Genomic DNA, 57671 nt, shown 5'->3' on the forward strand with positions numbered 1-57671 from the left:
GGTTCAGCTTCCCTTTTAACGTCTGAAGCGTACTGTCTACTTTAACATGTTCAATGTTATAACCTTCAATCTTAAGGTCTCTGCATCCGAACTTAATATCCTGAAATTGTGCAGGTAATTCTTTTTGTACATCACGAATAAGTTCTGGAATTTCTTCCATATCTTCTTTCAGTAGCGACATTTCTTCATGTAAACTATTAATATGCGTATGTGCATCGTCATAATTCCCCTCATCAATGAGCGTCTGATATACATTAATTTGAGGTTCGTACGTTTCGATCTGTGCTTCAAGCGGCTCAGCCGATTCACCATACTGATGACGGTTAGCAAGAACGTCGCGCTTTGACTCTCTATAGATAACCTTACATGCATCATACTTGCGCTTATCATCTTCAGTCTTATTCATAAACGCTTTAATTTCTTCTACAGACTGTCCATACTTTTTCTCTATATGATCAAGCAAGTGGTCCGCTTCTTGAACCTTAGTTTCACTTTCTTTAAATTTAAATTTATCAAGTGCTTCATCCGCATCATTTATAATAAGCTCACAAGTCTTAATATCTTCATTTAATACAGTCTGCCACTCTTTCTTCCACTTCTCAAAGTGCAGCGCAGCCTGACCTTTTAAGTTTAATGATTTTACTTTTACAAGTTCATCTTGAAACGGTAAATGTTTCACTTCATTCTTTCTTGCTTCAATGCTTTCGATATGTGTGCGTCTTTGATTTCTCATATAAAACAGCACACCGATAGCAATCAATATCACTACAATGATTCCAACTATGATATATATCATTATGTAAATTCATTCCCTCCAAAGTACTACTCATCATTATAACGTAAAATGTACTTTTCAAAAACAATTTCTTGTTAATTCTTTATCAAATCAGTTAAACTATTTTTATTCATAAAAATTGATAACTACGGAGGGAATACTATGTTCGATCAAACACCGATTAAAGATTATACGATGCTCGCACAAATGCTGGACGGATTACTCACTGATGAACAGGATAATATCAGCAATCTTGCCAATGCAAGTGCACTTCTTAATACATTTCTACAGGAAGTAAACTGGGTTGGGTTCTATTTGATGAAAGATGGCCAATTACAGTTAGGACCTTTCCAGGGATTACCGGCATGTGTTCAAATTCCGGTTGGAAAAGGTGTATGCGGGAGTGCAGTCAGCGAGCGCAAGACGATGGTTGTCTCTGACGTACATCAGTTCCCTGGTCATATTGCATGTGATGCAAATTCTCAATCAGAAATTGTCGTACCTATTATTAAAGATGGAGAAATATTCGGTGTGCTCGATATCGATGCGCCGATTAAATCTAGATTTACAGAAGAAGATCAAGCAGGTATCGAACAATTCGTAAAGATTCTCGAAAAACATTTATATTAATATTGACTTCTTACACTAAAGTCACTATAATGAAATCTATGTGAATAAACGAAGATAGCAGATAAATATTAATACGCGCTATAGTATCCCCTATGTTGGCGTGTTGTGTAACTGAAGCTATAAGGCGAAGGCACGGAATGATACTATATCGTATTAGGCATTTATCATATTTTTGTTTTTTACATAAAAAACAAAAACAGAGGAGGAGTCACATTATGGCTCGTTTTACAGGTTCAACTTGGAAAAAATCTCGTCGTTTAGGAATTTCTTTAAGCGGCACTGGTAAAGAATTAGAAAGACGCCCTTACGCACCAGGACAACACGGTCCTAACCAACGTAAAAAATTATCTGAGTATGGTTTACAATTACAAGAGAAACAAAAATTACGTTATATGTACGGAATCAACGAACGTCAATTCCGCACAATCTTTGATCGTGCTGGTAAAATGAAAGGTATCCACGGTGCTAACTTCATGGCACTTTTAGCATCTCGTTTAGATGCAGTAGTATACCAATTAGGTTTAGCACGTACACGTCGTCAAGCACGTCAATTAGTTAACCACGGTCACATCATGGTAGATGGCGCTCGCGTAGACATCCCATCATACCAATTAAAACCTGGTCAAGTAATTTCAGTTCGTGAAAAATCACAAAAATTAAACATCATCGCTGAATCAGTTGAGTTATCAAACCACGTTCCTGAATACTTAACATTCGACGCTGAAAAATTAGAAGGTACATTTGTACGCGTTCCAGAACGTAGCGAATTATCTGCTGAAATTAACGAACAATTAATCGTTGAGTACTACTCACGTTAATAAGTGCTTTGAAAGACTTTCGTCTTTCTATTATTCCGAACACTTCAGAATCATTGTTTCTGAAGTGTTCGTTTTTTGTTTTATATGGATAGATAAGGAGAATATAAAATGAAACATACATTTAACTGTACTGCTAAATTTAACGGCGGCTATCACGGTGTGGGTACGATAGAAAACAGAAATCTTAAGACTGAAATATCAATACCGAAAGAAATGAATGGACCTGATATCGGTACCAATCCAGATGAGATGCTTTTATCATCTGCAGTTACATGCTTTACAATAACATTAAGTTCTATGTTTGAACGTAATAATATTCCGGTTGAAATAGATTATGTGCATGCTAGCGCGACGATCAATAGTGAAAAACAAGTATTAACATATGAAAGCATTACTTACAATGTCTATTTGATCAGCACAGCACAAATGGATGAGCAAAGAATAGTAAGATATGTTAATAAATCCGAAGAAACTTGTATGATTACACGTGCTCTAAAAGGTAATGTTGAAGTTTCAATTGAAAATATTTATTTAAATAATAATATAGTAATATAATAATTTACGCATAAAACTATTTCGGTAGCCGGAATAGTTTTTTATAACATTTAATCAAAGATAAATTATATTAAACAAATAATATAATTTATGATATCGTTTACAGGTTTTTTCAAAAACATTGTCAAATGTATATGTACTCTACTTTCAGCGAATATCCTTAAAATTCACAGAGCACGCAATTACATCATTATTAAAACATAATGACTACTTAATTTTTCTGACAATTTGTAAATAATTAAATTGACAGACTTATCAATAACAAATAAAATACATGAGTACGAAAGAAAAGAGGTATGATATGAGTTCAGTTACAGAAATTAAAAAAACAAAAAAGAAAAAGTTTATAAGTTTACCGATGCAAATATTACTTGCATTAATATTAGGTGTTGTCGTCGGCGCCCTACTTAATGGTCAGAAAGAATACGTTAACTACTTTCAGCCATTAGGCGATGTCTTCTTACATCTTATTAAAATGATTGTTGTACCGATTGTATTCTGTTCACTTGTAATTTCTATTGCCGGTACAGGCGATATGAAAACTGTTGGCCGTTACGGCTGGAAGACGTTACTGTACTTTGAAATTATTACGACATTAGCCATTGGTCTCGGAATTATATTTGCAAATGTCTTTAAACCAGGTGCCGGTATCAACAAAGATCTATTACCTAAAGGTGATGTAACAAAGTATACGACAAATGCAGAAGCTGCTGCAGAGTCCACATATGGTAATCATATGATTGATACAATCGTTAATATTATTCCGACGAATATTATTGATTCTATGGCACAAGGTCAATTATTACCGGTTATCTTCTTCTCGGTATTCTTCGGTCTTGGGTTAGCTGCAATTGGTAAAAAAGGTGATCCAGTACGCGCTTTCTTTGACGGCTTCTTAGATGTTATCTTCTGGATGACGAATCAAATCATGAAATATGCACCAATTGGTGTATTTGCATTTATGGCAGTAACAATCATCAATTTAGGGTTAGGTGCATTGATTCCACTTGGAAAGTTAGCACTTGTTGTTGCAGGGTCAATGGTATTTTTCATTATCGTCGTGCTCGGTGCTGTTGCAGCAATGTGTAAGATCAATATCTTCCACCTATTGCGCATATTAAAGGACGAGTTACTGCTTGCATTCTCAACGTCAAGTTCAGAGACTGTATTACCTACCATCATGGACAAGATGGAGAAATTTGGTGCACCGAAAGAAATCGTATCTTTTGTTATACCGACAGGTTATACATTCAACCTTGATGGTTCAGCATTGTATCAATCTATTGCAGCACTTACAATCGCTCAAATGTACGGTGTTCATTTATCGGTGACTGAGCAACTTGTATTATTATTAACATTGATGCTGACATCTAAAGGTATGGCTGCTGTACCAGGTACATCAATCGTCGTTTTGATTACGACTTTAACAGCAATGAATATTCACCCTGAGGGCCTAGCACTTATCATTGGTATTGACCGTATCTTAGATATGATGCGTACAGTTGTTAACGTAGTCGGCAACTCTTTATCAACACTTGTCATTGCAAGATGGGAAAATCGTCTTGATTATGAAAAAGGCCGTAAATATTACGAAACATATTTAAATAAATAAAGTCTGATTATATAAAAAATAGTTCAAGGTACTCTTGAACTATTTTTTATATGCTGATTGTTTCAAGTAATCGGACACGACTTTGATATCTTTATGGAACTGTCTATCTTCTGTTATCGATGGTACAAACTCTCGATATTCTTCGTATTTCTTCTTCGTTTTCGGTGATAGCTTGTCTACACCTTTTAATTCTACTGCCTGCAGTGCAATCACACATTCTATGGCAAGTACATTCCTGACATTCTCTACAATCTGATACCCATGGCGTGAAGCAATCGTACCCATTGACACATGATCCTCCTGATTGGCAGATGAAGGAATAGAATCTACACTTGCAGGATGCGCCAATGTCTTATTTTCAGAAACTAAACTTGCAGCAGCATATTGCATAATCATCGCACCACTCTGCAGACCTGGCTGTGGACTTAAAAATGCAGGAAGATCGCCATTTAACTGTGGATTAACAAGCCTTTCTATACGACGTTCTGAGACATTTGAGAGCTCACTTACACCTATTTTCAAGAAATCTAGTGCAAATGCAACGGGCTGACCGTGGAAGTTCCCTCCTGAAATAACAAGCGTTTCATCACCTTTATCAAAGATGAGCGGATTATCATTCGCAGCATTCATTTCACATTCCAGCTTTTCTTTAGCATAGTTCAGTACTTGAAAACTCGCACCATGGATTTGAGGGATACACCTTAACGAATAGGCATCCTGGACTCTTAATTCGCCTTGACGCGTTGTTAATGATGAGCCTTCCAGCCAGTCTAGCATTCTATTTGCAACACCTAACTGTTCTTCTGAATTTCTAACGATATGCACGTGTTCATTATATGCATCGACAATGCCATTCAATGCTTGGTGCGTGAGAGCAGCAATCCATTCAGCATCATACGCTAATTGTTCCGCTTCAATATAACTAATTACGCCTTGGCTCGTCATCGCCTGTGTCCCGTTAATCAGTGCAAGACCTTCTTTCGCTCGTAATGTATGCGGTGCACGATTCAATGATTGTAAGACTTTACTACTTTCTTGTCTTACTCCTTTATAGATTACTTCTCCTTCACCGACTAATGCTAATGCTAAATGTGATAAGGGGGCTAAGTCTCCCGAAGCTCCTAAAGAACCTTGTGCTGGTATAACTGGGATAATACGTTGATTGATGAAAAAGACAAGCTGTTCGACAAGTTCAGTGCTTACTCCGGAATGTCCTTTTAACATCGTATTTAATCTTAAGATCATCATCACGAGCGCTACGTCGTCATTAAACGGTTCCCCTACCCCACATGCATGTGACCGTATTAAATTTAGCTGTAAATCCTCGTATTTATCCTGATCAATAAGAACATCGCTAAACAATCCAAACCCCGTAGTAATACCATAGATCGTCTCTTCATTGGCAATAATATCATCAACAATTTTCCTGCTTTGTTTAACGCGTGATAACGCTTCTTCACAAATTTCAACATTCTGATTTCCAGCAATTAAAGCCTTAATTGATTCAATCGTTAGATTTCGGCCATTTAAAACTAAATTCATTACACCATCCCCTTTGTTATAATTTTCTAATAATTCTAACAAATGAATTATATCCAATAAACATTAGGAGCACAATAGATTTTCTGAAAGTTATGCTTAGGTATCAAGCTACCAATTTAATATGTTATCTCTTTAAATAAATAAAGTAACGACGCCAATTATATTTGAATACTCTAAAACATCTTTATTTATATGCAAAAGTATTATATAATGAATTAATATAAACAATGAGGGTGATTTTATGCAAATATTGCCACAACTTTTTAAAGGTAAATTAACTGCGTATCAGATTTCTACGGCAACAGATATTGATATTGCAACGATTGAATCCCTTTTTGAAGATGAAGCAGCTGTTTCATCATTGGATGAAGCCACATATCTTACATTAAAACAATTAGAAGATGAACTTTTCAATAACGACCATAGAACAGGAGAAACAACTGCATAGCTTGTTTCTTTTTTTGTTTGATTATTTTGTTTAACGGGTATGTTCTTATTATAGATACAAAAAGGAAGAAGGTGTGAATCATGGGAGTTATATTGCTTAAAACTTCTTATCCTGACACATCTCAAGAACATGCAGAATATAAAATAATCCAGAACGAGTGTGAGAAGGTTCGTTATATCAATCAAGCGAGAAATGAATTCTATAAACGAATGCATAGATCAGATGACGAACAGGTGATTAAGCTAGAATTTATTTATCCAGATGATGTTGAAACTCATTATTATAAAGCTTAGGTCGTAACACAAAAGCGGAATGATCTATAGATCATTCCGCTTTTGTGTTATTTCATTGTTGCTATAATCGATTTTGTGCTGTTTTCAAGTTGCTGAGTAATCTTTTCTATTGCTTCAGTTTTATTGTACTGGGATAAATATGTAGTGCTATCAATGGGTGCTCCAAACTTAATCCAGCACTTTCTTCTCTTAAATATAACATCACGAAATTTAAGTGGTCCTGTATAAGCCGCAGGAACAATCTTACTTTTTGATAGTACAGCAATCGTCGCCGCTCCTTTTTTCATCGGTGCTGCATTATTGCGTTGTCCACTCGGGAAGATACCAACAACCTTACCTTCTTTTATCAGCTTAACAGGTATCTTTAACGTAGATGGTCCTGGGTTTTCTCTATTCACAGGAAATGCATTAACTGATCTAAAAAATCGATTTAATAGCGGTGTCTTAAATAGTTCCTGCTTCGCCATATAATGAACTTCTAACGGATATAGACTCATCGCGAGCATTATAATCTCCACCATACTCTCATGGTTACATGTCACGATAAATGCTTCATCTTCAGGAAGATGATGTTTGTCTGAAACCTTTAACTTGTTTAATATTTTAACAAAGAAGAAGATGATACGAGAAATGAATTGATACATATGGCACTCCTTTTACATAGAATATTTATATTTTATCATAACCTAATATATTTTGAAGAGTGCATTTGCTTGAACTCTGATTTTAATGGGATTATACTTTTTGTATCGCAGCAAATGGAGGTAGCTATGGAACAAAATCATGAATATTACAATGAAAACTCTCATCTACAAACACAACACCCAAAGAAACAAAAAGCCGGCTTCTTAAAGATGGTGCTTGCTGGTGTCGTTGGATCTGTACTCACGCTTGGTGTGACTGAATTACCAGAGTATTTCTCACACGATGAAACAGAAACAATTTCTCCAGTCACAGTTGATAATACAACAACTTCCAAATCAACTTCAAATCTCTCTCAAATGCTGGAACAAGTTTCTCCTGCAATTGTCGGCGTTATCAATATGCAGCAGGCACCTAGCAGTATCTATGATATCCTATCAGGCAATCGATCTACCGATATTACACCTGCAGGAACAGGTTCAGGTGTAATATATCAAGTTGATGGGAACAATACATATATTGTTACAAACAACCACGTTGTTGAAGGCGCTAAAGAATTGAAGGTTAAATTATCAAACGGGAAAACGATAGATGCTGAACTAATGGGTACAGACGCTTTGACCGATATCGCTGTACTCAAAGTAACAGGTCAGCTAAATATTAAACCCGTGGCCTTTGCCGACTCTTCTAAGATTCGAATTGGCGAACCTGTCTATGCGATTGGTAATCCATTAGGTCTTGAACTTGCTGGTACAGTAACAGAAGGTATCGTGAGCTCAAAGGAACGTACAATGAAAGTAGAAACTTCTGCCGGTAACGCTAGCGTCAAAGTTATTCAGACGGATGCAGCAATTAATCCCGGGAATTCTGGTGGTGCTTTAATTAATACAAGTGGTCAGCTGATCGGTATCAACAGCATGAAGATATCTGCCAATCAAGTGGAAGGGATTGGATTTGCTATTCCATCAAATGACACTAAGACGATTATTGAACAGCTTGTTAAGAACGGTAAAGTTGAACGTCCATATATGGGTCTTGGACTGGTAGGAATCAATGATGTTCCAGCTGAGTATCTGAAAGAACTTAAAATAACACAAACTGAAGGTGTTGTTGTAGCACAAACTGACAGCGTTTCTCGTACAAAGTTCAATAAAGGCGATGTCATCACTGCTATCGATGGACATAAGGTTGAAAGTGATAGCGACGTTAGAAATTATATTTATACACATCATAAAGCAGGCGACAAAGTGAAATTTACTGTTTATAGAGAAGATAAGAAAACAGAAGTTACGATGACTTTAAGAAGTACAAATAGCAAATAAAAAAATCCGGAAATGTAGTGTATCCCTAAAGTTGAATTTTTTAGGGTTCATAACATTTCCGAATTTTTTATTTAGAAGTTTCGACCAGCGCCACCGCCGTCAAAACCGCCACCGCCAAATCCTCCGCCTGAGAAACCTCCACCAGAGAAGCCTCCAGATGAGAAACCTCCACCAGTCGGAAAGAAGATGACAGGGCCAGTGGATCGACGTCCACCGCCACCACCGCCACGTCCTCCACCACCGAAGAACATAGAGAGAATCAAGTATAAGAAGAATATTGCGATGATAATTTCAAACACACTGATATCACCAACACTATCGTCTTGTGTAGCAATGGGTGTATCACGTGTATACTTTTCACCATCAAAGCCGTAGCTCTTACTGATTTCATCAAATATTGCATTATAAAGTTTAGTCATCGCCTGCGCATAATAGCGTCGAGACGTTTCATTGCTAGCATCTGGGTCTGCCTGCATCGCTTTTTGAATATCAGGCATCGCATATGTATCAATCATACGTCCTACTTTAGCGTCGTTCAGCACACCTTGTAGGCCGGGGCCTACCATCACTTCTATACCACGATTGTTATTTTCATTATTATTGTCGAGATTCAGCAAAATAACGATACCATTATCTTTATCCTTATCTCCTACCCCATATTCACGACCTGCGCGTAGTGCATAATCTTCTTTAACTTCCTGTCCGATACTTGGCATTGTCATCAGCAAGATTTCAGCAGTCGTACCACTGTGAAGCGTCTCACCTTTTTGGTTTAATGCATCTTTTTCCTGCTGCTTAAAAATACCGATATGATCCTGCACGAACCTCGGCTGCTCAAGTTTCGGTAATGGTTCAGCTGCACTAACCGGAAGTGCTGTAAGAAAGATTATAAGACTCGCGAAAAATATCGTGAATCTCTTCATTACTCAGAATCCTTATCAGAATTAAAATCTACATTTGGTGCATCTTTTGCAGCACTATCAGCTTTAAAGAACTCTTTCTTTTCAAATCCAAATAATCCGGCAACGACACTACCTGGGAAACGTTTAACGACTTTGTTATATTCCGTAACAATATCATTATAGTCATTACGTGCTACTGCGATACGATTTTCTGTACCTGCAAGTTCATCACGAAGCCCTGTGAACTGTGTATCTGCTTTAAGTTCTGGATAGTTCTCCTGAATTGCGATTAGTCGACTTAAAGCTGAGCTTACTTGTGCGTTCGCTTCTGCTTTTTCTTCCATTGTATTTGCACCTGCTAATTTCGCACGTGCATCAGAGACATCTTTGAATACTTTTTCCTCATGTTTTGCGTAACCTTTAACTGTTTCAACTAAATTAGGAATTAAATCAAGACGACGTTGTAACTGCGTATCAATCTTCGCTTGAGATTTTTCAACTTCTGTATCTAAATCAACAAGTTTATTATAGGGACCGATCAACATACTACCGATTACTAATAATAATACGATGAGACCGATCACCGGTACTAATAACTTTTTCATTGCATTTCTCCTTTACCTTAAATTACTTAATTTTACCCTAAATACATGGACTGTAAACATAGTCAGTGTATTAGTGAATAATCATAAAGTATTTCTTTTTGCCACGTCTAATAATCGTAAACTCACCCTCAATCTTGTCAGTCGCTACGATTTCATACGCAACATCCTGAACCTTCTCTCCGTTAATCGATATCGCACCGTTTGTAATATCTTCTCTTGCCTGACGTTTACTTGGAGAGATGCCCGCTTCTATTAATAATTCAACGAGATTTGTTGTTGTAACTTTTGCCTGTGGCACATCTTTAAAGCTTGTGCGTAACTGATCCGCTGTTAAAGCCTTTAAATCCCCTTTGAATAAAGCGTTTGTAATATTAACTGCTTCTTCTAATGCAGATTCATCATGGACATATTTCGTTACCTCTTCGGCTAATCGTTTTTGTGCAAGACGCAAGTGCGGTTCGTTTTCAACGGATGCTTCTAAAGCATCTATCTCTTCTTTACTTAAGAAGGTAAAGTATTTTAAAAACTTGATAACATCGCTATCTGGTGTATTGATCCAGAACTGGTAGAACTCATAAGGTGTCGTCTTCGTGCGATCTAACCAAATGGCCCCTCCTTCCGATTTACCAAACTTCTTGCCGTCAGATTTTACAACTAAAGGAACTGTCATACCATAAGCTTCAACTTCGCCATACATACGTCGCATGAGTTCCATCCCACTTGTGATATTACCCCACTGGTCACTGCCACCGATCTGGAGCTTAACGTTCAATGTTTTATTTAAATGTCCAAAGTCAATGGCCTGCAGAATTGTATAAGTAAACTCTGTGAAAGAAATCCCTGTTTCAAGACGAGATGCGATACTGTCTTTATTTAATAAATAGTTTACACCGACATGCTTTCCGTAATCTCTTAAGAACGTCAACAGATCAATTTCACCAAGCCAGTCTTTATTGTCTACACGAATTGCACCATTTTCAGTACCGAAATTAAATAACTGCTCCATCTGTTTGCTGATACCGTCGACATTATGCTGAACTTGCGCTAATGTCTGCAGTGTACGCTCATCTGTTCTCCCAGATGGATCGCCAATCATTCCTGTAGCGCCCCCAATGAGAACGACAGGGCGATGTCCATGTGCCTGGAATCGTTTTAAAGTCATGAAAGGAAGGAGATGGCCGATATGCAGGCTATCTGCAGTCGGGTCCGTTCCACAGTATACGCTTACCGATTCCTTATTCAGCAAAGCTTCCATTTCTTCAGGATTCGTCTCCTGATAGATTAAACCTCTCCATCTTAAATCTTCTAATAATGCACTTGTCATATTAATTTCCTCCTCTTAATTAAAATAAAAAAGCCCCCCTACAAATGTAAGGGTGCTTGAATGCACGGTACCACCAAACTTATGATTACTCATCACTTTATTAATGAAAACGCTCATTATGACGTAGACTCCACATATCAGGTGTATTCATCAAAGAACATGCTTAGTTTTCACCACCCACTAAGTCTCTAAATTCAAGTTCAATCATTACTTGTCCCGAAAAGTCTTTATATTTAGTTTCAAATCAATTATGATACTAGTGTATAAAATTGGATGAGTGAAGTCAAGAACCTGAAATTATGATATACTAAAAAAATATTCAGGAGGAAAAAATATGGCAAACAAAACTTCATACAAAGATAAATTTAAGCGTCAACTTATAGGCTATAAGGAAGGATTCAAAAACATTAAATTTACCCCCTACGTTATCTTTAATGGCCTTTATGAAACTGTTTCAAAAACACTGCTCTTTCTAATTACAGCAGGCATTTTATTCGCTACGCTCATGCTTGGGATCGGTAGTGGCTATTTCCTGGCACTAGTAAAAGATGAGCCGGTAAAGTCTAACAGTGAATTGAAGAAATCACTTTATGAGATGACACAAAGTACAACTGTATATTTCGGTTCGGGAGAATCACTTGGTAATTTAAACGCTGATACACAGCGACAAGTTGTTAAGCTTAAGGATATGAGTCCTCATGTGAAAGATGCATTGATTGCTACTGAAGATGAAAGTTTCTATCGCCATAGAGGTATTGTACCGAAAGCTTTTATACGAGCAACTGCTCAAGAATTTCTTAACACTGGCGCGACGAGTGGAGGCAGTACTTTAACACAGCAGCTTATCAAGAATCAGCTGTTAACAAATGAAACTTCCTTCCAAAGAAAAGCCAAAGAAATGATGCTTTCTTTTAAAGTAGAAAAAGCACTGACGAAAGATGAAATTATTGAAGCTTATTTAAATGTCGTCAGTTTTGGTCGCAACACGAATGGTCAGAACATCGCTGGAATCGAAGCGGCTGCTCAAGGGATTTTCGGTGTTAAAGCAAACGAGCTTAACATCGCTCAAGCTGCATATATCGCAGGCCTTCCACAAAATCCTTATACATATACACCCTTTTTGCAGGACGGTTCAGTCAAATCTAAAGATGATCTTGCATATGGGCTGACAAGACAGCAATATGTTCTATCACGTATGTATCAGGAAAATAAGATCAATAAAACAGAATATGATAAAGCAAAATCATTTAACATCGTTAAGTCATTTACGAAAGATGTAGAGACGCCAAACGAAAAATATCCTTTCCTGACCCAAGAAGTTGAAGATGAAGCTATAGATATTCTGAAATACCACTTTGCTTCAAAGGATAATGTTTCAAAGACAGAACTTGATGAAACACCCGTTCTTCAAGAAAAGTATAAGGGCATCGCAGAACGTGCTGTACGTAACGATGGGTATATCGTAGAAACTACAATTAATAAACCCATTTTCGATGCAATGAATGCAGTCAAAGATAATCCAAACTATTATTCTTATGACCGACAAGTAGAGGCAGGCGGAAAAACAAAGACATTGAGCCAAGAAGTCGGTGTCCTTTTAAAAGAAAATAAGACGGGTAAAATTATCGCGTTTATTGGTGGCCGAGATCACGATAAGTCACAAAACAACCACGCAATGAAAACGAAACGTTCTCCAGGATCTACAATCAAACCATTATTAACCTATGCTCCTGCAATGGAGTATGGCATTACGGCGCCAGAGACGATGCTGCTCGATAAAAAGTTTAATTACAATGGTTATGAACCAGAAAACTATGCACGTATGGAATACGGGAATGTGACAACACGTTATGCGTTAGAGAATTCTTTAAACTTAAGTACTTTAAGACTATATTCTAGTATTCAGGATAAGAAGCCATGGGAATTATTAAACAAGATGGACTTTAATATTCCAGGATCTGAACAGGAAAACTTATCATTAGCACTCGGTGCGACAGATATCACGCTTAAAAATAATGTGGATGGTTTCTCAACTTTAGCCAATGGAGGAAACTATCAAGAAAGCTATATGATCGAACGTATTAAAGCTAAAGATGGCAAAGTCATCTATCAGCATGAAGCAAAACCAGAGCGTATTTATAGTGCATCTACCGCTTATATGACGACTGATATGTTACGTGGCGTACTCGATACTGGTAGTGCTTATTCATTGAAAGGCACCTTCCTATATAATCAGGACTGGGCCGGCAAGACAGGTACGACTCAAGATGCAAAAGACAGTCTGTTTGTTGCTTATAACCCTAAAGTAACAATGGGTATCTGGATGGGCTATGATGTTCCAACTACATTTGATGAAGAAAATCATTACCAGCTCAAGTTATGGCGTGATATCGCCAATCAGATTTCATCAATCGACCAATCCCAGATGGGTGTCGGTGAACGATTTAACCAGCCAAAGAGCGTAACAAAACAAAGCATCTGTCAATTTACGAATAGCACATCCGGCTGTGTATCTGGTGAATCTACAAAAGAAAGTCTCGTATCTGACAAAACTGATTTAACTCAGAAAACACTAGATACTCCTGATGTATTGAATAGACTTGGTATTAAGCTAGACCCTGCAACAAAAAGTAAGATCTTTACGAAATCGAAACAAAATACGCAAAAGAAAAAGAGAAACTAAAAAAGAACCGGTCGGTATAGAAACGTATTGCTTTCTATACTGATCGGTTCTTCTTATTATTTATCATCACTTGAGTAATATTCTATTAGAATAAACCTACTGCATTACCCTCTTTATCTACATCCATACGCAGTGCTGCCGGTTCTTTTGGAAGACCAGGCATGGTCATAATGTCCCCTGTTAATGCAACGATGAATCCTGCACCTGTCTTAGGAATTAATTCACGGATTGTAATTTCAAATCCAGATGGACGACCTAGTTTCTTAGGATCATCAGAGAATGAGTATTGCGTCTTCGCCATACATACTGGATATTCATTCCAGCCATTGTCAGCGATTGTTTTTAATTGTTTCTTCGCTTTATCAGTGAATACTACATCATCTGCACCGTAGATCTTTTGAACGATTGTACGGATTTTCTCTTCAACTGGTAACGATAGGTCATATAATGGTTTAAAGTTTTGTGGTTGTTCCAGCACTTCTAATACTAAGTTCGCCAAATCTTTACCACCTTCACCACCATGTTCCCATACTTCAGTTAATGCTAATTTCACACCATGTTCTTTTGCCCAGTTAATAACAAATTCACGTTCAGCATCTGTATCCGTAACGAAATTATTTAAAGCGATAACTGGTTCAACACCAAATTGATTTAAGTTTTCGATATGTTTCTCTAGGTTCTGAATACCGGATTTTAATGCTTCTACATTTTCAGCTCCAAGCTCATTCTTTGCAACTCCACCATGCATCTTAAGCGCACGGATAGTAGCAACTACAACGATTGCATCTGGTTGTAGACCTGCTTTACGCGCTTTAATATCCATGAACTTCTCAGCACCTAAATCTGAACCAAATCCTGATTCAGTAACAACGATATCTGCTAATTTACGTGCAGTCTTCGTTGCGATGATTGAGTTACATCCGTGAGCAATATTAGCGAACGGTCCACCGTGAATAAGCGCAGGTGTACCTTCGATTGTTTGTACTAAGTTTGGTTTTAATGCATCTTTAAGGATTAATGCTAAGGCACCTTCTACTCCTAATTCTTTAACAGTAACTGGTTTGCGGTCATAAGTATAACCGATTGTCATTTTTCCTAGGTTTTCTTTTAGATCTTCAATATTGTTTGAAAGACAGAATACAGCCATGATTTCACTTGCTACCGTGATATCGAAACCATCTTCACGGGGTACTCCTTTGAAAGGACCACCAAGACCAACAACCACTTGACGTAATGCACGGTCATTCATATCGATGACACGCTTCCACTCAACGCGACGTGGATCAATATTTAATCTATTCCCTTGATAAATATGATTATCGATAAATGCTGCTAATGCATTATTTGCTGTTGTGATGGCGTGTAAATCTCCATTGAAGTGCAGATTAATTTCTTCCATCGGTAAGACTTGTGCACGACCCCCACCAGTCGCTCCACCTTTCATACCAAATACCGGACCTAAACTCGGCTCACGCAAAGCTACCATAACGTTCTTACCTAACGCTTTAAATGCATCTGAAATACCTACAGTGACTGTTGATTTACCTTCACCAGCCGGTGTTGGACTCATCGCAGTCACAAGTACTACTTTACCTTGCTTATCTGTAGTCACTTTAGAAGTGTCAATCTTTGCTTTATAATGCCCGTATTGCTCAACCGCATCATCAGGAATACCTGCAGCTTCAGCGATTTCAGCAATCGGTTTAATCGTTGCCTGATTAGCAATTTCTAAATCTGATAAATATTTCGTCATTTTAACATTCTCCTAATCATTTAAAGTGTCTTTACATCCTAATAATAAGATAACGCTTTCACATTGTCGAATGTTTTCTATTATTAATTCTTAAAATTATAATAAAATACCGCACGCGTTCTGTGTCTGTGTTACCACACTAAAAAAGGTCAGAACATCATCGTTCTGACCTTCAAATATTAATCTTCCATCGTACTTAAATCACCCGTCGGCAAATCTAGTTCCCATGCCTTAAGTACACGTCTCATAATCTTACCTGAACGTGTCTTCGGCAGCTTATCTTTAAACTCGATTTCTCTAGGTGCGGCATGTGCTGCAAGTCCTTCTTTTACAAACACGCGAATTTCTTCTTTCAGTTCATCTGTTGCTTCATACCCTTCACGGAGTGCAATAAATGCCTTAATGATTTCTCCGCGAACCGGATCCGGCTTTCCGATAACACCCGCCTCTTGTACCGCTGGATGTTCTACAAGCTTAGATTCTACTTCAAATGGGCCTACACGTTCTCCCGCCGTCATAATAACATCATCTACACGTCCCTGGAACCAGAAGTAGCCATCTTCATCCATATATGCAGAATCACCTGAAATATACCAGTCTCCTGGTAAGAAATATGATTTATACTTCGCTTCATTATTCCAAATTTCTTTCATCATCGATGGCCATCCTGATTTCATCGCTAAGTTTCCCATACGGTTTGGCGGAAGCTCGTTACCTTCATTATCAACGATTGCTGCAATAATGCCAGGTAATGGTTTACCCATCGAACCAGATTTAATATCCATCGCAGGATAGTTCACAATCATATGACCTCCTGTTTCTGTCATCCACCACGTATCATGAATACGCAGTTTAAATACATTGTGCCCCCATTTAATTACTTCAGGATTCAAAGGTTCACCGACAGACAGTATATGACGTAAGCTCGAAAGGTCAAATTTGTTAATCACTTCATCCCCTGCACCCATTAACATACGGAATGCTGTCGGTGCAGAATACCACACTGTCACTTTAAATTGCTGTATCGTCTTATACCATCCTTCTGGAGAGAACCTTCCACCTGCGATTACATTTGTCACACCGTTCAACCATGGTGCAAATATACCGTAGCTCGTCCCTGTAACCCATCCTGGATCTGCTGTACACCAGTAGATGTCATCTTCTTTTAAGTCTAATACGTAGTATCCAGAAATATAGTGCTGGATCATTGCATTCTGTACATGAAGCACTCCTTTTGGCTGTCCAGTTGAACCAGAAGTATAATGAAGAATTAAACCATCATCCAGTGTCAGCCATTCAATTTCAAATTCATCTGATGCAGACTCAAACTTAGCATTGAAATCGATATATCCTTCCTCTACATCTTTATCTACTACAACAATATGTTTTAAGTGTGGTAATTCGTCTTTTGGTATACGTCCGAGTAGACTTTTCGTTGTAATGATGACACTCGCTTCACTATTCTCTAAGCGGTCACGTACTGCTTTCTCCATGAATGCTTCAAATAATGGCCCTACGATAGCACCAATCTTAAGAACGCCTAAAAAGGCAAAGTAAAGTTCGGGAGAGCGTGGCATAAAGATAAATACACGGTCTCCTTTTTTAACACCCGCTTCCTGAACGAGCACATTCGCAGCCTTATTTGAATTGCGCTGCATCTCTTCAAAAGTATATGATTCCTCGCGATTTGCATCTTTGTAGTGTAACGCTACTTTATCCCCTTTACCATTATCGACATGTTTATCAATGCATTCATAAGCCATATTAACTTTCCCTGTATTATGCCATGAGAAGTTCTTCTCAACTTCCTTCCAGTCAAAGTTGTTATACACTTCCTCGTAGTTAGATAGATTGTGATCACCTTGAACTGCTTCAAAAATTTCTGTCTTCATTTTAAAATCCCCCTATGTAATCGTTTTCATTATTACTCTTATATTATATAATAAAGTTGACTGATTTTTCAAAATATAAAATTATTTCTCAAGGAGTGACTATGGAGCATACTAAAACTTACTATAAACGCACAGTTGAAGCTAACGGAAAATCAATTATCGTCGAAGGCCCAATAGACAGTGATACCTTAAAGAAATATACATTTGATGAGGGTCTCGTTGCATTCAGAATTCCGAAAGAACAATTTGTAGCAATTCAGGAAATTGCAGACCTCGAGGAAGGACGTATCATTATATGCCGAGATGGTGACAATATTATCGGATATACAACTTATCTATATCCAGATCCATTAGAACGATGGAGTGATGGAAACTTACCTTATCTATTAGAGCTTGGCGCGATAGAAATTAGTGAACAGTATCGTGCAATGGGCCTTGGTAAGGCCATGCTTGAACTGTCAATGCAAGATGATGCGATGGAAGATTATATCATTATTACGACCGAATATTATTGGCATTGGGATTTAAAGAACAGTGGCCTGGATGTATTCGAATATAAAAAAATTATGCAGAAGATGATGGCTGCTGGTGGCATGGAAGTATTCTCTACAGATGATCCTGAAATTACAAGTCATCCGGCCAACTGCTTGATGGCAAGAATAGGCAAACGCATTACAAATGATCAGATACAGACATTCGATAATATTAGATTCCAGAATCGCTTTTTCTTATAGGAGGGTAATTATGTTAGTAGAACGCATTATGACATCACCATGTATTACATTCAATACAGAAGGTTCTATCGCTCAGGCCATCGCATTGATGAATGATAAGAACATTCGCCATTTACCGGTTGTAGACGATGAACAGCATTTGCAAGGTATTATTTCAGATCGTGAAATAAAAGAAGTATTGCCGTCACTATTAAAACATGATGAAGCAATTGATTATAATGTCCCGATTTCACAGATTATGAAAAAAAATGTGATTACATGCCACCCTCTTGATTTTGTGGCAGATATTGCAGTTGATTTTTATGATGCATCTATCGCCAGCATTCCAGTTGTACAAAACGAGAAAGTTGTGGGCATTGTAACCAGTAAAGATATGCTCAATACATTTATTGAGCTTACCGGTGTAACACGTCCAGGTACAACAATACAGATTAGCATTCCTGATGAACCGGGTATTATGCACGAAGTCACGGAAGTATTTCATAGACATAAGATCAGTATCGAGAGTATTCTCGTATTCCGGGATACAGCACAGGTCGGTAAGAAAATTGTGACGTTACGCATGCTTGCAATGAATCCAAATATTGCGATATTTGATCTGGAGAAGAAAGGATTCACAGTACTTGATCCTTTCGAAAGCGGCCTATGACAAAATTCGTCTACTCAAAGAACTTGCTGAAATACCGCTTTCGTGATGATCACCCGTTTAATCAGATGCGCCTGTTACTTACGAAATCACTGCTTGAAAGCTTATCACTGCTGCGCGCAGAAGATATCGTTGAGCCCCGTACTGCAACAGATGAAGAACTGATGCTCATTCATCAGCCAGAATACATTGAAGCTGTAAAAAAGGCAGGACGCGGAGAACTGAGTGCCGGTGATTGTGATAAATTTGGACTTAACTCAAATGATACACCGAACTTTAAAGATATGCATGAAATGAGCGCGTTGTTAGTAGGCGCAACGCTTACTGCATGCGATATTGTTATGACTGGTATCGATCATACCGCATGTAACTTTGGTGGTGGGCTCCATCACGGCTTCACTGGACGTGCTTCAGGATTTTGTATCTATAATGATTCTGCAGTCGCTATAGAATATATGAAACGTAAATATAAACAACGTGTGCTCTATATCGATACCGACGCACATCATGGTGATGGCGTACAGTTTGCTTTCTACAGCGATAATCAGGTGATGACCTACTCTATTCATGAGACAGGTCGGTACTTGTTCCCAGGAACTGGTGCCATTACTGAAAAAGGTGAAGGTGATGGTTATTTATACAGTATGAATATACCTGTTGATGCCTATACTGAAGATGATTCATTTCTAGAATGTTTTGAAGAAAGTTTACGCGCAGCATGTGAATTCTTTAAACCGGATATTATATTAAGTCAAAATGGTGCGGATGCACATTATCTTGATCCATTGACACACCTCTCTTGTACACACAGGACATATCAGCACATCCCACAAATCGTCCTTCGATTAGCAAATGAATATACAAATGGAAAGTGGATTGCTGTCGGAGGTGGCGGTTATAATATCTTTCAAGTCGCACCACTCGCCTGGGCACAAGTATATAATGCGATGCTCGGACGCAGTTATTTAGAAGGTGCAATACCAGATGACTGGATTACGATGTGGCAAAGTAAAGCACAAGTAAAGATGCCAAAAACATGGAATGAAGATCTACAAGGGTATCGAGTCATACCTAGAAGACGCGATATCGAAGAAAAAAATAAAATGATGCTGGCACGTATCGTACAGCATTACTAGGTGCTCGTGTTTTTATTTTACGAGCCACTTTACCAACCCATAAAAAAAGGACCTCGCATACGCAAGGTCCTTAATTTCTATTTCGTCGTTCCACGATATTCTATTCTATAAGGTAGAACGACTTTCTGATCTTCAATCGGCTCATCGTTCATATATTTAGTCAAAAGACGCATCCCCACAGCACCGATATCATATAATGGCTGCATTACACTTGAAAGCTTCGGGCGTACCATTTTCACTAATCGAGTATTGTTAAAACTGATGACCTGTAAATCATCAGGTATAACTCTTCCGTCATCCTGTGCTGCATGTACGATACCAATCGCCTGCTCATCACTAATGCATAGTATAACTTCAGGATTCGTCTCTTTAATCACTCTATATGCCTTCTCACCATCTAAATATTGTTCAGCCCCTATATATTGAGCTGATTCCGGTAATTCAATCGCATGTTCGCCGAGCAATGATTTCATTCCACTTAATACATCGATCTGTGCTTTTTCAGAATATCCTCCACCAACAAATGCAAATCGTTTCACACCTGCTTCTATGAATTTATGGGTAATTTTTCTACTCGCATCCACATAATCGATATTCACTGAAGGTAAGCTTTCATCTTGATCGAGTGTCCCTGATAATACCACAGGTACACTCGATTTACGTATCATCTCTGCTGTCTTCTCAGAGAGTGTCCCCCCTAAGAATATGATGCCATCAACTTGCTTTGACAGTAAGTTATTAAAGATTTCTTGTTCTTTTAATGCATCATTATCAGAATTTGAAATGATTGTCTGATATTTATACATCTTAGCGATATCTTCTAATCCACGTGCAAGTTCTGAATAATACATATTAGAAATATCCGGGATGATTACCCCAACTGTTGTAGTCTTCTTGCTTGCTAGCCCACGTGCGACTGCATTTGGACGATAGTTCAGACGTTCAATCACTTCATTTACGCGATCTCTTGTCGCAGGCTTCACATTTGGATTGCCATTTACGACACGAGATACAGTGGCCATAGATACTTTCGCTTCGCGTGCTACGTCATATATTGTTACGGTCATTTTTTCCTCCTGAAAACGTTTTATTTATTATTCTAACACGTTTTCAAAGACTTTTCATTCTAAATGATTATTTTAAGCAAATTTTTTATTGTTAAAATTTACTTTTAAATTCATTTAACGCTTTATAGAAATTTTCGAACTCTTCAAAATCCATCTGCTGACCGGCATCACTTAATGCAACGGCTGGATTTGGATGTACTTCAGCCATCACCCCATCTGCACCAACTGCGAGTGCAGCACGAGCTACCGGCAGCATAATATCCTTACGTCCCGTTGAATGTGTAACATCTACCAATACAGGAAGGTGTGTACCTTGCTTTAATATTGGTACGGCAGAAATATCTAATGTATTTCTTGTTGCTTTTTCATACGTGCGAATACCACGCTCACATAAAATAATCTTTGAATTGCCTTGTGCATAGATGTATTCGGCTGCATAGACAAACTCTTCTATCGTTGCGCTCAGTCCACGCTTAAGAAGTACGGGTTTATTTGTACGTCCTGCTTCTTTAAGGAGTTCAAAGTTCTGCATATTTCGCGCACCGATCTGGAATACATCAACATACTGGTCTGCAAGTTCAAAATGCGCTGGATTGACAATTTCACTGACAACGTTGAGGTTATATTTCTTACCCGCATCGTGAAGAATTTGTAATCCTTCTTCTCCTAGTCCTTGGAAATCATACGGAGAAGTTCTTGGCTTAAATGCGCCACCACGAATAAATTTTTCACCTTTGTCATGGAGATTTTTAGCGACTGCTTCAACTTGTTCTGCAGATTCTACTGAACATGGTCCAAATACATATGACTTTGTACCTGCACCGATGATGCCTCCGTTATCGAATGTAACAATAGTGTCTTCTTGTTTTAACTTACGTGAGACTAAAAGATGCTTCTCACTTTCAGACTTCTGTAATTCTGTTGAAGCTTTAAATATTTCCTTAAATAACTGCTTGATAACATTGTCATCAAATGGACCATCATTTAAATCCAACAATTTATTAATCATTTGTTTTTCGCGTTCGGGATCATAGATTGCAGTGCCTTGCTTACGTTTTTCTTGTCCGATCTGCTTTGCAATTTCACCACGTTCGCTTAACAGCTTTAATATTTCAATGTTTAATGTTTCAATGTTTTCGCGTAATGCATTTAAATCGTTCATCGTTTGACCTCTTTTATTTTAAAATTAAAAAAATAGTAGACTTTAGGCCTACTATTTTATCATATTACAAAGATATTTTGTGATTATTTGTTTTTAGGGGATAAATTGTCAGCAATGTGCTTAGTTTTTTTGTTTTCTAACAATGCTTCGTCCTTGTTTGGCGTTAATGCTTTATCCACAACTGCATCTGGCTGCTTCAAAGTATCATCGTTCACCTCAGCTTTAATTGCTCTCTTCTGAAGCTCTAGATCGCTTTGATTCTCCTTAGAAAGATCTGCGTTAAATGTAACAGCTTTCTCTTTAAAGCTTTCAGCATTTTTAATTTGATCAGTATATGATTGTATAGATTTTGATTTTAATACTTCTACCTTTTCTCCAAGTTCTTCTTGCAGTACTTTACCTGATTTTGGAGCAACGAGTAAACCGATAAATGACCCCACTGCAAGTCCTGCGACAAGTCCTAATGAAAAGTCACGTGCTGTTGTATCCTTTTTCACTTCGTATTCTTTAACTGTATGTGTATGTAAATCTCTATTATAAGTTTCCATCTTATTCCCTCCTAAAAAAAGAATGTACATAATGTACATTCCCTTAGCGGTTTACTTTAAACCTGCATTAATTTTATCCTGATCTAAATGATCACCTGTTGTATGTGTTTCATTAAAGTTATTTTGTGGTGTACGATAAATATCATCATTAAAATTTACAGTACCACGACGTTGCTTTCTCATCTGCCATTTATCAGCAACTTCCATTGCAACGTTTGACCACTGAACAACTTGAGAAATCTTATCTTCGTTCTGCGAGATGTTATGCGTAATTGATGATGTAACATTATTAACTGAACTGTTTAAGTTCTGTACTGAATCACCAATACCTTTCACTGCATCTACAACTGAATTTAAACGTTGAGATTTGTCCTGAACATCTTCTGCTAAACGATTAGTTTTGTGAAGTAAATCTGTTGATTCACGAGTGATTCCTTGAATTTGTCCTTCAACACCATCTAAAGTTTTAGCTACATGATCTAAATTCTTCTTCACTGATAATAAAGTGATTCCGATGAATACACATAGAATTAAAAATGCAATCGCAGCGATTAGACCTGCAATCGGTAAAATCCATTCCATAAAAACGCCTCCTAAAATTATTAACTTGTTATACTCTAAATTACCCTTATACCTTATTAATAAACATCATATCATACTATTTTAAATTTTCATATGCGACTTGAATTTTCTGTATATCTCCTGCACCCATAAAGATAACCACTGCATCTTTATATTGTTTCAGCAGATTGACGTTGGATTCGTTTATCAGTTCAGCACCTGGAATCAATATTTGCAAGTCACCGATTGTCAGCTCCCCACTATCTTCACGTGCTGAACCGAAGATATCACAGAGATATACTTTATCTGCAAGCTTTAAACTATTTGCGAAATCTTCAAGAAATGCACTTGTACGTGAAAATGTATGCGGCTGAAATACTGCGATGACTTTACGCTCAGGATATTTCAGGTGTGCAGATTGTAGCGTCGCTTTAATCTCAGTTGGATGATGTGCATAATCATCGATAAGAATCTGTTCGTCCTGTACCTTTTCACTAAAACGACGTTTAACGCCACCAAATGTGCTTAAAGCATGTTTTACAGCTGCGTTATCCAGTCCTTCTAGGTGACAGATTGTTATGACAGCAAGTGCATTCAGTACTTGATGATCTCCATACATTGGAGTAACAAACGTATCAAACAATTCTCCGTCAATATACACTTCAAACTGTGTCCCTTGTGGGGTCGTCTTCATATTCTTTGCAACGACTTTATTATCTTCTTTAAAGCCATAGTAATAAATCGGGATATCTGCTACGATATCTCTTAAATTCTCATCGTCACCACAAGCTACAATTGCTTTCTTAACCTTCTTCGTCATCTCCTGGAATGCATTGAACACATCGCTCATCGATGCAAAGTAGTCGGGATGATCAAAGTCGATATTTGTAATAATCGCATAATCCGGTGAATAGCTTAAGAAATGTCTGCGATATTCGCAGGCTTCAAATGCAAAATACTCACTACCAGGCATCCCCATCCCTGTACCATCACCAATGAGGTAAGAAGTCTTCTTGTCACCATTCATCACATGAGATAACAGTCCAGTTGTCGACGTCTTACCGTGAGAACCAGTAACTGCCACAGATGTATATTGACCCATGAAGTTGCCTAGAAAGTCATGATAACGAGTTACAGTAAGTCCAAGTTCATGTGCACGCACAATTTCTTCATGGTCATCATTAAATGCGTTACCGGCAATGATTGTCATACCTTCTTTAATATTCTCCTGATTAAATGGCAGTATTGTTATTCCTTTTTCTCTTAAAGATTTCTCTGTAAAAAATTCTTTCTCGATATCTGATCCTTGTACTGTTTCACCCATATCAAATAGTATTTGAGCTAACGCACTCATTCCTGAACCTTTAATACCAACAAAATGATATAAAGTCATAAATTCATCTCCTAATATTCTTCTTGTTTTTCTGTTATCAGCACATCTCTTGGTTTAGAGCCATTCTGACCACTGACATAACCCATTTCTTCCAGTTGATCGATAATTCGCGCTGCTCTATTATAGCCTATCTGGAAGCGTCTTTGTATTTGAGAAGTCGAAATATGCCCTTCTTCTATCATAAAGTTGCAAATATCATTGAACAGTTCATCTTTCGGCTGCTCTGATAACTTCTTCAGCAAAGTCTTCTCATGGAAGAGATAGTTTGGTTTCCCTTGAGACTTAATATAGCCTACAACTTCATCAATCTCACTATCGGAAATATAGCTTCCCTGTATTCGAATCGGCTTATTCATCCCATTCCCAAGATACAGCATATCACCGTTTCCTAACAATTTCTCAGCGCCACCAGAATCAAGTATTGTTCTGGAGTCAACAGAAGAAGATACCATAAATGCGATGCGTGTCGGCACATTCGCTTTGATTAATCCTGTGATTACGTTGACTGAAGGACGTTGTGTAGCAAGTATCAGATGAATACCTGCTGCACGTGCTTTTTGAGCAATTCGTGCAATGGAATGCTCCACATCTTGTGGCGCCATCATCATTAAGTCTGCTAATTCATCAATCACGACAACGATCTTCGGAATTCTCTCCTGATAGACTACTTTCTGGTTATAAGCAGTAATGTTACGTACATGGACATCTGCAAACATCTGATATCTGCGTTCCATCTCACCGACAACCCATTTTAAGCTCTCTGTAGCTGCTTTAACATCAGTAATAACAGGTGCAATTAAGTGCGGCAAATCATTATATGGCGCAAGCTCGACCATTTTAGGATCAATCAGTAATAATTTCAATTCATTAGGATTATTACGATATAGCAGTGAAATAAGAATTGAGTTGATACACACAGATTTACCAGAGCCTGTAGCACCGGCAATTAAACCATGCGGCATCTTCGCAAGATCCATAATCATCGGTTCGTTATTAATTCTAGCTCCGAGCGCGACAGACAGATTACTATCAGAGAATTTCATCTTCTTGCTGAAGACAATTTCACTTAAGTTAACGCTACGCGTTTCAACATTCGGTACTTCAACACCGACAAGCGAAGTACCAGGAATCGGTGCCTCTATTCGGAGATCTTTGGCTGCTAACGCCATTTTAATATCGTCCTGAAGATTCGTGATGCGCGAAACCTTTACACCTTTCTCTACCGAAAGTTCAAATCGTGTAACCGAAGGACCGACGACGACATTCTCTACTTTTGCCGGCACATTAAAATGATAGAACGCATCATCAAGCTGCGCTTTATGTTCTTCAACCCATGATTCATCTCGTTCCATATTATCTTCCGGATTCAGTAAGCTGACAGGTGGAAGAAGATACTTTGGTCCTTTGCGCTTGAACTGTCTTAGCTTCCTTTCATCCTCAGCTTCCTGTAGCTCAGCAGGTGTCTCAGGATGCTCCTCTAGTACTTCTTCTATCGGTTCATTGCTTTTGATTTTTACTTCTGCTGGCGATAATTCCGATTCTTCTCGTTGCTGCATTAAACGCTTCTTATCACTTGGTGTCATGACTACATTAAATGGAGTGACTTTCTCTTTCTTAGTGTCAGGTGATAGCACAGGTTCTAACGAAACAGGACCTTCATCCTTTTCTGATATTTCAACAGTTTCATCTGTTTCGCTATCGGTTTCATCTTCAACTTCAATCGTTTCAGTCATCTCATCTTCCGTCTCAAAAGATACATCGTCAAATGCTTCCTCATCTACCTGTGTAGCCTCTGCTGCCTCTTCAGTACTTTCAAAAGTAATATTTTCTTCCATGAAAGTCTCATCTTCACGTGAACTGAAAGTATACGATTCACCGGAGTTCAGTTTAACCTCTGTGTCCTCATCGCTGATATTCACTTTAATTGGCGTCTCACTAAGCGCTTGAACCTCAATATCAGTGACTAATGCTTCTTCAGATAACGTTATAATATCCTCTGATAATTGCACGACATCATCAACTGCAAGCACATTATCCTCTAAAACATTCTTCTCTTCAGCTTCTTGTTCAACCGTTTCGTGGTTAATCATAGATTTAAACGCTTCTTGCTGATCAGCAAGTTTTCTACGCTCTTCCTGAAAATCTTTTTGACGCTGAATTTTCTTGTCACGCTCTTTTCTGATTTCAGCAACTATTTGAGAGGCATATACATTCTCAATATTGACCGTATTATCTTCTTTGCGATGTGTCGGTGTCGCAGGACGTGTAGCTGTACTTTTCTTAGGGACAATAGGTGCTCGACCCTTTAACATTGAAGGATCTTTACGACTTTTTGTTCCATATATTGCCGAAGGTACTTCTGAAGCTTTAAACTTGGGCTGATGCACACGAGATGCTTTTTCTATTTGAGCATCATCTCCTTGTTTCTTTCCTAATGGAGAGGTTTCAACCTTATAGCCTGGGTGTTGGTTACGAGCTGCTTTTCTCTGTCTTCTGGAAACGTATGTTTCATCAAACGAAGTCTTTTGATGATCATACTGCGCTTGTACAGGGATAAAGGGGTCATCATTTTTTTCAAGTTTTGTCTTGCTCGTCTTATGATCACTATCTTTCGTCTTAACAGTGTCCACATCAACCGGAAAACGAAACTTTCCACGAGGGCGCCTATATACGTCATTTTCTGAGGTATCCAGTCTTTCTGTTCTGATATCTTCAGTATTTTCTTTTGATTCTCCGAATAATTTATCAAACCAGCTCATCTTATCACCCTACTTCTCTTTGAAGAAATCTTCGCCGATTGTATAGTGATCATCTAGCACTAGAATACCTTTTTTCTCTTCAGAGTCAGTCAGACCAAGTTCACGTTCAGAACATATCATTCCTTTTGATGGCACGCCGCGTAACTCTGCATCTTTGATCATCATTCCACTCGGCATCACCGCACCTACTTTAGCTACTACTACCTTTTGCCCTTGTGCAATATTTTTTGCACCACAAACAATCTGTAATTTTTCTGTTCCAACATCCACTTTTGTAATGTTTAATTTATCTGCATCTGGATGCTTTTCACATGATTCTACATAGCCAACAACAAACTTCGGTGATAAATCAACTTCGAGTGGCGTTTCAAGCCCCTTCTCTCTAAGTAATGCGTTGATTTCATCTACAAGACTTTCTGTTAATTTAACCTCACCTTGAGATTTAAGGTTTAATGATTGTACACCCTTAACATTATATCCAACGACACGGTCGTCTTTTTTTATCGTGATAATATCCCCGTTTGTTTCATACGTAAACGGACCATCGATAGGTTCCAATGTGATAAATAAATAATCTCCAACAATTTCGTTATAAAATAGATTCATATGATTACTCCTTATTGTTTTTTTCTTGTTCAAATTTTTTGCGGTTTGCTTCAATACGCTGAATTGCTTCTTGATTACGCTTTGCATTATTCTTACCTAGTATAAACACAGGTGTTAAGTTACCTTCTTCATATTGGAACGATAAAGAAGTAATCGGTACAAGACCATTTGCGAAAAATTGCATCGTCAGCTGAGCGAGCACATCATACCCTGTCTCGTTCTGAATATCAGCAATAATCAAAACATCGCCATGTGGTACAGCGACAAGCATCTCCCCTGTAATCTTCTCACGAAACGACTTCAACAGTTGTTTATTTAACAGACGACTTGCATCATATCCATCATTTGAGTTAAAGAAATAATATGTATTGTCATTCACTACATCAGTTTTATAAGGGTTATTCAGACCATTTAAATTAAATAAAGCCTGCTCCTTAATATGCGCTTCAGATAGATTCAACGCTTCCTGTACTTCAGTATCAATTAGACGATAAGTGTTGCCGAGATCCACTGCGTAATAAATATTCGTCTCAGCAGTATGTTCTGTAATTAAAAAAGGAACTCCATTTTGTTCTTTCTGGAAACTCGTCGCACGAACAACAGGCATTATTATCGGTTGGCCATCAAAAGGTTGTGCATCCCCAAACGCTTGAATCGTCTCTTTGATATAATACAGTACTTCGTCAAGAATTTTCTCTTTCTTCTCTTTATATTTTGCTGCAACAGGTGCTAGCTTTATCGTTAACCCTTTATGATTATCATTTCGCTCAATCCTTAAAGTCTCTTCTTTACGATCGAAATGAAAGGTTACTGCTTCCTCTTTCATTGCATCTTTTAAGTAATCTCTAATTTCAAAAACATTCACTTGTAACACTCCTCACATAACTTTCATTGTACAATAAAACCACCGCATATAAAAGCAGTGGTTACTAAGGTTATATTAAAAGGTAATCAGTTTAGAGCTACGGACTAATAGATATTAAACTACAATCCTTTTATAAATGCGTTGATTTCATCTTTTGTCTTTCTGTCTTTTGATACGAATCTTCCAATTTCAGTACCTTTATCAAATGCGATAAAGCTTGGTATCCCCATCACATCATATTCTACAGCAAGGTCAATAAATTCATCTCTGTCGATGGAAACAAAATGATACGCTTCATTTTCACTTTCTATTTCCGGCAATAATGGTGCAATGAAATGACAGTCTGGGCACCATCCTGCAGTAAACATAGCTATCGTCGGCTGTTCGATACTTTCTCTAAACATTTCTACTGATGTGATTTCCTTCATCGTTCTCCTCCTGTCGAGATCTTCTGATCTCCTGGTTTAATGATATTCGCTCGTAACAACATCATATATATAATATAACTGATAATACCTGGTAATATGAAATGAAACACTCCAACTTGCAACCATGTTTCAAGCGAGGAACCCATCGTCTTAATTGTCATTATCTGCCCGACAAATCCACTTGTTCCCATACCAGCACCTGCTGCTACATTTTGCATCGGCCATAGTGTGGTCATTATCGGTGCGATAATGATACTCGCAATCACAGGCGGAATTAAGATCATTGGTCTTAACATATAGTTAGGAATCTGTATTTTACTAGTTCCAATACCATGGGCTACGAGACTTTGAATCCCATTATCACGATAAGCAGTGACAGCAAATCCAATCATATGACAGCAGCAGCCAATTGTTGCAGCAGCTGCCGCTGTTCCATTGATGTTAAGCATTAAAGCGAGCGCAGCACTAGAAACAGGGCTAGAAAGTGTCAAACCGAACACGAGTGACACGAGAATGCCCATCAATAACGGCTGCTGTCCTGTCGCAAATGAAATAAATTCTCCGAGCGATAGCATCAGCTGCTGTATCAACGGTCCTATAAGCTTTGCGATACTGCCGCCGATAAGTAGCGTTAGAAGCGGCGTCAGAATGATATCAATCTTCGTCTTCCCACTATAGAAACGTCCCGCTTCACTTGTTGCCAGACTCACAATATATGTACCTGCTGCGCCTCCAAGTTCATAACCATACATCCCAGTCACTGCACTAGCGAAGATGACCATCGGTTTAGCTCCAAGTCCATATGCTACCGCAACACCAACTGCTGCACCCGTGCAATTCTTTGCAAGCTGGCCGATTTCAATGAGTAATGATGTATCGAAGAACGGTTTCAATTCTATCCCCAGTGTTTCTAATATCAATCCGATAATCAATGAACAAAATAGTCCGAGTGCCATGTAACTCATGCCATCTATGAACCATCTCTTAAGTAGATTCTTCAATATACTATCCCCTTACCCTCTATTTATAATCCCACATATTACAATTATAATAGCATATTACTTATTACATAGACGTATTTTCATATAAAAAATTTCCGGATATATTTATCCGGAAAATTTATTACCTATTGATGCTATCGAATGATATAGTGCTTATAATTTATTCTGCAATCACATTCAAGAAGCGTCTTAAATGTTCTGATTGAGGTGCATTGAATAGTTGTTCTGGCGTTTCGATTTCCTCGATACGTCCATCATGAACAAAAGCGACTTTATCTGCAACATTGCGCGCAAAGTTCATCTCGTGTGTCACTATGACCATTGTCATGCCTTCATCACGCAGATCTTTAATAACACGTAGCACATCCTGTACAAGTTCTGGGTCAAGTGCAGATGTTGGTTCATCAAAGAGCATCACCTTTGGATTCATTGCAAGCGCACGTGCGATACCGACACGTTGCTGCTGTCCCCCACTTAATGATATCGGATACTGCTCCTTGACATGCGTTAAATCCACTTTTTCAAGCAGGTTCAATGCGGTTTCTCGCGCATCCGACTGTTTCATCTTCTTGACTTGTACAAGACCTTCCATCACATTTTCCAGCGCTGTCATATGCGGGAACAATTGAAAGTTCTGGAACACCATACCTGACTTTTTACGGACTTCAATCTGTGATTTGCGATTGTTACTATCATATGTTAAACCGTCTACTGTTACCGTGCCTGATGTTGGCAGTTCCAATGCATTCATCATACGTAGCAGCGTCGTCTTACCTGAACCGCTTCGGCCAATCAGTACGACCACTTCACCATCTTGCACTTCTAGATCTACATCTTTCAGCACTGTCTTATCGCCGAACTTCTTTACCACATTCTTCACTGAGATCATCGCTGATACTTCCTTTCTATACGAGACTCATACTGCCCTTGTACAACAGAGATAATGAAACATACAACCCAGTACATTAAGCCGACAAGCACGTAGATTGAAAGGAACTCATACGTTGTCGCAGCAACTTCCTGTGCCTTACGAAACATCTCTGCGACAAGAATGAACCCTAACAGCGATGTATCTTTAATCAGACTTAAAAATGTATTACCAAGTGCAGGAATAGATACACGTATCGCCTGTGGTAAAACGATGCGTTTCATCGTCATCCATTCACTCATACCGATAGAATATGCGGCTTCTTTTTGACCCTCTGGAATCGATAGAATACCACCCCGAATAATTTCAGAGGCATAAGCTCCAACGTTTAAACTGAGTCCAATTATTGCAGCAGCAACAGGTGCAATATTCAGCTTAATATCAGGATTTCCCGTAATAAGTCGTCCAACTTCTGGAATACCATAGAAGATAATGAACAACTGTACAAGCATAGGTGTACCACGAATAATCGAGACATAGATTCTGGAAATACTTCGCGCGAACTTGTTACGTGACACACGCATCAATGCAGTGATGATCGCTATGATTAGCCCGATTATAAACGTTGCAATAGTAATAGGGATTGAGTATTTTATCAATCCCCATAACATCGGTTCGAAAGCTTGTTTCGCTGCATCTAATGCGTGGAGCTGTTCTTCATTAAGCTTTAGAAACATCTTCACCAAACCATTTCTTACTTATTTTTGTTAATGTACCATCTTTATGCAATTCATCTAATGCTTTATTAACATCCTCTATTACTGTCTTATCTGTCTTCTTAGTGAATACAAATCCTGACTGGCTCTTCTCAGCATCACCCGTAATCAGCTTAATATCAGCTGTTTTCTTTTGTTGCTGATAATCAAGGACTGATAATTTATCATTGAAAGTTCCTTCCACACGATTTGATAATACCATTTCTATCGCCTGGTTAAATCCTTCTACTGAAGTAATTTCAGCGCCTTTATCTTTCGCTAGCTTACCGTAGTTTGAAGTCAACGTCTGAGCAAGTTTCTTTCCTTTAACGTCATCAAATGACTGGATTGAATCGTTATTTTTACGGACGACTAATACGCCCTCAGAATACGTATATGGTTTAGAGAAGTTGTATTTATCTTTACGTTCTGCATTGATTCCGACTTGGTTTGCTATCGTATCAAAACGCCCTGAATTTAATCCCGAGAACATTGAATCCCACTGTGTTTCAACGAACTTAACCTTATAACCCGCTTTTTTCGCTACTGCTTCAGTAACTTCTACATCATATCCCGTTAACTTTCCATCTTTGTCATGGTATGTAAATGGTGCATATGTTCCTTCAGTGCCCACTGTCAGTGTCTTACCATCTTTCTTTGAACCCTCTTCACTGCTGCCACATGCGGCAAGCACAAATAACAACGCCGTCAATACTATAAATAATTTTTTCATTTCCATCCTCCTATTCATATCAATTTACTCAGAATAAATTTTATTTTATACTATTTATAATTTAAGTCAACAAATAGCTACCGAACTACTCGGATTAATTCTGTTTTAAACACTGAATCGTTTCATCATCAAGTTTACTCAGTAGCGCAAGCATACCATCGCGTGCCGCTTCATAATCACGAATATCAAATATCGTATGATTGGAATGAATATAACGTGCAGGGACCCCTACTACCGCTGTCGGCACACCTTCATTCGAAATATGAATCTGACCCCCATCTGTTCCACCCGGAGACTGATAATATTGGTAATTGATATTATGTGCTTCATATGTTTCTTGCATCAATGTCTTGAATGATGGCTTTAATATCATTGTGCGGTCGATGATTCTCAGTAACGTGCCAGCTCCAAGTCGTCCATTATCGCTGCTGCTTCCAGCCATATCATTTGCGGGCGAACAGTCTACAACAAATGCAACATCCGGCTGAATCATATTTGCTGCAGGTCCTGCGCCACGTAAACCTACTTCTTCCTGCACATTCGCCCCGATATATAGATCAAAAGGAAGCGCAACGTCCTTCAATCTTTCCATCACATCTATAATTATGGTACATCCATAACGATTATCCCACGCTTTACATAAGAAACGATGATCCGTTAACTGCTTGAATTCAACTTCAGGTACAATCGTATCCCCGGGCGCTATCCCCATTTCATTGACCATCTCTTTATTCTCAGCACCGATATCCAGCATCATATCTGAAATTTGTGGTGTCCCTTCATTTCCTGTTCTGAAGTGTTTCGGCAGGCTTCCAATGATTCCAGTATATTCTTTCCCATCTCGAGCTAATACTTTCATGCGCTGTGCCTGCAGTACATCTTCAGGCCATCCGCCAAGCGGTGTGAACTTAAGCATGCCATTATCGGTAATATGTGTCACCATAAATCCAACTTCATCCATATGTGCAGCAATCATTACTTTCTTGGCATCTGGATTTGCACTCTTCTTTAAGAAATACACACCACCGAGCCCGTCCTGCAGTACTTCATCTGCATATGCTGTCAGTCTTTCCTTTAAATAGTCGCGCACTTGATATTCATGTCCAGGTGCCCCATGTAATTCTGTTAATGTTTTGATCGTTTCCATTATCTTTGTCATGATTGTTCTCCTTTATGTTAAAATATTTTATAAATGGAGGGATATTATGAAAAAACGTTATCTGCTTATCATTCCTGTAATCATCGCTTTACTTTATATGTCGAAAGATCGTATGACAATGAAGCATCCTAAAAAGGTACTCGACCAGACGAAACATGCATATAAGGATGTAACAGGTTCAGCAATCAACTATACCCCTGAAAAGATTCATAAGTTTGGATCTATCACACACGTCTATCGGGGGATGATCAATACGAAGACCACGACTTATGAATTTATCGCTGATTGTTATAGTGGTGAACTCATAGATGTGTTTGAAATTCAGTCGTTTTAATCTACAGCATTCTCCTTTAAATATGAGAATGCTTTTTCTATTGCTGCTAACCCCTGTTCAAGCTTCTCTTCGCTACACGCAACATTTAGTCTGAAGTGCGTGCTCTCGGTCAGTTCATAGGTGTTCCCGATACCTACAGCGATACGCCCGATATTCTGCAGCGCATCCTGAACGTCCATTTCACTGAACCCACTCGCTTCAAAGTTAATCCATGCAAGAAACGTACTATGTGGTCTACGGAATACAAGGACGTCACTCAATCGCTCGTTAATGAATGTCTCTACTTTAATCATATTTGATTCAATATGTTCATTAAGTGCATCTACCCACGGGCCACATTCCATATAAGCTGTACGAATTGCAGTGAGCCCTAGTATATTCGGAGAGCTTATACCATAGACACTTCCTATCTTCGTCTGCAGCAGTTCACGCATATAGCTGTCCTTCGTTATATAATAGGCATGAGGAATGCCTGAAATATTAAATGTCTTCCCGAGACACGTTGTAACAACCATCTTGTCATACTGAGACATATACTTAACCAGTGACTGATGTTTACCATGACGAACGAAGTCCATATGAATTTCGTCAGATATAATATAGACATTATGCTTCTCACAAATCTCGATGATCTTTAAAATCTCTTCTTCGGTAAACACCTTACCTGTCGGATTATGTGGATTACAGAACAGGAATACTTTGTTCTGAGGCATCTGACATAAATATTCAAACTGAACAAAATCCATCGAATATTGATCTTCATCATCATACAGGTCACAGCCAACGATCATACGTTTATTTCCATTGATTAAATTTAAGAAGTTATTATATGAGGGGATGTTAACGATAACACCATCCCCTTCATTTGTTACACTGCGAATCACTTCAGTAACTGTGAATAACACACTTGGGGCATATGCGAGATCCTGCTTTAATACATTGAGATCAAAACGTGTCTTGTACCAATGACGAACCGGCTGATAGAACTGATCGTTATTCCAGTTTGTATAGCCGTATATCGGATGACTTAATCGCTCCTGTAACGCATGTATTATTGTTTCTGGAACAGCAATATCCATATCCGCTATCCAAAACGGCGTTAAATCTTTACGCTGATAAACTTTAGACAGCATTTCATGAGCAACTGCATTCGTTGCACTACGGTCAATCACTCTATTAAAATCCATAACATCTCCTCCTATTAATTCGAATTCCTTAATAATAGTCTACATGAAATGTAACAATAAAAAAAGAAACATTAGTAAGATGCGCTATAAAGTCATCTTACTAATGCTTCTTAAAATCGAGCTTCTAATCGATTAATTCTAAATCCTTTATTCGAGAACTTATCTTCATATTCCGTACGAATATTATCAACAGGTTCATTATCATGCAGATTCAAATTAATATTTTTCAGCTTCATGCCGTAATGGCTCATACTCTCGATCGAATATTCAAATAACGCCTGATTATCAGTCTTGAAATGAATTTCACCATCTTTATTTAAAATAGTTTCATAAACTTTAAGAAAATTCTCATGCGTCAGTCGGCGCTTTGCGTGACGTACTTTAGGCCATGGATCCGAGAAATTAAGATAGATTCTATCAATCTCACCCGCATTAAAGATTTCTGTCAGCTTTTCGGCATCTACTGTCAAAAGGCGTAAGTTTCTAATATTTTGTTCCACTGCTTTTTCTACGATACGAATCATGACATTCTTATCACGTTCGATACCAATATAATTAATCTCCGGGTGCGCTTTAGCCATCTCCGTAATAAAACGGCCCATACCGCTTCCGACTTCGATATGTATCGGCTGCACTTGTTCAAACCAGTCAACGATGTGATCTTTTCGAGCAAGGTCGATACTTACAATATCCTCGTGCTGCAGAAGAAAATCTTCAGCCCACGGTTTATTTCTCATTCTCATAGTGCTACTCCTTTAAATAAAACGATTCAAATTTAATACATCATCTAAAAATTTCAGCCAGTCATTCAAATCATGATAGCGACTCTTCTCTTCGTACCATTCAATCATTGCAATCGCCTGAATGATGGTATACCACTTCATGCGCTTTTCCAGATCCAGTGTGTATTCAATACCATAAGTTGCAAGCCAAGATTGCCAGTCGATGGTATCACCATAAGTATAAAGAATCATACCGATATCTATCGCCGGATCTGCAATCATCGCACCTTCCCAGTCAACAAGAAAGAGTTCATCCTGATCTGATAAGAGCCAGTTATTATGATTGACATCCCCATGACATACTGTATAGAACTTGCGCTCTAACTGCGGCATATGCTCTTCCAGATAGATCAGTGCTTTACGAACAGTATGATGTGTTAATACATTGCGAGATAATGAGGAATTGATCTTATTAAGCAATAGCTCTGGATCCATCGGTTTCATCTCAAGTCGCTTGAGCATATTAAGTAATGGTTTCGAACGATGAATCTTCTTCAGCAGTAGTGCAACACGTTCGGATTTCATTTCCATGTGCGTCAGACTTCGCCCATTCTTCCAGTGCTGTGCTGTTACAACTTCACCTGTCTCTATTCTCTTCGTCCATACAAGTTTCGGTACGATACCTTCAGCAGAAAGTGCAGCAAGAAACGGAGAGGAGTTACGCTTTAAGAAAAGCTTTCTGCCGTCTTGTTCTGCCATATATGCTTCTCCAGATGCGCCGCCAGCGGAATCTAATGTCCAGCCTAACTGATAGAAATGTTCCAACGTGTTTCACCTCCTGTTTCAAGAAAAAAGAAAAGGCACGAGAAAAAATCTCTTGCCTTATTCATTCCGATCAAATTAATGTCTTACTTAAATTTTATATCCTTTTCTCTATTAATTCAAGTATTACTTTAAGTCATATGATGAACTTTTACTTAAGCTGACTATGCCTCTTCTACACAAACTGAATGTATTGCTTCCAGATAAATTGCTGTAGCATCGAATAATTGCTTTTTAGTGATGTATTCATTTTTCTGGTGCATCAGATCTTCTGAATCTTTAAACATAGCACCAAACGCAACACCTTTTTCCATTGTACGGGCATACGTTCCGCCACCAATCGTATAAGGTTCTGTCATATCCCCTGTCTGATTGCGATAAGCTTGTAGTAGCTTCATTACAAATGGATCGTTTTTATCGACATAATGCGGCACTTGATGTTTTGTCACTTCAATTTCAAAGTATGGTGCCAATGTCTGTGAAAGTTTATCAATCTCTTGGTCGAATTCAAAACCATTAGGATAGCGTAAGTTGACACCATATACACCACCATCCACATCAGTATAGCTGATGATACCGATATTCGTTGTTAACTTCCCTAATTCTTCTGTCTCGATTGCAACATCCAGCTTTTCTCCAAAGTGAGAATCAAATAATTTATCATCACCTAATGCCACGAATGCTTTCGCTTTCTTATCCAGATCAAGCGTATTTAAGAAGTGGATTAAATACAATCCTGCATTGATACCTTTGAACGGCTCCATACCATGCACAGATTTCCCTTCTATTTCTAATTTCAGCTGACCATTATCTACATAATGCTTTCCTTCAAGGCTGTAGTCCTTTAGGAATCCTTCAAAGCTCTGTATAACATATGCCATCTGTTCATTGACACTTAACTGCGCCTCAGCATGATCAGGTACCATATTGTAACGTTCACCTGATTTTAAAGCTTTCAATACGACTTCTGGTGTCTTTTCACTTTCCTCATCACTTGTCTGAATGATATCAAATGATGAGAACCCTTTTTCACCATGGATTAACGGAAAGTCCGCGTCAGGTGCGATACCTAAATCAGGCATCGGCTCAGTTTCAAAATAGCGATCTGTACATTTCCACTCTGATTCTTCATCCGTACCGATAATGATATGTATACGTTTCTTCCAGTCTACTTGCATATCTTCTAAGATCTTCACTGCATAGTAAGCAGCAATTGTCGGTCCTTTATCATCTAAAGTTCCACGTGCAATGATTCGGTCTTCAGTAACCGTTGCATTAAATGGATCTGTATCCCAGCCACTGCCTTCAGGTACAACATCGACATGCCCTAAGATACCGAAGATTTTTTCTCCTTTACCCGCTTCAATACGTCCAGCGATATGATCAACATCATGCGTATTGAATCCATCGCGCTGTGCTAATTTGTACATGTAATCTAGCGCCTCACGTGGTCCAGGACCAACAGGATGCTCTTCATCTGCCAGACTATCATCGCGAACACTGCGAATATTGAGAAGTCCTGTTAAGTCTTCAATTATCTTGTCTTCATATTGTGCTACTTTTTCTCTCCACATAATAATTCCTCCTATCATATTAACAGTTCTATTATACAGAATATTGAAAAAAAGAACACATCACAAGTGATGTGTTCTCACAACAAAATTATTTTAGATCATTTTTGCTTACTGCATTAGGGTTTTGATCAGCGACATCTTTATCAGTTACGATATGGATATTGTTTGCGCCACCTTCGTCATCGAAGTTCTGCTTTTCTTCTTCGACGCTATCTTTTTTTGAAAGCTTATCAGCTAAAGGTGCTGCTTTTTCCTGAACTTTTTGTGTTAAGTTTGCTTTGTAGCTTTCTGGATCTTCTTTTACTTTGTTAATTTCTTCTTTCGCTACTTGCTGTAAGTTCGTTGCTTTTTCTTTCGCAGTATCTGCGTAACTTTTCGGGTCTTGCTTCGCTTTATTATACTCATCTAATAATTTGTCTCTATTTTCTTTCTTTGATAGGACTGCTGCTACTGCAGTTCCCCCGATAACTAATGCTGCTCTTAATAAACCTGCTTTATTGTTATTAGCCATAATCATAACACCTCTTTGTTTAATTTGTACTTTATCTATACCCTAGCAGAAACATGTTAAACATATGACTTACATTTTCACGAAATTTATTTCTTCAAGTGTCAGTTTACGATATGCACCTGGCGCTAAACTTTCATCTAAAGGTAATCCGCCCATCTTAATACGCTTCAAATAGATTACGGTCATATCTACAGCTTTAAACATTCGTTTTACTTGATGAAACTTTCCCTCCTGAATGACAAGCTCGATTTCTGAAATCTCTCCTGCTCTTACAATCTGAAGTTCAGCAGGCATCGCTTTATAGCCATCGTCCAAGGTAACACCTGCTTTAAATAACTCTACGGTCTCATCTGTTACATAGCCGTCAACACGTGCAAAATACGTCTTATTCACATGCTTTCTAGGGCTCAGTACATCATGAGAAAATTGACCGTCATTCGTTAGTATCAATAAGCCTTCTGTATCTTTATCCAGCCTGCCGACCGGATGCAGATCGTAATGTTCCAATCCGTCAATGAGTTCAAGTACGGTTTCATCTTTGTAATCTTTCGTACTTGAAATGTATCCTGCCGGCTTGTTCAGCATAATATAGACAAAAGGTTCATACACAACTGCTTCATCATAAACTGTAACAGTGTCATTCTCCGGTACAATTTTGATATCCGCCTTCTTGACTAAAACGTCATTTATCTTCACTGCACCACGTTTGACAAGTAGCTTCACTTCCTTACGTGTACCAAATCCATGGTTCCCGAGAAATTTATCTAATCTCATCGCCCGAACTTCTCTCTCAAAATTTGTATGCGTGAACCAAAGAACGCATCTGCTAAACGAGATTTCATCGATAGATATGCATAGACCATGCCACCGATCAGAGCACCGATAACCAAAATGATTAATGCATCAAATTTCTGGCTCACATCAAGAAATTGGATCATAATCAATACAGCAATCTCTACGATAACGACCATGATCAAGCTGTAAAGCAAGATCTGCAGCATCTGCTTATAAGTCGTTCTGAACTTAAATCCAGCATGTTTCTTAATGACATAGAAATTACATAATATATTGACCGTCAGTGCAATTGCAGTCGCAAGGACAGCACCCTCTGTATGGAACAGATAGATGAGCGGAAAATTGATCACAAGCTTTACCAAGAGTGATGCAACAACGATATATACAGTCAACGCTTGTTTATCGATACCTTGAAGCATCGCAGATGACACACTGACCAATGCAAGCAGGATAGCGACAGGTGCATAATAGAACAGCAGATGACTCGCCACCACATTGTAGCTATAGAATACCGTGTATAACGGTGTTGCAAGAATCATGATACCTAGCGAAGCAGGCACTGTTAAAAACATCAGCACACCGAGAGAAGTCTTAATCTGATGATGCATCTCACGTATCTGTCCAGACGCATGCGTTCTCGTAATCGAAGGAACAAGACTAATTGCAAACCCTGCTGCAAGTGACGTCGGTATCATAACGAGCTTATTTGTCGTCGTATTAAGCATCGTTAACAGCATATCATGCGTTTCACCTGGCACACCAGCAGCTGTTAATGCACGGTTATGCGTAAACTGATCAATAATCTGGTAGAGTGGAATACAGAGACTGACGATAACAAACGGAATACTATATAGAAGAATCTCCTTATACATCGCTTTATATGATACATCTGTTTCTGTCGTATCGTTATTCACCATCTCAGAAATGAAAGGACGACGTTTTCTCCAATAATACCATAACGTTAAAATTGCACTGAATGCACCTACTGCTGCAGCAAATACAGCAATCTCATTTGCAAGCAGCACAGATTTATGCATAACATTTAATACAAGATAAGAGCCGATCAATAAGAATGCGATACGTGCAATCTGTTCTATTACCGTAGAAACAGCGGTCGGTCCCATGGAATCATATCCTTGAAAGATGCCGCGCCACGTCGCTAGAAATGGAATAAAGATGACCGCGAATGATACAACGCGGATAATCTCCGTAATCTGTTCCACACTCCACGTGCCATCAGCCTTTGATACAGAAGCCTCAGCAATCAGCGGACTGATCATATACAATATTAAAAAACCAAGTAATCCGGTGATTCCCATCACGACAAGTGATGACTTATATAATTTATAGCTGACCTTATACGCCCCTACTGCATTATATTTTGATACATACTTCGCAACGGCTAGTGGCACCCCACCTGCTGAAATGACAAGCATTACCGTATATGGGGGGTATGCCATATTATATGGTGATAAGTTCGCTTCACCACCGATAATTGCATAGAACGGAATAATGTAAAGAATCCCTAAAATCTTCGTAATAAAAATGCTTGCTGTCAATATGAAAGTACTTCTGACAAGCGAATTCCCTTGTGACATATGTTCATCCCTATCTTTATATATTTTCTATTATTTGAATGTTTATTATCATAACACCATTCAAAAATATTAACTACTGAATTCATATATTTTACCATAAAATAAATGTATAATATTTAGAAATAGGAGGTCAAATATGTTTAATACCATAGTTATCGGAGGCGGACCAAGTGGCCTGATGGCTGCAATCAGCGCATCAGAAAATGGGAAATCCGTTCTCTTAATTGATAAGAAAGATAAATTAGGACGTAAACTCCAGATTTCTGGTGGCGGACGCTGTAACGTTACAAACCGCGTTTCTCACGAAGAGCTGATACAGCACTTACCAGGAAACGGAAAGTTTCTCTATAGTGCATTCAATACATTTGATAACTTCGCCATTATCGATTACTTTGAGAACCTCGGCGTCCACTTAAAGGAAGAAGATCACGGCCGCATGTTCCCAGTGTCTGATAATGCGAAGGACGTAGTTAACGCCCTGAAACAACAGCTCGTCAAAAATAACGTCGATATCCGCACGAACCAGAAGGTCGCATCCCTTCTCGTGCAGGACACGGTTAAAGGGGTCAGGCTTGAAGACGACACTGAAATCTATGCTGATAATGTTATTATCGCAACAGGAGGAAAAAGCGTACCGCATACGGGATCAACAGGAGACGGATATGAATTTGCGAAACAGGCAGGACATACCATTACAGAACTCTTCCCTACTGAAGTACCCATAATTTCGAACGCGCCATTCATTAAAGCAAAGACGCTGCAAGGATTAAGCTTGCGTGATGTTGCACTCAGCGTCCTGCGTAAGAACGGCAAACCACGCATCACACATCAGATGGATATGATATTTACACATTTCGGTATCTCCGGCCCTGCCGCATTACGCTGCTCACAGTTTGTATATAAAGAACAAAAGAGCCAGAAGAAACAGGACATTACAATGATGATCGACTGTTTTCCACAAGAAAGTATCGGCACGCTGAAAAACAGAATCACAAAAATGATCGATACGAATAAAGATAAAGCTATTAAAAACAGCTTAAAAGGACTCGTATCTGAACGCTATTTATTATTCTTACTAGAACAAGCTGGACTGAACCTGGAAGATAACGGCCATCACTTAAAGAAAGAAGCGGTAGAACAGTTTTGCGAACTACTGAAAGGATTTAAGTTCCCAGTAAACGGTACACAATCAATAGAAAAAGCATTCGTCACAGGCGGCGGCGTATCCGTGAAAGAGGTCGGTCCTGCAACGATGCAGTCGAAGCTGCACGGCAACCTGTATTTCTGCGGTGAAGTATTAGATATTCATGGATATACAGGCGGCTATAACATTACGAGCGCTCTTGTTACCGGGTACATCGCAGGATTGAGTTGCAGATAAGGTTGTCACATGTGTGTTTAGTCACGAGTAAAATCACGAAAAGATGCCTGGGAAACGTTCTTTGTTTCTGGCATCTTTTTGATTTTATCGAAGTGACTGTGCATGTGACACCGTCTATCAAGTTGTCACACGCGTGTTTGGTCAAGCGTAAGATAAAGAAAAGGATTGAAGCATTTCGCTTCAATCCTTTTTAACTTTATAATCCTGCTATTTCCGCCATGCCACCTTGAACATTCACCACTTTATAATTTTGTTCTGATAAATACTGTGTGACATGTTCACTTCTAACACCATGTGCACAGACGATATAATACGTTTTATCACTATCAAGTTCGTTCAGATGTTCAGGTATTGTATTCATCGGGATATGCACTGCACCTTCCAGCATTCCCATCTGTACTTCGAAGTCTTCTCGTATATCGATGATGTTCAGCGGCTCATGCTGCAGTTTGTCGATAAATGCTTTACTACTGATTTCTAGCATAGGTCCTCCTAGTTCGCCACGATATTGACAAGTTTATTTGGTACGGCGATTACTTTTCTTACTGTTTTGCCTTCAATCGCTGTCTGCACCGCTTCAAGTGATAACGCGAATGTCTCCATTTCTGCTTTATCCATATCTTTCGCGATTGTTGCTTTTTGTTTAAGCTTACCGTTCACTTGAATTACGATCTCAACTTCGCTGTCCACAAGCTTACTTTCGTCATATACCGGCCATGCTTCATACGTTATTGATTCCGTACCGCCAAGTTTTTCCCAAAGTTCTTCTGTGATGTGTGGTGCAATCGGATTCAATAACTTCACGAATCCACGGATATGGTCGATGTTTAATTGCTCTGCTTTGTATCCTTCATTGATAAATACCATCATCTGTGAGATTGCTGTATTGAAGCCTAATGTTTCATAGTCATCTGTCACTTTCTTCACAGTTTGATGATACACTTTATCCATAGCTTCTACTGGTTGTTCTGTAATCTTCTCAGTGAGTGTGCCATCTTCATTTACAAGCAGGCGATACACACGGTCTAAGAATCGTCTTGCACCGTCTAACCCATTTGTACTCCAGGCAATTGATGCATCTAGTGGTCCCATGAACATTTCGTATAGACGCAGTGTGTCTGCTCCGTGACTTGCAACGACGTCATCCGGGTTCACGACATTTCCTTTTGATTTACTCATCTTCTCGTTTCCTTCACCGAGAATCATCCCTTGGTTGAATAGTTTCTGGAATGGTTCTTTCGTGTGTACAACGCCTAGATCGTACAATACCTTATGCCAGAAACGTGCATAGAGTAAATGAAGCACGGCGTGTTCTGCACCACCGATATATAAATCTACTGGCAACCATTTCTTAAGAAGCTCAGGATCTGCAATCATGTCAGAATTTTTCGGATCGATATAACGCAAGTAATACCAGCAGCTGCCGGCCCATTGTGGCATCGTGTTCGTCTCACGGCGTCCTTTCATCCCTGTTACAGGATCTGTGACATTGACAAATTCATCAATATTCGCAAGTGGTGATTCCCCTGTCCCTGATGGCTTGATGTGTTCTGTCTTCGGCAGCATGAGTGGCAGTTCTTCTTCAGGTACAGTCGTCATTGAACCATCTTCCCATGTAATTACAGGAATTGGTTCACCCCAGTAACGTTGACGAGAGAATAACCAGTCACGTAGTTTGTAAGATACTTTCTTTTCACCGATACCTTTAGCTTCTAATAGCTCGATTGCACGTCTGATTCCTTCCTCTTTGTTCAGGCCATCAAGTTCTCCTGAGTTGATATGAACACCATCACCTGTGTAAGCTGACGTGTTATCGCCACCTTCAATCACTGGTTTAATGTCTAATCCGAACTGATTTGCAAACTCAAAGTCACGCTCATCGTGTGCGGGTACTGCCATAATAGCACCTGTTCCATATGATGCTAATACGTAATCAGAAATCCAGATCGGCATACGTTCACCGTTGAATGGATTGACTGCATAGCTTCCTGTAAAGACCCCAGTCTTGTCTTTCGCAAGATCCGTACGTTCCAGGTCAGATTTTCTTGCTGCCTGTTCCTGATATGCTTTTACCGCTTCTGCTTGTTCTTCTGATGTAATTGCCGCAACTAATTCATGCTCAGGTGATAATACGGCATATGTCGCACCGTAAATTGTGTCTGGACGTGTTGTAAATACTTTAAATGTATGTTCTGAATTTTCAACTTCGAAAGCAACTTCGGCACCTTCTGAACGACCAATCCAATTACGCTGCATATCTTTTAGAGATTCCGGCCAGTCCAGCTCTTCTAGATCTTCTAGTAAACGATCTGCATATTCAGTGATTTTAAGGACCCACTGACGCATTGGTTTACGAATAACAGGATGTCCACCACGCTCTGATACACCATCAATTACTTCTTCATTCGATAATACGGTACCGAGTGCAGGGCACCAGTTTACTGCTACTTCATCCACATATGCTAAACCTTTTTTATACAGCTGTATGAAGATCCACTGTGTCCATTTATAATATTCTGGGTCTGTCGTATTAATTTCACGCTCCCAGTCATAGCTGAAGCCAAGTTCTTGAATTTGACGTTTGAATGTCGCAATATTCTTCTCGGTGAATTCTGCCGGATCATTCCCTGTATCGATTGCATATTGCTCTGCTGGCAGTCCGAACGCGTCCCATCCCATTGGATGTAATACGTTATAACCTTGCATACGCTTAAAACGAGAAATGATATCCGTTGCTGTATAACCTTCAGGATGTCCAACGTGAAGACCAGCACCTGATGGATATGGGAACATATCCAATGCATAGAAATTCTTATCCTTGTCTTCAGTCGTTTTAAATGTATGGTTATTTAACCAGTACTTCTGCCATTTCTTCTCAATTGTTTGATGATTAAAGCTCATTATGATTCCTCCTTTAAAATAAAAAGACAGTCATCCCAAAAATAGGGACGACTGTCATATAGACAACCGCGGTACCACCCGCAATTCACTTTAATAGTGCAGCTTTAGTTGATTCAGTTTAAACCCCAGCAAGTTCACATTTCACGTTTACCAGTTCACAGCACCCACTGGCTTCCTTGAAAACGATTCACGTTACTACTCTAGTTAAATCTATAATAAGGGTTATTTTATATTTGCGCAACCCTTTCAGAAAAAGTTACATTTTTTAATTTCACACCATTATTTTGAATTATGAAAATATTTTAAAAAATCAGTGTATCTTTACTCTTATTCATAGAGATTGATCTTGCGGTCAAATACGAAGAGGAAGAAAAAGCCGATTGCGATAAAGACAATCATCGCTGTAAACATAATATCCATATTATATGCATCGACTAAGAACCCACCAAGCAACGGCCCAATTGCACGACCTAATGTTGCAGTTGAATTGACGATGCCTTGATAGACGCCTGTTCGTCCTTTCGGTGCAAGCATATTCGCAATAGTCGGAACTGCCGGCCACACAAACATCTCACCGATTGTTAATATCACCATTCCAAGCATAAACATAAGAAATGTATCGGCAAAGCTTGTCACAATATACGATACGATAAAGATGACAAATCCAATAGCAATCTGCGTTTTTATACGTGTTGACAGTCGATTGATAATAGGAGCAATCAGTGGCTGGCCAGCAATAATCAGCACACCATTCATTGCCCATAATGAGCTATATGCTTTAAGCGGTATGCCTAAGTCCTGCGTATAACTTGAAATCGTCGACTGCCATTGCACGTATCCAATCCAGCACAAACAGTAGGCTGTACAGACCATTAACAGTGCGTTGAATTTAGTTTTGTCTTTAATGTTTCCGACGTCACGCATCACATTGCTACCCGCGGCAATCGGTTCAGCTGAACGATAACCGAAGAATGCGATAAAGAAGAAGACCGCATACATCAAGAAGTTCAGAATGAAGATATACGTGAAACTAAGGTCAGCGATAAATCCACCTAATGCCGCTCCAAGCGCCACACCAAGGTTTTGAGAGATATAGATTGCATTAAATGTTTTGCGCCCCCCTTCAGGCCATGCGCTACCTGCCATCGCATAGATGGAAGGAAAGACGATACCTGAGCCAAAGCCAAGTATAACGAGCCATACCGCGTACCAAGGCCAGCCATGTAAGAATATAATGCCGAGAAGGCTGATTGCTGAAATAACGATACCAATCAAGATTGAGCGGTATCCTCCTATCTTATCGAACAATGTGCCCCCTAATAAATTACCAAGAACGGATGCACCAGAATTAAGCATCAAGACAAATCCTGCAAGACTTAAGCTTTTACCGAGTTCATTATGTAGATAAATTGTATTCAGTGGCCAGATTAAGCTTGCTCCTGTAACGTTCACGGCCATACCGATAACAAGCAGCCACACAATTTTTGGCATTTTCATTAATTTACCTCACCTTCTATATTAATTTATCCCAAACAACTCTATTATATGTTAAAATCCATATATTAAGAAAGAGGGAAGATTATGAAACCATTTAAATATGCATTTGATGAAAAAAGATACCATACATGGAACTACCATCTCCGCAATAAATTTGGCAAGAAAATATTTAAAGTTGCGCTGGAAGGTGGCTTTGACTGTCCGAATAGAGACGGCACTGTCGCATTTGGCGGTTGTACGTTCTGCTCTGCTGCTGGAAGCGGTGACTTTGCTGGAGATCGTGTAGATCCGATTCCAGTTCAGTTTGAAAAGATCAAGAATAAGATGCACGAGAAATGGCAGGATGGTGAATATATCGCTTACTTCCAGGCATTTACCAATACACACGCACCACTTGAAGTGTTAAAGGAAAAATACGAAGCGGCACTTGCAATTCCCGGTGTTGTCGGCTTGTCAATCGCTACACGACCAGACTGCTTGCCGGATGATGTTGTTGAATATTTAGCAGAACTGAATGAGCGTACTTACCTTTGGGTCGAACTTGGACTGCAGACCGTTCATGAGAAGACTTCTAATATTATCAATCGCGCCCACGACATGCAATGTTACTATGACGGCGTCGCTAAACTACGTAAACATAATATTAACATTTGTACGCACATTATTAACGGTCTGCCGCTTGAAGATTATGATATGATGATGGAAACGGCACGCGTTGTTTCACAGATGGACGTTCAAGGTATTAAGATTCACCTGCTTCATCTATTAAAAGGGACGCCGATGGTCAAGCAGTATGAAAAAGGAATGCTTGAATTTATGGATCAGGAAACATACGTAAAACTCGTTGCGGATCAGCTTGAAATACTCCCAGAGGAAATGATTATCCATCGCATAACAGGGGATGGTCCAATCGATTTAATGATTGGACCAATGTGGAGCGTAAACAAGTGGGAAGTGTTAAACGGCATTGATGACGAACTGAAAAAACGTGACAGTTATCAAGGTAAATATTTTGGGATTGAACAATGAAAGCACTCGGCATCCTTCCATTTGCAAGAAAACTTATCGACACATATATCGAACAAGGCGCAACAGTAATCGATGCGACGTGCGGTAATGGCAACGATACGCTCTATCTAGCACAGCAGCTCCAGGGCACTGGCGTTATCCATGCATTTGATATACAGCAGTCAGCGATTAATAATACAAAGGATAAAACAGCAGCATTCAATAATATTCAATACCACTTGGATGGGCATCAAAACGTTCTGGATTACGTCGATTCTCCTGTACGTCTTTCAATCTTCAACTTAGGCTACCTACCTAAAGGAGATAAATCGATCGTAACATTGCCACAGACAACAATTCAGGCCATTGAGCGCATATTTTCTATACTGGAAAAAGAAGGCATCATCATATTAGTCATATATCCAGGGCATGCTGAAGGTCAGATTGAAAAAGAGGTTGTATTAAACTATCTGCAACAATTCAATCAAGAAGATGCTCATATCTTTAAGTATGAATTTATTAATCAGAAAAACAATCCGCCATTTATATGCGCAATAGAAAAACGCTGATCTTCTGATCAACGTTTTTTTATCCGCATATTTCCATAATTGCATCAAAGTGTGCCTTCATCTGTTCTTTTTTTCCTTTAAGAGACTCACACGCACAGTTGACAATCTCTTCCTTTATCGGAAGTTTTTCTTCGTTATAATAAATCATGACCGTACGTTCATCGTCTGCTGGACGCACCTTTTTTATCCAGCCATTTTCAACTAACGTATTATAAAAGCGCGTGCGTTTATAGGGTTTAATATTTAAGTATTCATCCAGAGCCTTCATCGGCATTGGACCTTTCTCCCATAATGTAACCATAACAATATATTCTTCTTTCGATAAATTAAAATTATCACTGATGAGATCAAATATTTCATCAATCTCCTGTTGAAGTTCGTTCAGTAATACCATATCACTCACTTCATGTTTATATTTAGACATATTCCCACCTCACATCAAACATATCTTACTGTATACCCGAATCTTCTGTAATCAATCCTATATAATTCATCCTGTTATTCATAAATGATTCGACATAGTATAAGACGTTATCACGTTCTGGTTCGTTATGCAGTTCGTGGTATAGCGTACGCCAGTTTTTAATGTAGATTTCTGATGTCTTAACCTCTTTAGTAAACAATTTAATTTGATCAACATCTGCAACCCTATCTGCATCACTGAACATAATCATCAACGGTACATCCCCGATCTTATGAATATGTTCCATTGTTGCTTTCATAGATTCGATAATCGATTTATATAGATTAAAGCTTACTTTCTGTACCATTAATGTATCTTTTTTCAGTTCATCAATATTCGCCTGTACACGCGTCAAGTCCTCAAGCGGGATATTCATATCGAACTTTGCTTCCTTCGAAATTGAACTCAGACCAGATACCAGGAAATTCTTACGTGTCGTCACTGTATTTTGAAATCCAAATAATGGAGATAATAATACTACGCCTTCTAATTTTAAATCAACGTTCTCCAGAAGATTTGTTACGATGAGTCCGCCTAAACCCACACCTATCAAGAACACCGGCATATGATATTCTTCTGCGACCTCTATCCATTCCAATACTTTTTCACCATAAACATCGAACGATTCGATATGCCCACGGTTCACACGCGATGTTTGTCCCTGGCCTGGAAGGTCTCCCATAATCACATGATACCCATCTCTACGCAACCTCGTTATAAACCATGCGTAACGTCCATGATGTTCAAGTAAATTATGTACGATGACGACAACCCCTTTTGGTGTTCCCTCTGTTTCCCACTTCCACATAATGATGCTCCTTTATATTTCATACTACTTGTTATTAATGATAAAATTATTATACCAAATAATTTTATTTCATGGAGGGAAATGTATGTTATATGAATATGATGGTAAGCTTCCTCAACTCGATGACTCAGCGTTTGTAGCTCCAAATGCTGTAGTTACAGGAGATGTTACAGTCGGGCGTGACGCTACAATATGGTATGGCACAGTAATTCGAGGAGATGTAGCACCTGTATCTATCGGTAACGGAACAAATGTACAGGATTTATGTTGTTTACACCAGTCAGGTGGAAAACCACTTATTATCGAAGACAACGTAACAATCGGTCACCGCGTCACTCTTCATTCACCAATTATTCGTAAAAATGCATTGATCGGGATGGACTCTACCATTCTTGATGGGGCTGAAATTGGCGAAAACGCATTTATTGGTGCTGGTTCTCTTGTTCCGCCCGGGAAGAGGATTCCACCGAATACATTAGCATTCGGACGCCCGGCTAAAGTCATTCGAGAGCTGACAGAAGAAGATAAAGCGGAAATGGCCGCGAATATTGAACGTTATATCTCCAAAGGAAAACAGTACAAAAAGATGCATGAACAATAAAAATGGGCGAGAGAAATATCTCTCACCCATTTTTATTATGCGATTCCGAACCTTTTATGCATAAACGGTAAGCCCGCAATAATAAAGCTTAATAGAAATTCATAGAACATCGAGAAGAAGTTCATAAAGAAGAATGTTACATTATGATATAAAATCGAACCGATACCTTCAGCACCATACAAGTAATTCACATCGATTGCATTGTCGATAATGTTCAGCACAATAATAACAAGCGCCATCGTCCATGCTTTCTTTGTAATTATTGCAGCAATTAAAGCGATAATCGTGATGACAATCGGCTCAAACACGAACAATTGAAAAAATGGGTCAAGTGTACCACCGAAAATATAAAACGCCATATCTCTAAACATATAGACACCTCTTCATTAATAAATCTAAGACATCTATATCTTAACATCAATATACGCAGTGCGATGTTAAGATTTCTTAAAGATTGACGTATTTATTTACATTAAATTAACAATTAAAAACGACTAACTACATCATCGTATGGACGACGTGCTTTCGGACGTTTTGGACCTTGTGCACGATAACCGAAAGCCACCATAACTGAGATCCCCTCTTCTTCAGGGTTCATCACGCCATGTTTAGCTAATATATCGTTAACCGCTTCATAGTTAAATCCTTCAATCGGACATGAATCGATACCGATTTCTGCTGCTGCTGTCATCATATTACCTAATGCGATATATGTCTGTTTACCTGCCCAGTCAAATAATGTACGTTCATCATTTGCAACATCAATATCTGTCGTCTGGAAACTTTCGTAAATGCGGATCATCTTCTGTAGGATCTCATCATTGTTTACACGTGGCCCGAAATGATTTTTAAACAGTTCTGAATCATATCGTGCATTACGTTTCGCCAAAATTAAAACAAAGTGACTCGCAGTATCTAACTGACCTTTCGCTGCGCCCCAGCCCACCTGTTTAATCTCTTCTTTTACCGCTTCATTTTCTAGAATTACGAAGCGCCACGGCTCTAATCCGATAGAAGATGGACTTAATCGACCCACTTCTAAAATAAATTTCATATCACTTTCGTCAACAGGTTTATCCTTATCGAATACTTTCGTAGCGAAGCGAAAATTATGCGCTTCTATAATCTGTGCTTTTAATTGTTCTTTATTCATATTATCCCTTCTTTCAATTAGATAATAGGGAATATAGCGCTTGATGTAAAGCAGAATGAACTCGAGGATGAGGTTTAAGTTTGTATGAGTGACCGCTATCTGGACATTCACAAACTACAGTAATTTAAAGATATAGATTCATCAATACAGCATCTTTATATTCATCATTCACTTTAGAATAATTCTTAAAATAACCGATTTCTTTAAAACCGAACTTCTGATACAAGTTTATCGCTGATTCATTGTCATGATAAACTTCAAGTGTAATAATTTCGATTGACCTTTCTTTCGCAAAATCAATCAATGCTTGCATCATTCGGCTTCCAACGCCTTGTCCCCAGTAATCTTTACGCACAGATATTGCAAGTCGTGCTTGATGTTCTATTCTCATACGACCATTTCCCATTATATTTCCAATACCTACAACGTTATCCTCATCCATTGCAACAAGCATAATATCCTTCTCTTTCGCTGCAATATTCTCTATAATCGTACGTTCTGTTTCAACCGAGAAACCTAGTCCTTCACTGCCGAACAATAGATTATCTGTTTCCCCGCCAACAATCTTGCAATACTCAAGAATCCCTTCAGCATCATTAATATTGATACTTCTAATCTCAAACATCGCTATCTCCCCTTATAAGATATTCTTAATTTCTTCTAATTCTTCAATGCGATACGTGGCATCTACTTGTTTTACGCCATAGTAGCAGCTATCTATCCCGAATTGATGTGCCCCGATGATATCTGACGTATATGTATCTCCAATCATCAGAACTTCCGATAAATCTTTGACTTCAAGTATTTCGATACAATGTTTAAAGAAATTGTGATGAGGCTTTTCATAGCCAATCTCCTCAGATATAAAGTGATGCGTGAAATATTCCAGAATACCGGCATCTTTCATGCGCTTCATCTGGGTATAGAACACACCATTAGTTGCAGTACAAAGGATGTAGCCCTTACGCTTCAAATAATCCAGAAACTGCAATGCGCCATCCACAAGCACATGGCTGTTATTAATATGCTCTCTAAAAATCTGTTCCTTCACTGCACCGTCCACATCAATACCAAGCGTCTTAAAGAAAATTTTAAAGCGATGTGTCAGTACATGACGCTTATCAACTCTACCCGCTTCAAGCTCACGCCAAAGCCCGACATTAATATCATGATAACGTGCGTATAATTCATCAGAAAAAGTCATACCTTCCGACTCAAACACACGCCTAATCGCAGTTTCTTCACCTTTTTTGAAATCGAGGATCGTATTATCTAAATCACATAAAATATATTTGTACATTGTAAACTCCTGATTGACTTTATTGTGAGATAACGTTCATAATCTCTTGAAATTTTACTTTTAATGATTTACCTTTTGAAAATAAAATATTAAGAATTTCCAACTGTTTTGGATTATTAATGATCTGCATTCTTTTTCTCCTTATCGAATGTTTTTTTAAAGAAAAGGATTACTGCTATTATTATAACAAAATTAAGAATAGTAAATGTTATAGTTGATATTGTTATAAATTCTTCACTATTAGGTGATTTCGATGTTAATAACTTTGCAACCAGATCAGGAAAAACAAGATATAATACTACTGCAATTAAATAGAATTGTTTAAATATAATACAAACGATGATATATATAATTGTAAGTGATAATCCAATATAGAAACTAGTGCTATTATCTAATTTTAATACGATAGGACTATCAATGTTTTTTAAAATGAATTCTGTTCCTACAAATATAGCTGTTGTAATCATAAAGTAAATACCAAATAATATATATGATTTTTTGTGGTCACCATATTTTTTCAAAATTGATTTCATTATGAATATTGTTAATGGTAAACCAACAAATGTAATAGTCAAATAGTAAAATAATCTATATAATGACAATTCATAATCTCCCCTTACCAAATCGGGAATTATCGTTAAAAGTAAACTACCTATTAAAATCATAAACATAAAACTAATTAAATTTTTATCAAATGGTAATTCATTAGATATGCTTTTTATATATTCATCAACAGATCCACCTGTTACACTTTCAATACTATCGCCTCGAGATTCAGCTTCAATTAGATGATCTCTCAATTCCTCTTCTATACTTTCAATATCTTCATCTTTTTTACCTCGAGACATCAGTTCCAAACGTAACTGTAATAGAAAATGCTCTGCTTCATTACTCAACATTATTAACACTCCTCATCAAATTATTCATGCCTTCATTTAACGATAACCATTTTTCATTAAATAATTTCAGCTCTTCTAAACCTTCATCCGTAATAGAATAATATTTACGTTTCGGGCCACCAGTATCAGACTTTATCATTCTGGTTGATACATAACCTTTTTTATCAAGTCTTAATAAGACAGGATAAATACTTCCATCGCTAATTTCAGGAAAATCATTTTCTTTCAGCTTCTCTAGTATTTCATAACCGTAAGTTTCGCCTTGAGAAATTAAACCTAGAATCGCCCCATCCAGTAATCCTTTCATCATTTGATCATGAATTGACATCTTTTTACTCCTAACATTAGATAGCTATCTTATAATGTAAGATAGTATATTTTTATTCATACGTCAACTATCTTTTATTAAAAGATAGTTGAAAATCTTTAAATCATGATATACCTGCATACTAATTATTCAACGTGGCACGTGTTTTATTTTTACGTGCCACGTTGAGAGCAGTTGCTTGGTTGCACATGCCAAGGTGGCTCATGTTTATTTTTTATGAGCCATCTTGTGCAGATTCATCACTTCCAACCCCTCTTCTTGGCTCATGTTTATTTTTTATGAGCCATCTTAAGCAGATTCATCACTTCTAACCCCTCTTCTTGGCTCATGTTTATTTTTTATGAGCCAACTTAAGCAGATTCATCACTTCCAACCCCTCTTCTTGGCTCATGTTTATTTTTTACGAGCCATCTTGAAGTGCATCCTACTCCTCATACTGCCATCTTGGCTCATGTTTTTATTTTACGAGCCAAGATGAACATAATTATTGCCATTAAATTGATTCATCAGCTCCTCTATTCCTACACAAAAAGACCAGCAATCGCCAGTCTTCATATTATCTATTTTCAACATTAACGTGCTGTAATTTCTTCCAGTAGTAATAGCCATATACACTGTTAATCAAGAATCCGATCCACATCACAACCATCGTTACGCCGGCTGCGTCAATTGTGCCATTCTGGAACATGCCGCGTGCCCATAAGAAGATTGATACGATATTGATCAGAATCCAGAACAGCCATTGTTCTTTATAACGTAATGTCATCAATGTCTGTCCGACTAAGCTTAAGCTTGTCGCTATTCCATCAACAAACGGTTGATTTGCATCTGTTCTTGAAACAAGCAGGTAGACTACCAGACTATAGATGGCTGCAGTGATAATAGCTGTAATGCCCCATCCTTTTACATCTAGTCCACGTGAATCTACTTCCTGTACGTTCGGATCATCTGTTAAATGATCTGAGTGCATGTTACGTATCCAGAAGTATAGTCCTACAAACTGGAAGATTCCAAAGACCACTTGTAATCCGACTTCACCGTAATATTTATGCATATAACTAATATATCCGTATGATGCCACTTGTATGAGTCCGTAGAAGAATGTAGAAAGCCTTCCTTTCGCACTCATAATTACACAAAGAATTCCTGATACACTCGCTACTACATTCAGCCAGTCTGTCGTACCATCTACGATTCTGAAGTAAACCAGTATCGCTACTTGTACGAGCATGAATAAACCGAAGAACACTTTCTCATAAGTTGTGAAACCTCTAAAGTCCTTAACTAAAAACATATCCCATCTCCTTAGTTATCTTTGCCATCTGCAAGTATTGCGTCAACAAGACGGTGTGCTTCTTCGTACTTCTCCTGGAAACTGTTCCCTTTTAATACGACCATCTTATCTTCCAGGCCATGATATTCAATTTCATCCAGAAACATTTGATGCATATCAAGGCGTGCCTTTTCGTCTGCCATCGACATATCTCTGAAACCGTCATCTACATAATTCGTTGTTGGTGGTAATACGATAATCAGCGCCCATGTCTGAAGTGAGATATAGTAATCAAATACGGGTGCAATCTTCTCATAATCTTCTTTAGGTGCATAGAGTTTCGTATAAAGCTTCGTCGTCATCACATCTGTATCTGCGAAGAATACTTTACGCGTTCCTGGAGAATGAATGTGTTTACGGTTCAGCTCAAACTGACCGATTCCAATTGTGTGTAAGTCCTTTATATCCAGTTCATCATCGCGGACTTGTCTTGTTGTCTGATACTCCCTTGAATATTCCAAAGAATATGAGGTTGAATAGCGTCTTGCCAAGTCTCTCACGAGCGTTGTCTTTCCTGTACTTGCCGTTCCGATTACCAATATATTTTTAACGAAGAATCTTCGGAAAGGGCGCGTTACAAAATCCCAGTTTAATATCGGATTCTCACGTATCGACGTTCCGCTGATACCGGTAATTCTGCGATCTACCTTTGTAATTTGTATCTCACTTTCTAGAAACGCTTCCGTGAAATATGTATCCAGTGGTTCAATATACTCCTCTTCTCCCACATAAAACGTTACAGATTCCATCGGTAAATCTAGGCTTACTGCTTGTGACTGAATCTTATCTCGTAATAAATCAAGCCATGGTGCCCATCCAGCCGGATACCTTGGAATATTCGTTTCATCGAGTGTGACCACGGTTACATTTTCATCGTCCTTTAGCAGTTCACGCATTGCCTTCACACGATTCATCAAGCTCATTCCTGCTTTATCTCCTCTGTCATCATCATAACCAGAAACGATGACAAGTGCATTTTTATTCTCACGTTTTGCGCGAATAATCTGTTCAAGATGTCCTACATGACATGGTGCAAATGTTCCGAAATATACCCCTAGATCTCTCATCCCAATACTCCTTTAATTTATTTCTACTTATTATAACAATTTCGCTTTAGATTGTACTCAATAAAGAAGATTTACAATCCTATACAATAAATTAATCTTTCTTTTAACAGATATTTACAATATTTCGCTACAATTAAATTAATTTAAGAGGGGGCTCATGATGAAACTACTGAAAAAGGTTGTTATCGCATTTTTAACAATTATCTCATTACCATTCTTTATAGAAATAAGCTCTGAACCTGTCCAATCTGATTTTATCACGGAACATAAAAAAGCTCCGTCCGAAGACTAGAGCTTAATATTTGTTATAATTTGCCACACTAAATAATCTCGGGGCTACAGTGAACAGGATTACCAGAATAATAATACATGTGATACCGTTAATAAGTGCAATTTGTCCGTTATAGAGCAATGAATACAACCATGCCGGCTGCCCTTTTGGCGCATAAGCTCCAAAATATACCCATCCCGACAAGAAATGAATGAAGTAGCGCGCGAAAACTGCAAGTGCCGTAAAGATTACAATCTTCATTTTATTGACTGGCTGTCCAGCAAGTCCTGCGAGTCCAATCAATGTAAATGCGAACGCATAATCAAGAAAGC

The 57671-nt window shown here is 38.5% G+C and carries 60 protein-coding genes (2 of these 60 only partly in view); 17 read left to right on the forward strand and 43 right to left on the reverse strand.

The window, feature by feature from the left end:
- Positions 1-799, reverse strand: partial view of a septation ring formation regulator EzrA gene (ezrA, locus tag ACZ2V4_RS03450; RefSeq protein WP_420496619.1) — the start only. It extends 905 nt beyond the left edge of the window; the window shows 799 of its 1704 coding nt (coding positions 1-799); the start codon lies at positions 797-799; the stop codon falls past the left edge of the window.
- Between the two features lie 138 nt (positions 800-937).
- Between ezrA and ACZ2V4_RS03455 the strand changes: the two genes are divergently transcribed.
- From ACZ2V4_RS03455 to ACZ2V4_RS03470, 4 genes are all read left to right on the forward strand, one after another.
- Positions 938-1405 (forward strand): GAF domain-containing protein, encoded by a 468-nt coding sequence (locus ACZ2V4_RS03455; RefSeq protein ID WP_219492563.1) that lies wholly within the window; start codon positions 938-940, stop codon positions 1403-1405.
- Between the two features lie 215 nt (positions 1406-1620).
- Positions 1621-2223, forward strand: coding sequence for a 30S ribosomal protein S4 (gene rpsD, locus ACZ2V4_RS03460; protein WP_219492567.1), 603 nt, complete (start codon positions 1621-1623; stop codon positions 2221-2223).
- Positions 2224-2331: 108 nt separating this feature from the next.
- Positions 2332-2778, forward strand: coding sequence for an OsmC family protein (locus ACZ2V4_RS03465; protein WP_219492673.1), 447 nt, complete (start codon positions 2332-2334; stop codon positions 2776-2778).
- Between the two features lie 301 nt (positions 2779-3079).
- A complete protein-coding gene (locus ACZ2V4_RS03470; protein ID WP_219492676.1) occupies positions 3080-4390 on the forward strand; it encodes a cation:dicarboxylate symporter family transporter in 1311 nt (436 codons plus the stop codon).
- 39 nt (positions 4391-4429) lie between these two features.
- Here ACZ2V4_RS03470 and hutH read toward each other — a convergent pair whose 3' ends face one another.
- Positions 4430-5932, reverse strand: coding sequence for a histidine ammonia-lyase (gene hutH, locus ACZ2V4_RS03475; RefSeq protein WP_219492679.1), 1503 nt, complete (start codon positions 5930-5932; stop codon positions 4430-4432).
- 241 nt (positions 5933-6173) lie between these two features.
- Here hutH and ACZ2V4_RS03480 point away from each other — a divergent pair, with 241 nt between their 5' ends.
- Positions 6174-6380, forward strand: a complete 207-nt coding sequence (locus ACZ2V4_RS03480; RefSeq protein ID WP_041636081.1) for a hypothetical protein — start codon at positions 6174-6176, stop codon at positions 6378-6380.
- A gap of 80 nt (positions 6381-6460) precedes the next feature.
- Positions 6461-6673 (forward strand): hypothetical protein, encoded by a 213-nt coding sequence (locus ACZ2V4_RS03485; RefSeq protein ID WP_086038960.1) that lies wholly within the window; start codon positions 6461-6463, stop codon positions 6671-6673.
- Between the two features lie 47 nt (positions 6674-6720).
- Here the strand turns inward: ACZ2V4_RS03485 and ACZ2V4_RS03490 are convergent, their stop codons facing one another.
- The gene (locus ACZ2V4_RS03490; RefSeq protein ID WP_219492684.1) at positions 6721-7317 is read right to left on the reverse strand and encodes a lysophospholipid acyltransferase family protein; all 597 of its coding nucleotides are present in this window, start codon (positions 7315-7317) and stop codon (positions 6721-6723) included.
- Positions 7318-7443: 126 nt separating this feature from the next.
- Here ACZ2V4_RS03490 and ACZ2V4_RS03495 point away from each other — a divergent pair, with 126 nt between their 5' ends.
- Positions 7444-8637, forward strand: a complete 1194-nt coding sequence (locus ACZ2V4_RS03495; RefSeq protein WP_241427448.1) for a S1C family serine protease — start codon at positions 7444-7446, stop codon at positions 8635-8637.
- 71 nt (positions 8638-8708) lie between these two features.
- Here ACZ2V4_RS03495 and ACZ2V4_RS03500 read toward each other — a convergent pair whose 3' ends face one another.
- The 3 genes from ACZ2V4_RS03500 to tyrS all read right to left on the reverse strand — a co-directional run bounded on the left by ACZ2V4_RS03500 (position 8709) and on the right by tyrS (position 11468).
- On the reverse strand, positions 8709-9560 hold the full coding sequence (locus ACZ2V4_RS03500; RefSeq protein ID WP_219492690.1) for a TPM domain-containing protein: 852 nt from the start codon (positions 9558-9560) through the stop codon (positions 8709-8711).
- A complete protein-coding gene (locus ACZ2V4_RS03505; protein WP_219492692.1) occupies positions 9560-10144 on the reverse strand; it encodes a LemA family protein in 585 nt (194 codons plus the stop codon). Before ACZ2V4_RS03505 ends, ACZ2V4_RS03500 begins: the two co-directional genes overlap by 1 nt.
- 70 nt (positions 10145-10214) lie before the next feature.
- Positions 10215-11468, reverse strand: a complete 1254-nt coding sequence (gene tyrS, locus ACZ2V4_RS03510) for a tyrosine--tRNA ligase (protein ID WP_490514506.1) — start codon at positions 11466-11468, stop codon at positions 10215-10217.
- A 334-nt stretch (positions 11469-11802) separates the two neighbouring features.
- Here tyrS and ACZ2V4_RS03515 point away from each other — a divergent pair, with 334 nt between their 5' ends.
- Positions 11803-14151, forward strand: a complete 2349-nt coding sequence (locus ACZ2V4_RS03515; RefSeq protein WP_420493838.1) for a transglycosylase domain-containing protein — start codon at positions 11803-11805, stop codon at positions 14149-14151.
- A gap of 85 nt (positions 14152-14236) precedes the next feature.
- Here ACZ2V4_RS03515 and ACZ2V4_RS03520 read toward each other — a convergent pair whose 3' ends face one another.
- Both ACZ2V4_RS03520 and acsA read right to left on the reverse strand, forming a co-directional pair.
- Complete coding sequence (locus ACZ2V4_RS03520) at positions 14237-15904, reverse strand: formate--tetrahydrofolate ligase (RefSeq protein WP_420493839.1); 1668 nt, start codon at positions 15902-15904, stop codon at positions 14237-14239.
- 179 nt (positions 15905-16083) lie between these two features.
- Positions 16084-17796, reverse strand: coding sequence for an acetate--CoA ligase (gene acsA / locus ACZ2V4_RS03525; RefSeq protein WP_420493840.1), 1713 nt, complete (start codon positions 17794-17796; stop codon positions 16084-16086).
- Between the two features lie 101 nt (positions 17797-17897).
- Here acsA and ACZ2V4_RS03530 point away from each other — a divergent pair, with 101 nt between their 5' ends.
- Genes ACZ2V4_RS03530 through ACZ2V4_RS03540 form a run of 3 tightly spaced genes read left to right on the forward strand, consistent with a single transcriptional unit; the run spans position 17898 to position 20312 of the window.
- Positions 17898-18530 (forward strand): GNAT family N-acetyltransferase, encoded by a 633-nt coding sequence (locus ACZ2V4_RS03530; RefSeq protein WP_219492702.1) that lies wholly within the window; start codon positions 17898-17900, stop codon positions 18528-18530.
- 10 nt (positions 18531-18540) lie between these two features.
- Positions 18541-19179: a CBS and ACT domain-containing protein gene (locus ACZ2V4_RS03535; RefSeq protein ID WP_219492705.1), complete on the forward strand. Its 639-nt coding sequence runs from the start codon at positions 18541-18543 to the stop codon at positions 19177-19179.
- Positions 19176-20312, forward strand: coding sequence for an acetoin utilization protein AcuC (locus tag ACZ2V4_RS03540; protein ID WP_420493841.1), 1137 nt, complete (start codon positions 19176-19178; stop codon positions 20310-20312). The genes ACZ2V4_RS03535 and ACZ2V4_RS03540 overlap by 4 nt, the downstream gene beginning before the upstream one ends.
- A 77-nt stretch (positions 20313-20389) precedes the next feature.
- On the opposite strand, the gene ccpA is transcribed toward ACZ2V4_RS03540, so the two are convergent.
- The 14 genes from ccpA to ACZ2V4_RS03610 form a co-directional block, all read right to left on the reverse strand.
- Positions 20390-21379 carry a catabolite control protein A gene (ccpA, locus tag ACZ2V4_RS03545; RefSeq protein ID WP_219492709.1) on the reverse strand — a complete coding sequence of 330 codons (990 nt, stop codon included), beginning with the start codon at positions 21377-21379 and terminating at the stop codon, positions 20390-20392.
- Between the two features lie 91 nt (positions 21380-21470).
- Positions 21471-22541, reverse strand: coding sequence for a bifunctional 3-deoxy-7-phosphoheptulonate synthase/chorismate mutase (locus tag ACZ2V4_RS03550; RefSeq protein ID WP_219492711.1), 1071 nt, complete (start codon positions 22539-22541; stop codon positions 21471-21473).
- An 83-nt stretch (positions 22542-22624) separates the two neighbouring features.
- The gene (locus ACZ2V4_RS03555) at positions 22625-23089 is read right to left on the reverse strand and encodes a YtxH domain-containing protein (protein WP_219492714.1); all 465 of its coding nucleotides are present in this window, start codon (positions 23087-23089) and stop codon (positions 22625-22627) included.
- 51 nt (positions 23090-23140) lie between these two features.
- On the reverse strand, positions 23141-23671 hold the full coding sequence (locus ACZ2V4_RS03560; protein WP_099483672.1) for a DUF948 domain-containing protein: 531 nt from the start codon (positions 23669-23671) through the stop codon (positions 23141-23143).
- 76 nt (positions 23672-23747) lie between these two features.
- On the reverse strand, positions 23748-25043 hold the full coding sequence (gene murC, locus ACZ2V4_RS03565; protein ID WP_219492715.1) for a UDP-N-acetylmuramate--L-alanine ligase: 1296 nt from the start codon (positions 25041-25043) through the stop codon (positions 23748-23750).
- 11 nt (positions 25044-25054) lie between these two features.
- The gene (locus ACZ2V4_RS03570; protein ID WP_490514507.1) at positions 25055-27802 is read right to left on the reverse strand and encodes a DNA translocase FtsK; all 2748 of its coding nucleotides are present in this window, start codon (positions 27800-27802) and stop codon (positions 25055-25057) included.
- 9 nt (positions 27803-27811) lie between these two features.
- Positions 27812-28408, reverse strand: a complete 597-nt coding sequence (gene ytpR / locus ACZ2V4_RS03575) for a YtpR family tRNA-binding protein (protein WP_219492719.1) — start codon at positions 28406-28408, stop codon at positions 27812-27814.
- A gap of 4 nt (positions 28409-28412) precedes the next feature.
- On the reverse strand, positions 28413-29273 hold the full coding sequence (locus tag ACZ2V4_RS03580) for a DUF1444 domain-containing protein (RefSeq protein ID WP_219492722.1): 861 nt from the start codon (positions 29271-29273) through the stop codon (positions 28413-28415).
- A gap of 119 nt (positions 29274-29392) precedes the next feature.
- The gene (locus tag ACZ2V4_RS03585; protein WP_219492724.1) at positions 29393-29701 is read right to left on the reverse strand and encodes a thioredoxin family protein; all 309 of its coding nucleotides are present in this window, start codon (positions 29699-29701) and stop codon (positions 29393-29395) included.
- Complete coding sequence (locus ACZ2V4_RS03590; protein ID WP_420496096.1) at positions 29698-30702, reverse strand: PTS sugar transporter subunit IIC; 1005 nt, start codon at positions 30700-30702, stop codon at positions 29698-29700. Before ACZ2V4_RS03590 ends, ACZ2V4_RS03585 begins: the two co-directional genes overlap by 4 nt.
- 160 nt (positions 30703-30862) lie before the next feature.
- Positions 30863-31591 (reverse strand): amino acid ABC transporter ATP-binding protein, encoded by a 729-nt coding sequence (locus ACZ2V4_RS03595; protein ID WP_219492730.1) that lies wholly within the window; start codon positions 31589-31591, stop codon positions 30863-30865.
- A complete protein-coding gene (locus ACZ2V4_RS03600; protein WP_420493845.1) occupies positions 31588-32307 on the reverse strand; it encodes an amino acid ABC transporter permease in 720 nt (239 codons plus the stop codon). Before ACZ2V4_RS03600 ends, ACZ2V4_RS03595 begins: the two co-directional genes overlap by 4 nt.
- Positions 32291-33058 carry an amino acid ABC transporter substrate-binding protein gene (locus ACZ2V4_RS03605; protein WP_219492736.1) on the reverse strand — a complete coding sequence of 256 codons (768 nt, stop codon included), beginning with the start codon at positions 33056-33058 and terminating at the stop codon, positions 32291-32293. The genes ACZ2V4_RS03600 and ACZ2V4_RS03605 overlap by 17 nt, the downstream gene beginning before the upstream one ends.
- Before the next feature lie 94 nt (positions 33059-33152).
- A complete protein-coding gene (locus tag ACZ2V4_RS03610; protein WP_420493846.1) occupies positions 33153-34217 on the reverse strand; it encodes a M42 family metallopeptidase in 1065 nt (354 codons plus the stop codon).
- Between the two features lie 46 nt (positions 34218-34263).
- On the opposite strand from ACZ2V4_RS03610, the gene ACZ2V4_RS03615 reads away from it, so the two are divergent.
- Positions 34264-34551, forward strand: coding sequence for a hypothetical protein (locus ACZ2V4_RS03615; RefSeq protein WP_420493847.1), 288 nt, complete (start codon positions 34264-34266; stop codon positions 34549-34551).
- On the opposite strand, the gene ACZ2V4_RS03620 is transcribed toward ACZ2V4_RS03615, so the two are convergent.
- The 7 genes from ACZ2V4_RS03620 to ACZ2V4_RS03650 all read right to left on the reverse strand — a co-directional run bounded on the left by ACZ2V4_RS03620 (position 34548) and on the right by ACZ2V4_RS03650 (position 41760).
- A complete protein-coding gene (locus ACZ2V4_RS03620) occupies positions 34548-35738 on the reverse strand; it encodes a MalY/PatB family protein (protein WP_420493848.1) in 1191 nt (396 codons plus the stop codon). The genes ACZ2V4_RS03615 and ACZ2V4_RS03620 overlap by 4 nt on opposite strands.
- 110 nt (positions 35739-35848) lie before the next feature.
- Positions 35849-36481, reverse strand: a complete 633-nt coding sequence (gene trmB, locus ACZ2V4_RS03625) for a tRNA (guanosine(46)-N7)-methyltransferase TrmB (RefSeq protein ID WP_219492744.1) — start codon at positions 36479-36481, stop codon at positions 35849-35851.
- Positions 36482-36493: 12 nt separating this feature from the next.
- Positions 36494-37285, reverse strand: a complete 792-nt coding sequence (locus ACZ2V4_RS03630; protein WP_219492745.1) for a phosphotransferase family protein — start codon at positions 37283-37285, stop codon at positions 36494-36496.
- 161 nt (positions 37286-37446) lie between these two features.
- Complete coding sequence (gene pepV, locus ACZ2V4_RS03635; protein WP_420493850.1) at positions 37447-38856, reverse strand: dipeptidase PepV; 1410 nt, start codon at positions 38854-38856, stop codon at positions 37447-37449.
- Positions 38857-38944: 88 nt separating this feature from the next.
- Positions 38945-39367, reverse strand: coding sequence for a YtxH domain-containing protein (locus ACZ2V4_RS03640; protein ID WP_219492752.1), 423 nt, complete (start codon positions 39365-39367; stop codon positions 38945-38947).
- A gap of 69 nt (positions 39368-39436) precedes the next feature.
- Positions 39437-40141: a pseudouridine synthase gene (locus tag ACZ2V4_RS03645; RefSeq protein WP_219492754.1), complete on the reverse strand. Its 705-nt coding sequence runs from the start codon at positions 40139-40141 to the stop codon at positions 39437-39439.
- Entirely contained in the window at positions 40138-41760 is a 1623-nt protein-coding gene (locus tag ACZ2V4_RS03650; protein WP_413474782.1) for a putative polysaccharide biosynthesis protein, read from the reverse strand. Before ACZ2V4_RS03650 ends, ACZ2V4_RS03645 begins: the two co-directional genes overlap by 4 nt.
- Positions 41761-41896: 136 nt before the next feature.
- Here ACZ2V4_RS03650 and ACZ2V4_RS03655 point away from each other — a divergent pair, with 136 nt between their 5' ends.
- Positions 41897-43141 (forward strand): BaiN/RdsA family NAD(P)/FAD-dependent oxidoreductase, encoded by a 1245-nt coding sequence (locus ACZ2V4_RS03655; protein WP_420496099.1) that lies wholly within the window; start codon positions 41897-41899, stop codon positions 43139-43141.
- A gap of 196 nt (positions 43142-43337) precedes the next feature.
- Here ACZ2V4_RS03655 and ACZ2V4_RS03660 read toward each other — a convergent pair whose 3' ends face one another.
- The 3 genes from ACZ2V4_RS03660 to ACZ2V4_RS03670 form a co-directional block, all read right to left on the reverse strand.
- Positions 43338-43625: a rhodanese-like domain-containing protein gene (locus ACZ2V4_RS03660; protein ID WP_420496100.1), complete on the reverse strand. Its 288-nt coding sequence runs from the start codon at positions 43623-43625 to the stop codon at positions 43338-43340.
- An 8-nt stretch (positions 43626-43633) separates the two neighbouring features.
- On the reverse strand, positions 43634-46042 hold the full coding sequence (gene leuS, locus ACZ2V4_RS03665) for a leucine--tRNA ligase (RefSeq protein ID WP_490514508.1): 2409 nt from the start codon (positions 46040-46042) through the stop codon (positions 43634-43636).
- A 327-nt stretch (positions 46043-46369) separates the two neighbouring features.
- A complete protein-coding gene (locus ACZ2V4_RS03670; RefSeq protein ID WP_420496101.1) occupies positions 46370-47539 on the reverse strand; it encodes an MDR family MFS transporter in 1170 nt (389 codons plus the stop codon).
- 84 nt (positions 47540-47623) lie between these two features.
- Between ACZ2V4_RS03670 and mnmL the strand changes: the two genes are divergently transcribed.
- Together mnmL and mnmM are read left to right on the forward strand one after the other, a co-directional pair.
- Positions 47624-48568, forward strand: a complete 945-nt coding sequence (gene mnmL / locus ACZ2V4_RS03675; RefSeq protein WP_414738620.1) for a tRNA modification radical SAM protein MnmL/YtqA — start codon at positions 47624-47626, stop codon at positions 48566-48568.
- Positions 48565-49116 carry a tRNA 5-(aminomethyl)-2-thiouridylate-methyltransferase MnmM gene (gene mnmM / locus ACZ2V4_RS03680; RefSeq protein ID WP_099483702.1) on the forward strand — a complete coding sequence of 184 codons (552 nt, stop codon included), beginning with the start codon at positions 48565-48567 and terminating at the stop codon, positions 49114-49116. The genes mnmL and mnmM overlap by 4 nt, the downstream gene beginning before the upstream one ends.
- 19 nt (positions 49117-49135) lie before the next feature.
- On the opposite strand, the gene ACZ2V4_RS03685 is transcribed toward mnmM, so the two are convergent.
- Together ACZ2V4_RS03685 and ACZ2V4_RS03690 are read right to left on the reverse strand one after the other, a co-directional pair.
- On the reverse strand, positions 49136-49540 hold the full coding sequence (locus ACZ2V4_RS03685; RefSeq protein WP_219492771.1) for a transcriptional regulator, SarA/Rot family: 405 nt from the start codon (positions 49538-49540) through the stop codon (positions 49136-49138).
- 25 nt (positions 49541-49565) lie between these two features.
- On the reverse strand, positions 49566-50387 hold the full coding sequence (locus ACZ2V4_RS03690; RefSeq protein ID WP_413474771.1) for an alpha/beta fold hydrolase: 822 nt from the start codon (positions 50385-50387) through the stop codon (positions 49566-49568).
- A gap of 85 nt (positions 50388-50472) precedes the next feature.
- Between ACZ2V4_RS03690 and ACZ2V4_RS03695 the strand changes: the two genes are divergently transcribed.
- Positions 50473-50988, forward strand: a complete 516-nt coding sequence (locus ACZ2V4_RS03695; RefSeq protein WP_413474770.1) for a gamma carbonic anhydrase — start codon at positions 50473-50475, stop codon at positions 50986-50988.
- 35 nt (positions 50989-51023) lie between these two features.
- Here the strand turns inward: ACZ2V4_RS03695 and ACZ2V4_RS03700 are convergent, their stop codons facing one another.
- The 8 genes from ACZ2V4_RS03700 to ACZ2V4_RS03735 form a co-directional block, all read right to left on the reverse strand.
- Positions 51024-51359, reverse strand: coding sequence for a hypothetical protein (locus tag ACZ2V4_RS03700; RefSeq protein ID WP_219492778.1), 336 nt, complete (start codon positions 51357-51359; stop codon positions 51024-51026).
- A 113-nt stretch (positions 51360-51472) separates the two neighbouring features.
- Positions 51473-52141 (reverse strand): NAD(P)H-dependent oxidoreductase, encoded by a 669-nt coding sequence (locus ACZ2V4_RS03705; RefSeq protein WP_413474767.1) that lies wholly within the window; start codon positions 52139-52141, stop codon positions 51473-51475.
- Between the two features lie 124 nt (positions 52142-52265).
- Entirely contained in the window at positions 52266-52766 is a 501-nt protein-coding gene (locus ACZ2V4_RS03710; protein ID WP_413474765.1) for a GNAT family N-acetyltransferase, read from the reverse strand.
- Positions 52767-52778: 12 nt separating this feature from the next.
- Entirely contained in the window at positions 52779-53441 is a 663-nt protein-coding gene (locus ACZ2V4_RS03715; protein WP_490514509.1) for a YjjG family noncanonical pyrimidine nucleotidase, read from the reverse strand.
- Between the two features lie 116 nt (positions 53442-53557).
- Positions 53558-54340: a hypothetical protein gene (locus ACZ2V4_RS03720; protein WP_490514510.1), complete on the reverse strand. Its 783-nt coding sequence runs from the start codon at positions 54338-54340 to the stop codon at positions 53558-53560.
- Positions 54330-54668, reverse strand: coding sequence for a PadR family transcriptional regulator (locus tag ACZ2V4_RS03725; RefSeq protein WP_101140142.1), 339 nt, complete (start codon positions 54666-54668; stop codon positions 54330-54332). Before ACZ2V4_RS03725 ends, ACZ2V4_RS03720 begins: the two co-directional genes overlap by 11 nt.
- Positions 54669-55224: 556 nt before the next feature.
- Positions 55225-55962 (reverse strand): nicotinamide riboside transporter PnuC, encoded by a 738-nt coding sequence (gene pnuC, locus ACZ2V4_RS03730; protein ID WP_420496105.1) that lies wholly within the window; start codon positions 55960-55962, stop codon positions 55225-55227.
- 11 nt (positions 55963-55973) lie between these two features.
- The gene (locus ACZ2V4_RS03735; protein ID WP_420496106.1) at positions 55974-57068 is read right to left on the reverse strand and encodes an AAA family ATPase; all 1095 of its coding nucleotides are present in this window, start codon (positions 57066-57068) and stop codon (positions 55974-55976) included.
- A gap of 160 nt (positions 57069-57228) precedes the next feature.
- On the opposite strand from ACZ2V4_RS03735, the gene ACZ2V4_RS03740 reads away from it, so the two are divergent.
- The gene (locus tag ACZ2V4_RS03740; RefSeq protein ID WP_256447888.1) at positions 57229-57360 is read left to right on the forward strand and encodes a hypothetical protein; all 132 of its coding nucleotides are present in this window, start codon (positions 57229-57231) and stop codon (positions 57358-57360) included.
- Positions 57361-57363: 3 nt separating this feature from the next.
- On the opposite strand, the gene thiT is transcribed toward ACZ2V4_RS03740, so the two are convergent.
- On the reverse strand, positions 57364-57671 hold the 3' portion of the coding sequence (thiT, locus tag ACZ2V4_RS03745) for an energy-coupled thiamine transporter ThiT (protein WP_219492792.1). Its footprint extends 250 nt past the window's final position; the window shows 308 of its 558 coding nt (coding positions 251-558); the start codon falls outside the window, past its right edge — the gene reads right to left on this strand; its stop codon occupies positions 57364-57366.

Source organism: Macrococcus sp. CoH-51_TC_04, from assembly GCF_058188655.1.

Bases quoted from the DNA above. Each gene is read 5' to 3' on its own strand.
- ACZ2V4_RS03455 (WP_219492563.1), top strand. From the start codon at position 938: ATGTTCGATCAAACACCGATTAAAGATTATACGATGCTCGCACAAATG.
- rpsD (WP_219492567.1), top strand. From the start codon at position 1,621: ATGGCTCGTTTTACAGGTTCAACTTGGAAAAAATCTCGTCGTTTAGGA.
- ACZ2V4_RS03465 (WP_219492673.1), top strand. From the start codon at position 2,332: ATGAAACATACATTTAACTGTACTGCTAAATTTAACGGCGGCTATCAC.
- ACZ2V4_RS03470 (WP_219492676.1), top strand. From the start codon at position 3,080: ATGAGTTCAGTTACAGAAATTAAAAAAACAAAAAAGAAAAAGTTTATA.
- hutH (WP_219492679.1), bottom strand. From the start codon at position 5,932: ATGAATTTAGTTTTAAATGGCCGAAATCTAACGATTGAATCAATTAAG.
- ACZ2V4_RS03480 (WP_041636081.1), top strand. From the start codon at position 6,174: ATGCAAATATTGCCACAACTTTTTAAAGGTAAATTAACTGCGTATCAG.
- ACZ2V4_RS03485 (WP_086038960.1), top strand. From the start codon at position 6,461: ATGGGAGTTATATTGCTTAAAACTTCTTATCCTGACACATCTCAAGAA.
- ACZ2V4_RS03490 (WP_219492684.1), bottom strand. From the start codon at position 7,317: ATGTATCAATTCATTTCTCGTATCATCTTCTTCTTTGTTAAAATATTA.
- ACZ2V4_RS03495 (WP_241427448.1), top strand. From the start codon at position 7,444: ATGGAACAAAATCATGAATATTACAATGAAAACTCTCATCTACAAACA.
- ACZ2V4_RS03500 (WP_219492690.1), bottom strand. From the start codon at position 9,560: ATGAAGAGATTCACGATATTTTTCGCGAGTCTTATAATCTTTCTTACA.
- ACZ2V4_RS03505 (WP_219492692.1), bottom strand. From the start codon at position 10,144: ATGAAAAAGTTATTAGTACCGGTGATCGGTCTCATCGTATTATTATTA.
- tyrS (WP_490514506.1), bottom strand. From the start codon at position 11,468: ATGACAAGTGCATTATTAGAAGATTTAAGATGGAGAGGTTTAATCTAT.
- ACZ2V4_RS03515 (WP_420493838.1), top strand. From the start codon at position 11,803: ATGGCAAACAAAACTTCATACAAAGATAAATTTAAGCGTCAACTTATA.
- ACZ2V4_RS03520 (WP_420493839.1), bottom strand. From the start codon at position 15,904: ATGACGAAATATTTATCAGATTTAGAAATTGCTAATCAGGCAACGATT.
- acsA (WP_420493840.1), bottom strand. From the start codon at position 17,796: ATGAAGACAGAAATTTTTGAAGCAGTTCAAGGTGATCACAATCTATCT.
- ACZ2V4_RS03530 (WP_219492702.1), top strand. From the start codon at position 17,898: ATGGAGCATACTAAAACTTACTATAAACGCACAGTTGAAGCTAACGGA.
- ACZ2V4_RS03535 (WP_219492705.1), top strand. From the start codon at position 18,541: ATGTTAGTAGAACGCATTATGACATCACCATGTATTACATTCAATACA.
- ACZ2V4_RS03540 (WP_420493841.1), top strand. From the start codon at position 19,176: ATGACAAAATTCGTCTACTCAAAGAACTTGCTGAAATACCGCTTTCGT.
- ccpA (WP_219492709.1), bottom strand. From the start codon at position 21,379: ATGACCGTAACAATATATGACGTAGCACGCGAAGCGAAAGTATCTATG.
- ACZ2V4_RS03550 (WP_219492711.1), bottom strand. From the start codon at position 22,541: ATGAACGATTTAAATGCATTACGCGAAAACATTGAAACATTAAACATT.
- ACZ2V4_RS03555 (WP_219492714.1), bottom strand. From the start codon at position 23,089: ATGGAAACTTATAATAGAGATTTACATACACATACAGTTAAAGAATAC.
- ACZ2V4_RS03560 (WP_099483672.1), bottom strand. From the start codon at position 23,671: ATGGAATGGATTTTACCGATTGCAGGTCTAATCGCTGCGATTGCATTT.
- murC (WP_219492715.1), bottom strand. From the start codon at position 25,043: ATGACTTTATATCATTTTGTTGGTATTAAAGGTTCAGGAATGAGTGCG.
- ACZ2V4_RS03570 (WP_490514507.1), bottom strand. From the start codon at position 27,802: ATGAGCTGGTTTGATAAATTATTCGGAGAATCAAAAGAAAATACTGAA.
- ytpR (WP_219492719.1), bottom strand. From the start codon at position 28,408: ATGAATCTATTTTATAACGAAATTGTTGGAGATTATTTATTTATCACA.
- ACZ2V4_RS03585 (WP_219492724.1), bottom strand. From the start codon at position 29,701: ATGAAGGAAATCACATCAGTAGAAATGTTTAGAGAAAGTATCGAACAG.
- ACZ2V4_RS03595 (WP_219492730.1), bottom strand. From the start codon at position 31,591: ATGATCTCAGTGAAGAATGTGGTAAAGAAGTTCGGCGATAAGACAGTG.
- ACZ2V4_RS03600 (WP_420493845.1), bottom strand. From the start codon at position 32,307: ATGTTTCTAAAGCTTAATGAAGAACAGCTCCACGCATTAGATGCAGCG.
- ACZ2V4_RS03605 (WP_219492736.1), bottom strand. From the start codon at position 33,058: ATGAAAAAATTATTTATAGTATTGACGGCGTTGTTATTTGTGCTTGCC.
- ACZ2V4_RS03610 (WP_420493846.1), bottom strand. From the start codon at position 34,217: ATGACAAAGATAATGGAAACGATCAAAACATTAACAGAATTACATGGG.
- ACZ2V4_RS03615 (WP_420493847.1), top strand. From the start codon at position 34,264: ATGAAAAAACGTTATCTGCTTATCATTCCTGTAATCATCGCTTTACTT.
- ACZ2V4_RS03620 (WP_420493848.1), bottom strand. From the start codon at position 35,738: ATGGATTTTAATAGAGTGATTGACCGTAGTGCAACGAATGCAGTTGCT.
- trmB (WP_219492744.1), bottom strand. From the start codon at position 36,481: ATGAGAATGAGAAATAAACCGTGGGCTGAAGATTTTCTTCTGCAGCAC.
- pepV (WP_420493850.1), bottom strand. From the start codon at position 38,856: ATGTGGAGAGAAAAAGTAGCACAATATGAAGACAAGATAATTGAAGAC.
- ACZ2V4_RS03640 (WP_219492752.1), bottom strand. From the start codon at position 39,367: ATGGCTAATAACAATAAAGCAGGTTTATTAAGAGCAGCATTAGTTATC.
- ACZ2V4_RS03645 (WP_219492754.1), bottom strand. From the start codon at position 40,141: ATGAGATTAGATAAATTTCTCGGGAACCATGGATTTGGTACACGTAAG.
- ACZ2V4_RS03650 (WP_413474782.1), bottom strand. From the start codon at position 41,760: ATGTCACAAGGGAATTCGCTTGTCAGAAGTACTTTCATATTGACAGCA.
- ACZ2V4_RS03655 (WP_420496099.1), top strand. From the start codon at position 41,897: ATGTTTAATACCATAGTTATCGGAGGCGGACCAAGTGGCCTGATGGCT.
- ACZ2V4_RS03660 (WP_420496100.1), bottom strand. From the start codon at position 43,625: ATGCTAGAAATCAGTAGTAAAGCATTTATCGACAAACTGCAGCATGAG.
- leuS (WP_490514508.1), bottom strand. From the start codon at position 46,042: ATGAGCTTTAATCATCAAACAATTGAGAAGAAATGGCAGAAGTACTGG.
- ACZ2V4_RS03670 (WP_420496101.1), bottom strand. From the start codon at position 47,539: ATGAAAATGCCAAAAATTGTGTGGCTGCTTGTTATCGGTATGGCCGTG.
- mnmL (WP_414738620.1), top strand. From the start codon at position 47,624: ATGAAACCATTTAAATATGCATTTGATGAAAAAAGATACCATACATGG.
- mnmM (WP_099483702.1), top strand. From the start codon at position 48,565: ATGAAAGCACTCGGCATCCTTCCATTTGCAAGAAAACTTATCGACACA.
- ACZ2V4_RS03685 (WP_219492771.1), bottom strand. From the start codon at position 49,540: ATGTCTAAATATAAACATGAAGTGAGTGATATGGTATTACTGAACGAA.
- ACZ2V4_RS03690 (WP_413474771.1), bottom strand. From the start codon at position 50,387: ATGTGGAAGTGGGAAACAGAGGGAACACCAAAAGGGGTTGTCGTCATC.
- ACZ2V4_RS03695 (WP_413474770.1), top strand. From the start codon at position 50,473: ATGTTATATGAATATGATGGTAAGCTTCCTCAACTCGATGACTCAGCG.
- ACZ2V4_RS03700 (WP_219492778.1), bottom strand. From the start codon at position 51,359: ATGTTTAGAGATATGGCGTTTTATATTTTCGGTGGTACACTTGACCCA.
- ACZ2V4_RS03705 (WP_413474767.1), bottom strand. From the start codon at position 52,141: ATGAATAAAGAACAATTAAAAGCACAGATTATAGAAGCGCATAATTTT.
- ACZ2V4_RS03710 (WP_413474765.1), bottom strand. From the start codon at position 52,766: ATGTTTGAGATTAGAAGTATCAATATTAATGATGCTGAAGGGATTCTT.
- ACZ2V4_RS03715 (WP_490514509.1), bottom strand. From the start codon at position 53,441: ATGTACAAATATATTTTATGTGATTTAGATAATACGATCCTCGATTTC.
- ACZ2V4_RS03720 (WP_490514510.1), bottom strand. From the start codon at position 54,340: ATGTTGAGTAATGAAGCAGAGCATTTTCTATTACAGTTACGTTTGGAA.
- ACZ2V4_RS03725 (WP_101140142.1), bottom strand. From the start codon at position 54,668: ATGTCAATTCATGATCAAATGATGAAAGGATTACTGGATGGGGCGATT.
- pnuC (WP_420496105.1), bottom strand. From the start codon at position 55,962: ATGTTTTTAGTTAAGGACTTTAGAGGTTTCACAACTTATGAGAAAGTG.
- ACZ2V4_RS03735 (WP_420496106.1), bottom strand. From the start codon at position 57,068: ATGAGAGATCTAGGGGTATATTTCGGAACATTTGCACCATGTCATGTA.
- ACZ2V4_RS03740 (WP_256447888.1), top strand. From the start codon at position 57,229: ATGAAACTACTGAAAAAGGTTGTTATCGCATTTTTAACAATTATCTCA.